56 protein-coding genes and 1 pseudogene are annotated in these 57671 nt (G+C 41.0%); 8 read left to right on the plus strand and 49 right to left on the minus strand.

Features of this window, described 5'->3' with window-relative positions; genetic code table 11:
- From AC1D7X_RS22410 to AC1D7X_RS22525, 24 genes and pseudogenes are all read right to left on the minus strand, one after another.
- Positions 1 to 156: DDE-type integrase/transposase/recombinase (locus tag AC1D7X_RS22410; protein ID WP_495476177.1), on the minus strand; the 156-nt coding region annotated here is incomplete at its 3' end.
- Positions 157 to 230: 74 nt separating this feature from the next.
- Positions 231 to 1769, minus strand: a complete 1539-nt coding sequence (gene ltrA / locus AC1D7X_RS22415; RefSeq protein ID WP_495476163.1) for a group II intron reverse transcriptase/maturase — start codon at positions 1767 to 1769, stop codon at positions 231 to 233.
- A 615-nt stretch (positions 1770 to 2384) separates the two neighbouring features.
- On the minus strand, positions 2385 to 2708 hold the full coding sequence (locus tag AC1D7X_RS22420; protein ID WP_495476164.1) for a hypothetical protein: 324 nt from the start codon (positions 2706 to 2708) through the stop codon (positions 2385 to 2387).
- 9 nt (positions 2709 to 2717) lie between these two features.
- Entirely contained in the window at positions 2718 to 3620 is a 903-nt protein-coding gene (locus AC1D7X_RS22425; protein WP_495476165.1) for a branched-chain amino acid ABC transporter permease, read from the minus strand.
- A gap of 293 nt (positions 3621 to 3913) precedes the next feature.
- Complete coding sequence (locus AC1D7X_RS22430) at positions 3914 to 4375, minus strand: MarR family winged helix-turn-helix transcriptional regulator (RefSeq protein ID WP_495458668.1); 462 nt, start codon at positions 4373 to 4375, stop codon at positions 3914 to 3916.
- Positions 4376 to 4441: 66 nt separating this feature from the next.
- Positions 4442 to 5233: a delta-lactam-biosynthetic de-N-acetylase gene (gene pdaA, locus AC1D7X_RS22435; RefSeq protein ID WP_495458669.1), complete on the minus strand. Its 792-nt coding sequence runs from the start codon at positions 5231 to 5233 to the stop codon at positions 4442 to 4444.
- 72 nt (positions 5234 to 5305) lie between these two features.
- Complete coding sequence (locus AC1D7X_RS22440; RefSeq protein ID WP_495458670.1) at positions 5306 to 5752, minus strand: VanZ family protein; 447 nt, start codon at positions 5750 to 5752, stop codon at positions 5306 to 5308.
- A 12-nt stretch (positions 5753 to 5764) separates the two neighbouring features.
- On the minus strand, positions 5765 to 6436 hold the full coding sequence (gene rpiA, locus AC1D7X_RS22445; RefSeq protein WP_495476166.1) for a ribose-5-phosphate isomerase RpiA: 672 nt from the start codon (positions 6434 to 6436) through the stop codon (positions 5765 to 5767).
- A gap of 241 nt (positions 6437 to 6677) precedes the next feature.
- A complete protein-coding gene (locus AC1D7X_RS22450; protein ID WP_495458672.1) occupies positions 6678 to 7562 on the minus strand; it encodes a GNAT family N-acetyltransferase in 885 nt (294 codons plus the stop codon).
- A gap of 68 nt (positions 7563 to 7630) precedes the next feature.
- Positions 7631 to 8068: a hypothetical protein gene (locus AC1D7X_RS22455; protein ID WP_495458673.1), complete on the minus strand. Its 438-nt coding sequence runs from the start codon at positions 8066 to 8068 to the stop codon at positions 7631 to 7633.
- Between the two features lie 37 nt (positions 8069 to 8105).
- Positions 8106 to 8945, minus strand: coding sequence for a P-loop NTPase family protein (locus AC1D7X_RS22460; protein ID WP_495476167.1), 840 nt, complete (start codon positions 8943 to 8945; stop codon positions 8106 to 8108).
- A 60-nt stretch (positions 8946 to 9005) separates the two neighbouring features.
- Complete coding sequence (locus tag AC1D7X_RS22465) at positions 9006 to 9947, minus strand: GNAT family N-acetyltransferase (RefSeq protein WP_495458675.1); 942 nt, start codon at positions 9945 to 9947, stop codon at positions 9006 to 9008.
- 154 nt (positions 9948 to 10101) lie between these two features.
- Complete coding sequence (locus AC1D7X_RS22470) at positions 10102 to 11202, minus strand: carbohydrate ABC transporter permease (protein WP_495458676.1); 1101 nt, start codon at positions 11200 to 11202, stop codon at positions 10102 to 10104.
- Positions 11199 to 12287: a carbohydrate ABC transporter permease gene (locus AC1D7X_RS22475; RefSeq protein ID WP_495458677.1), complete on the minus strand. Its 1089-nt coding sequence runs from the start codon at positions 12285 to 12287 to the stop codon at positions 11199 to 11201. Before AC1D7X_RS22475 ends, AC1D7X_RS22470 begins: the two co-directional genes overlap by 4 nt.
- A 135-nt stretch (positions 12288 to 12422) precedes the next feature.
- Positions 12423 to 13841, minus strand: coding sequence for an ABC transporter substrate-binding protein (locus tag AC1D7X_RS22480; protein ID WP_495458678.1), 1419 nt, complete (start codon positions 13839 to 13841; stop codon positions 12423 to 12425).
- 275 nt (positions 13842 to 14116) lie between these two features.
- Positions 14117 to 14404, minus strand: a complete 288-nt coding sequence (locus tag AC1D7X_RS22485; RefSeq protein WP_495458679.1) for a CPBP family intramembrane glutamic endopeptidase — start codon at positions 14402 to 14404, stop codon at positions 14117 to 14119.
- The gene (locus tag AC1D7X_RS22490) at positions 14319 to 14837 is read right to left on the minus strand and encodes a hypothetical protein (protein WP_495458680.1); all 519 of its coding nucleotides are present in this window, start codon (positions 14835 to 14837) and stop codon (positions 14319 to 14321) included. The genes AC1D7X_RS22485 and AC1D7X_RS22490 overlap by 86 nt, the downstream gene beginning before the upstream one ends.
- A 39-nt stretch (positions 14838 to 14876) precedes the next feature.
- Complete coding sequence (locus tag AC1D7X_RS22495) at positions 14877 to 16397, minus strand: MDR family MFS transporter (protein ID WP_495476168.1); 1521 nt, start codon at positions 16395 to 16397, stop codon at positions 14877 to 14879.
- A 185-nt stretch (positions 16398 to 16582) separates the two neighbouring features.
- Complete coding sequence (locus AC1D7X_RS22500; RefSeq protein ID WP_495476169.1) at positions 16583 to 19024, minus strand: glycogen/starch/alpha-glucan phosphorylase; 2442 nt, start codon at positions 19022 to 19024, stop codon at positions 16583 to 16585.
- A 28-nt stretch (positions 19025 to 19052) separates the two neighbouring features.
- A complete protein-coding gene (gene glgD / locus AC1D7X_RS22505; protein WP_495458683.1) occupies positions 19053 to 20156 on the minus strand; it encodes a glucose-1-phosphate adenylyltransferase subunit GlgD in 1104 nt (367 codons plus the stop codon).
- Positions 20157 to 20171: 15 nt separating this feature from the next.
- Positions 20172 to 21341 (minus strand): glucose-1-phosphate adenylyltransferase, encoded by a 1170-nt coding sequence (locus AC1D7X_RS22510; RefSeq protein WP_495458684.1) that lies wholly within the window; start codon positions 21339 to 21341, stop codon positions 20172 to 20174.
- 403 nt (positions 21342 to 21744) lie between these two features.
- A complete protein-coding gene (locus AC1D7X_RS22515; protein WP_495476178.1) occupies positions 21745 to 24498 on the minus strand; it encodes a beta strand repeat-containing protein in 2754 nt (917 codons plus the stop codon).
- A 375-nt stretch (positions 24499 to 24873) separates the two neighbouring features.
- Positions 24874 to 25290: pseudogene (locus tag AC1D7X_RS22520) on the minus strand (collagen-like repeat preface domain-containing protein); the annotation flags it as partial.
- A gap of 539 nt (positions 25291 to 25829) precedes the next feature.
- On the minus strand, positions 25830 to 28373 hold the full coding sequence (locus tag AC1D7X_RS22525; protein ID WP_495476170.1) for an exosporium glycoprotein BclB-related protein: 2544 nt from the start codon (positions 28371 to 28373) through the stop codon (positions 25830 to 25832).
- 192 nt (positions 28374 to 28565) lie between these two features.
- Here AC1D7X_RS22525 and AC1D7X_RS22530 point away from each other — a divergent pair, with 192 nt between their 5' ends.
- Genes AC1D7X_RS22530 through AC1D7X_RS22545 form a run of 4 tightly spaced genes read left to right on the plus strand, consistent with a single transcriptional unit; the run spans position 28566 to position 32872 of the window.
- Positions 28566 to 29672: a tetratricopeptide repeat-containing glycosyltransferase family 2 protein gene (locus AC1D7X_RS22530; RefSeq protein WP_495458687.1), complete on the plus strand. Its 1107-nt coding sequence runs from the start codon at positions 28566 to 28568 to the stop codon at positions 29670 to 29672.
- Positions 29669 to 31246, plus strand: a complete 1578-nt coding sequence (locus AC1D7X_RS22535; protein WP_495458688.1) for a glycosyltransferase — start codon at positions 29669 to 29671, stop codon at positions 31244 to 31246. The genes AC1D7X_RS22530 and AC1D7X_RS22535 overlap by 4 nt, the downstream gene beginning before the upstream one ends.
- 41 nt (positions 31247 to 31287) lie before the next feature.
- Entirely contained in the window at positions 31288 to 32139 is an 852-nt protein-coding gene (locus AC1D7X_RS22540) for a hypothetical protein (RefSeq protein WP_495458689.1), read from the plus strand.
- Position 32140: 1 nt separating this feature from the next.
- Positions 32141 to 32872, plus strand: a complete 732-nt coding sequence (locus AC1D7X_RS22545; protein WP_495458690.1) for a class I SAM-dependent methyltransferase — start codon at positions 32141 to 32143, stop codon at positions 32870 to 32872.
- A 149-nt stretch (positions 32873 to 33021) separates the two neighbouring features.
- Here the strand turns inward: AC1D7X_RS22545 and AC1D7X_RS22550 are convergent, their stop codons facing one another.
- The 14 genes from AC1D7X_RS22550 to AC1D7X_RS22615 all read right to left on the minus strand — a co-directional run bounded on the left by AC1D7X_RS22550 (position 33022) and on the right by AC1D7X_RS22615 (position 44697).
- The gene (locus AC1D7X_RS22550; protein WP_495458691.1) at positions 33022 to 33282 is read right to left on the minus strand and encodes a hypothetical protein; all 261 of its coding nucleotides are present in this window, start codon (positions 33280 to 33282) and stop codon (positions 33022 to 33024) included.
- The gene (locus AC1D7X_RS22555; protein WP_495458692.1) at positions 33279 to 34691 is read right to left on the minus strand and encodes a hypothetical protein; all 1413 of its coding nucleotides are present in this window, start codon (positions 34689 to 34691) and stop codon (positions 33279 to 33281) included. The genes AC1D7X_RS22550 and AC1D7X_RS22555 overlap by 4 nt, the downstream gene beginning before the upstream one ends.
- Positions 34692 to 34867: 176 nt before the next feature.
- The gene (locus AC1D7X_RS22560) at positions 34868 to 35380 is read right to left on the minus strand and encodes a hypothetical protein (RefSeq protein WP_495458693.1); all 513 of its coding nucleotides are present in this window, start codon (positions 35378 to 35380) and stop codon (positions 34868 to 34870) included.
- 357 nt (positions 35381 to 35737) lie between these two features.
- Complete coding sequence (locus AC1D7X_RS22565) at positions 35738 to 36607, minus strand: metal ABC transporter permease (protein WP_495458694.1); 870 nt, start codon at positions 36605 to 36607, stop codon at positions 35738 to 35740.
- 1 nt (position 36608) lies between these two features.
- The gene (locus AC1D7X_RS22570) at positions 36609 to 37523 is read right to left on the minus strand and encodes a metal ABC transporter permease (RefSeq protein WP_495458695.1); all 915 of its coding nucleotides are present in this window, start codon (positions 37521 to 37523) and stop codon (positions 36609 to 36611) included.
- Positions 37520 to 38254: a metal ABC transporter ATP-binding protein gene (locus tag AC1D7X_RS22575; RefSeq protein WP_495458696.1), complete on the minus strand. Its 735-nt coding sequence runs from the start codon at positions 38252 to 38254 to the stop codon at positions 37520 to 37522. Before AC1D7X_RS22575 ends, AC1D7X_RS22570 begins: the two co-directional genes overlap by 4 nt.
- A gap of 2 nt (positions 38255 to 38256) precedes the next feature.
- Entirely contained in the window at positions 38257 to 39168 is a 912-nt protein-coding gene (locus AC1D7X_RS22580; RefSeq protein WP_495458699.1) for a metal ABC transporter solute-binding protein, Zn/Mn family, read from the minus strand.
- A gap of 533 nt (positions 39169 to 39701) precedes the next feature.
- Positions 39702 to 40163, minus strand: coding sequence for an RNA polymerase sigma factor (locus AC1D7X_RS22585; protein ID WP_495458697.1), 462 nt, complete (start codon positions 40161 to 40163; stop codon positions 39702 to 39704).
- A 534-nt stretch (positions 40164 to 40697) separates the two neighbouring features.
- Entirely contained in the window at positions 40698 to 41213 is a 516-nt protein-coding gene (locus tag AC1D7X_RS22590; RefSeq protein ID WP_495458729.1) for a class I SAM-dependent methyltransferase, read from the minus strand.
- A gap of 48 nt (positions 41214 to 41261) precedes the next feature.
- Positions 41262 to 42026 carry a Type 1 glutamine amidotransferase-like domain-containing protein gene (locus tag AC1D7X_RS22595; RefSeq protein ID WP_495458730.1) on the minus strand — a complete coding sequence of 255 codons (765 nt, stop codon included), beginning with the start codon at positions 42024 to 42026 and terminating at the stop codon, positions 41262 to 41264.
- 75 nt (positions 42027 to 42101) lie between these two features.
- On the minus strand, positions 42102 to 42686 hold the full coding sequence (locus AC1D7X_RS22600; RefSeq protein WP_495458731.1) for a DUF1361 domain-containing protein: 585 nt from the start codon (positions 42684 to 42686) through the stop codon (positions 42102 to 42104).
- A gap of 226 nt (positions 42687 to 42912) precedes the next feature.
- Positions 42913 to 43362 (minus strand): GNAT family N-acetyltransferase, encoded by a 450-nt coding sequence (locus AC1D7X_RS22605; protein WP_495458732.1) that lies wholly within the window; start codon positions 43360 to 43362, stop codon positions 42913 to 42915.
- A 207-nt stretch (positions 43363 to 43569) separates the two neighbouring features.
- A complete protein-coding gene (locus tag AC1D7X_RS22610; protein ID WP_495476171.1) occupies positions 43570 to 44229 on the minus strand; it encodes an HAD family hydrolase in 660 nt (219 codons plus the stop codon).
- 18 nt (positions 44230 to 44247) lie between these two features.
- Positions 44248 to 44697 (minus strand): GNAT family N-acetyltransferase, encoded by a 450-nt coding sequence (locus AC1D7X_RS22615; protein ID WP_495458734.1) that lies wholly within the window; start codon positions 44695 to 44697, stop codon positions 44248 to 44250.
- A 234-nt stretch (positions 44698 to 44931) separates the two neighbouring features.
- Here AC1D7X_RS22615 and AC1D7X_RS22620 point away from each other — a divergent pair, with 234 nt between their 5' ends.
- On the plus strand, positions 44932 to 45312 hold the full coding sequence (locus tag AC1D7X_RS22620) for a hypothetical protein (RefSeq protein ID WP_495458735.1): 381 nt from the start codon (positions 44932 to 44934) through the stop codon (positions 45310 to 45312).
- A 78-nt stretch (positions 45313 to 45390) separates the two neighbouring features.
- On the opposite strand, the gene AC1D7X_RS22625 is transcribed toward AC1D7X_RS22620, so the two are convergent.
- The 5 genes from AC1D7X_RS22625 to fur all read right to left on the minus strand — a co-directional run bounded on the left by AC1D7X_RS22625 (position 45391) and on the right by fur (position 48364).
- Positions 45391 to 45921 carry an NUDIX domain-containing protein gene (locus AC1D7X_RS22625; protein WP_495458736.1) on the minus strand — a complete coding sequence of 177 codons (531 nt, stop codon included), beginning with the start codon at positions 45919 to 45921 and terminating at the stop codon, positions 45391 to 45393.
- Between the two features lie 18 nt (positions 45922 to 45939).
- The gene (locus AC1D7X_RS22630) at positions 45940 to 46143 is read right to left on the minus strand and encodes a DUF4177 domain-containing protein (protein WP_495458737.1); all 204 of its coding nucleotides are present in this window, start codon (positions 46141 to 46143) and stop codon (positions 45940 to 45942) included.
- A 34-nt stretch (positions 46144 to 46177) separates the two neighbouring features.
- Positions 46178 to 46663 (minus strand): DinB family protein, encoded by a 486-nt coding sequence (locus tag AC1D7X_RS22635; RefSeq protein WP_495458738.1) that lies wholly within the window; start codon positions 46661 to 46663, stop codon positions 46178 to 46180.
- 118 nt (positions 46664 to 46781) lie between these two features.
- The gene (locus AC1D7X_RS22640; RefSeq protein ID WP_495458739.1) at positions 46782 to 47762 is read right to left on the minus strand and encodes a copper amine oxidase N-terminal domain-containing protein; all 981 of its coding nucleotides are present in this window, start codon (positions 47760 to 47762) and stop codon (positions 46782 to 46784) included.
- 131 nt (positions 47763 to 47893) lie between these two features.
- The gene (gene fur / locus AC1D7X_RS22645) at positions 47894 to 48364 is read right to left on the minus strand and encodes a ferric iron uptake transcriptional regulator (RefSeq protein ID WP_495458759.1); all 471 of its coding nucleotides are present in this window, start codon (positions 48362 to 48364) and stop codon (positions 47894 to 47896) included.
- A 234-nt stretch (positions 48365 to 48598) separates the two neighbouring features.
- On the opposite strand from fur, the gene AC1D7X_RS22650 reads away from it, so the two are divergent.
- Both AC1D7X_RS22650 and AC1D7X_RS22655 read left to right on the plus strand, forming a co-directional pair.
- Complete coding sequence (locus tag AC1D7X_RS22650) at positions 48599 to 48895, plus strand: ArsR/SmtB family transcription factor (RefSeq protein WP_495458740.1); 297 nt, start codon at positions 48599 to 48601, stop codon at positions 48893 to 48895.
- Entirely contained in the window at positions 48888 to 51371 is a 2484-nt protein-coding gene (locus AC1D7X_RS22655) for a DsrE/DsrF/DrsH-like family protein (RefSeq protein WP_495476172.1), read from the plus strand. The genes AC1D7X_RS22650 and AC1D7X_RS22655 overlap by 8 nt, the downstream gene beginning before the upstream one ends.
- 88 nt (positions 51372 to 51459) lie before the next feature.
- On the opposite strand, the gene AC1D7X_RS22660 is transcribed toward AC1D7X_RS22655, so the two are convergent.
- The 6 genes from AC1D7X_RS22660 to AC1D7X_RS22685 form a co-directional block, all read right to left on the minus strand.
- Positions 51460 to 52659 carry an MFS transporter gene (locus AC1D7X_RS22660; RefSeq protein ID WP_495458742.1) on the minus strand — a complete coding sequence of 400 codons (1200 nt, stop codon included), beginning with the start codon at positions 52657 to 52659 and terminating at the stop codon, positions 51460 to 51462.
- Between the two features lie 113 nt (positions 52660 to 52772).
- Positions 52773 to 53000 (minus strand): hypothetical protein, encoded by a 228-nt coding sequence (locus AC1D7X_RS22665; protein ID WP_495476173.1) that lies wholly within the window; start codon positions 52998 to 53000, stop codon positions 52773 to 52775.
- Between the two features lie 42 nt (positions 53001 to 53042).
- Positions 53043 to 54224, minus strand: a complete 1182-nt coding sequence (locus AC1D7X_RS22670) for a hypothetical protein (protein ID WP_495476174.1) — start codon at positions 54222 to 54224, stop codon at positions 53043 to 53045.
- Positions 54225 to 54305: 81 nt separating this feature from the next.
- On the minus strand, positions 54306 to 54614 hold the full coding sequence (locus tag AC1D7X_RS22675) for a hypothetical protein (RefSeq protein ID WP_495476175.1): 309 nt from the start codon (positions 54612 to 54614) through the stop codon (positions 54306 to 54308).
- 256 nt (positions 54615 to 54870) lie between these two features.
- Positions 54871 to 55488, minus strand: coding sequence for an NUDIX hydrolase (locus tag AC1D7X_RS22680; RefSeq protein WP_495458747.1), 618 nt, complete (start codon positions 55486 to 55488; stop codon positions 54871 to 54873).
- A 1-nt stretch (position 55489) separates the two neighbouring features.
- Positions 55490 to 56170: an SOS response-associated peptidase gene (locus tag AC1D7X_RS22685; protein ID WP_495458748.1), complete on the minus strand. Its 681-nt coding sequence runs from the start codon at positions 56168 to 56170 to the stop codon at positions 55490 to 55492.
- A 319-nt stretch (positions 56171 to 56489) separates the two neighbouring features.
- On the opposite strand from AC1D7X_RS22685, the gene AC1D7X_RS22690 reads away from it, so the two are divergent.
- A complete protein-coding gene (locus AC1D7X_RS22690) occupies positions 56490 to 57284 on the plus strand; it encodes a copper amine oxidase N-terminal domain-containing protein (protein WP_495476176.1) in 795 nt (264 codons plus the stop codon).
- The last annotated feature ends 387 nt before the right edge of the window (positions 57285 to 57671 follow it).

The raw sequence follows: 57671 nt of genomic DNA on the forward strand, positions 1-57671 counted from the left end.
TTTCTTATCTTTATACGCATCGTCTAGCGCACCAAGTACCAAGTCTGTGGTCATACGATCACCAAGCCGCCAGCCTACAATCTCACGCGTACAGAGATCTAGGATGCTTGCTAGATAGAGTCTCCCTTCGCGGCAAGGGAGTGAAGTAAGAGACAGGGCGTAGTCGTACTATTTCCCTGTTTCTCCTTCCCGAACCGGACTTGCACCTCTCAGCGCATCCGGCTCTCCATTTAAGTGTTGCTCAAAGCAAAGGCGACTTCGCTATAATAGGACTCAATTGTTCGGGGATTCTCGGGGCGTAGAATGTATGGATTTTCAGCCGGACTTCGCCATGTGAACCAAGCTTTGCGACTGGTTATGAGTCTTTTGAGTGCCAGTTCCCCATAGAAACCTCGACTATTCGGTCCTTTAAGCACCCAAATTTTTGCCTTACCTTTTTCAGGGGAACGGACATAAATTCGCATCAACTTTCGGAATCCACGCTTGTACTTTCTTGCCAGCCAGTATCCGAGTTTCCAGAACACCGTGCGATCTACTTTGCTGTATATCGTCGCTGTGTGGTCGGTGTATTGATAGAAGTTTGCCCATCCTGCAAGTTGCCGGTTAAGAATTTCAATCAAATCCATCGTGTTCATACCGTAGTTCCCTGACAGTTGCTTGACTAATTTCTCAGTAAATCGACGGTATTTCTCCCATGGAATGGATGATACAGGACGCATTTGTCCCCGGGCTCCCCGTTTGCGAATGATACGATGGCCTAGGAAGACAAAACCGTCATTCACATGTGTGATATTTGTCTTTTCCATATTCAGCGTAAGTTTCAGTCTATCCTCGAGAAATTCACGGCATGCTTCACGTACTTCTTCAGCATGTGCTTTATTTCCTTTGACGACGACCACAAAGTCGTCCGCATAACGACAATATGAAATGGCTGGTTTCCATTGCCGATTTTCCCGTATGGCGATTGGGCGGTGGTTCAGAATACCGAAGTTCCATGCCCAACGATCTTTCCGTACCTTCTTACTAAGGAATTTCACTTCCATCCATTGATCGAATTCGTGTAACATAATATTGGATAGTAGGGGGGAGATGACTCCGCCTTGTGGAACCCCCTCGCTTGAGGCACGGAATAAACCATGATCCACGCATCCTGTCTTTATGATCTTCCAAAGCAAGTTAAGAAATCTTTGGTCAGAGATTCGTTTACGGACAGCTTTCATGAGTAGTCGATGGTGTACGGTGTCGAAGTAGCTCGCCAGGTCACCTTCAATAACCCAGCGACCGGCGGTTGCGTTCATTTGTTCACTACCATCTTGCAATTGCAATTTGACAGTTCGAATTGCATGATGAACACTCCGTGCTGGTCTGAAACCATAGGATACGGGATGAAAATCACTTTCCCATATCGGTTCCATGACCATCAGCATTGCACGTTGTACGATTCGATCTCGTAGACAAGGAATACCTAGGGGTCTGAGTTTGCCATTCGCTTTTGGGATATACACGCGGCGGGCGGGTAGCGGACTGTAGGTTCCAGTCAGTAATTCATGTTGTAGCCTTTCCAGTTCAAGATCAAGCATTTCCTCCATCTTGCGTTTGTCAATGCCGTCTATACCCGGCGTTCGGGCACCGCTGGAAGCTAGTGTGATGCGAGCCGCTTCGCTAAGCCAATACTTGTTAGCAATAAGTCTTAAAAGTCGGTCAAACTTGCGTTCTTTACTTTCTGTTGACCAAGTCGCCAGTTTGCTTTGCATTTCACTAATTATCAAAGGTCTTCACCTCACTAGGTCAGTTAATAAGCCAAGCAAACCACTTAAACTGTCTCCCTTCGCCATGTGACCGGCTTTCCCGGCCTCGGACTACTACGGAGACTCCGTCAGTCTGCACATCATCGGGGAGCACACTCCCTTTGCATCTGTGCAGTCCTTCCCCAGTTCACATGTTGGACTCCATACATGGGTTAGGCTGCCTATCGCAGTCTTTATCCTTGCTTTCTGCAAGTCGTCGCGGACATCACGATCTAGCTGTGCGCTCTTCGTGATTCCCTATCGGTTAGCCTACATGTCAAACCGATATTCGCGGTTCCAATTCCTGGATGTAACTGGCACCGATCCGCGACCTGCCTGTTAAGCGATGTAGGCAGGGGTGACATTTCAACCCTCAGATGCGGTTTAATAGGTTCGTGTTCCTCAACCTTCCCATGCTCAGCCTAGAGACTCATCTTGGCGTAATCGCTTCGCCGCAAGCCCCGTTTCCCACGGACTACGTCACCTTGCCAGTGTCGACAAGTCACCGCCGCTTCGGCTCACTTCTTCTCACAGCAGAAGAAGGGCATGTCTGTAAAAAAAAAAAAAAAAAAAACTCAACATGCATTCCAAACATGCTCAAGTAACATCATTCCTCTGCTGGAACTTAGTTAGCTGGGCGTACTGTAGGTAATATCCGCAACCCAAGTTGTGTTGGGTTAGAATAGCTGATACATAGGCACCCACAGACATGAACCCCGCATGCCCCATAGAGAATTGACCCGTTATGCCATTTATTAAGTTCAGGGAGACACCTAGCATAATATTGATGCAGATCATAATCAGGGTAGACTCTGCTACATCATTTATCGTACCCGTAATAAGTAACAACACTTGGATAACAACGTAGATCATAATCGCTATGACAATGCTCGACCAGAAACTTTTGTTCATTTTCTTCATGATCCCCACCTACACTTTCTCACGGCTATTCTTACCGAATAATCCCGTGGGTTTGAAGATCAAGATCAGAATGAGAACTCCAAAAGCTGCCGCGTCACGCCATGAAGAATACCCCAACGAGGATATCTCGGTCTCAATCGTTCCTAATAATAGGCCTCCTAATAGAGCACCAGGTATACTCCCAATCCCACCTAATACAGCGGCTATAAATGCTTTGAGTCCTGGAATCATACCCATTAAAGGGTCAACGGAGTTGTAAGTCATTCCAAATATAACGCCGCCTGCAGCAGCTAGTGCAGAACCAATAGCAAACGTAGCGGATATCGTTAAATTCACATTGATTCCCATAAGTCGAGCAGCTTCCAGATCGAATGAAACAGCACGCATGGCTTTACCAATCTTCGTACGATGTACAATAAATTGCAGGACAAGCATAAGAATAATTGTGATCGCGAAGATCATGACTTGATGACTATCCATCTGAACTGAACCGAATAAGGTGAATTGGTGTTTTTGAATGATTTCAGGAAATCCCTTAGCTTGTGGTCCGAGGGCAAAGATCCCTAGATTCTCTAATAAAAAAGAGACGCCGATAGCGGTTATGAGAACGGCAATACGTGAGGCATTACGTAGAGGTTTGTAAGCGAAGCGTTCGATAACAATACCAAGGAGAGCACTGATCACCATCGAAATAATCAAGGAAAACGTCAGAACCAAGTAGGGTGATAACCCTTGTGATGTTAGTGCCTTAGCTGTAAAGAGGCCAACAAATGAACCGACCATGAACACATCGCCATGAGCAAAATTGATGAGCTTTATAATTCCATATACCATGGTGTACCCTAAGGCGATTAGTGCATAAGTACTCCCAACAGAAATTCCGTTAATTAATTGTTGAACGATATACTCCATCCCAGTACCCCTTCTCTATCACTTCTACAAATGATAATAAATTAAGATGATTCTTAGATGTTATGTCTCATTCCCTAATTTGTTAAATATCTTAACACAGACTATAAAATAAAACGGAAATATTTACAACCAATTTATGAATGTTTATTGAAATTTTTTCTATTCATTTGTTATTCCACGCAAAAAAAGCCATTATATGCACTCTCACGAACTGGAGAATCCCACAATGGCTTCAAAGACAATGATTCAATTAATATATCAAATATGTTATGTTATATGACATATGATAACAATTAGTACTTACTTTCTGCTGAGAGCCCTAACTTCTTCAACAACTCAATCACTTGTCTCTTCTCTTCTAGATCTAACCCAGCAACGGAATCTACGATGGTATTCTGATGTTGAGGAAAGACATCTTCTATAAAGGCTTTTCCTTCTTCCGTGAGATCAGCAAATATGACACGTCTATCGTCGGGTGACGCAATTCTGACAAGTAATTTCTTATTCTGAAGTTTATCCACGACATATGTAATGTTTCCACTTGAGATAAGAACTTTCTCACCAATTTTCTGAAGAGGTTGTGGTCCCTTATGATACAACAGATCTAGTACACCAAATTCTGTGGAGTTAAGCCCATAACTCTGAATACTACGTGTTGAATGCGCTATGACCGAATTATAAGCACGTGCCAATACAATAAATAGATCGAGTGACAGCTCATTGTTGTTCTTCACGTTCTCTTTATTTTCTCCCATGATAAAAAACCTCCGAATGTATTATCTTAATATAAAGATAGTACATTCGGAGGCCTATTGTCAAACTTAATACGTTCTACTTTGCATCTGAGTTAAGCTTTTGAATTCATAGCCTTGTTTCCTTGCATCATCAATAATCCGTCCCATGGCTTCTGTATTGTCCTTTGATACCGAATGCAACAGAATAACGGCACCCGGATGAAGTTGTTTCATCACTTGGGTATAAGCATACTCTGAGCCTTTTTGGGTGGCGGGATCCCAATCTTTGTAAGCAACAGACCAGAACACATTCGTATACCCTTCAGCCCGACTTGCAGCTAGCATAGATTCGTTAAAAATCCCCCGTGGTGCACGAACAAAAGCCATTTCCTTTTGGCTCGTTATATCTGCTACGGCTGTCTTCACCTTCAGCAATTCGTTCTTTAATTGCTCGTTAGAAATCGTGGTTACGTCGGGATGACTCCACGAATGATTGCCTACAAGATGTCCTTCAGAGACCATTCTTTGAACCAATTCAGGCTGATCCTTCACATAATGCCCTGTGATAAAAAAGATTGTAGGAACCTTCTTATCTCTTAGTACATCTAGAATTTTGGCCGTATAACCATTCTCATACCCATTATCGAAGGTCAAATAAATATCCTTCTGCTTCGTATCTCCAAGGAAGATAGCTTCATGTTTTTCTAGAATGTCTTTGAACCCTTCCTCATTTATGGAGGGAAGTTGTCCATCTTTACTCTTCTTAAACCCAAAGTGAAAAGCTTGTTGACTAGGATTAGCACCTGCTGTAGCTATGGGTTGAACCATTTCATACATCAATAAAAGACAACCCAACATAAGAAAGATACGACGTTTCATGGAGAGCCGGTCACCTCTATACAAGATTTCATGGTAATTTACCAAGTTAGAGGTAATATTCCACATCTTCTCCTAAGATATGTACCTTCTAAATAATAATTGAGTCACCCCGTATCCGATCCATACACCAAGAATGTTGAGAATCAAGTCATCAATATCACAACTACCGACTCGTAACAGCATCTGAGATACCTCTAGAACGATCACAAGAGGTACGAAATATAGCGTTAATCTCCAATACGATCTTAGGCTTTTAAATAACAACGGTAGCACGAATCCAAATGGAACAAACACGCCAACATTCCCAAATAAATTAATGATCCATGATGTCTTAAATCCGTGACGGACACTATCCAAATAGGACCAAATGGTCTCCAGTGGAACTAAATTATACACAAGAGGACCTTCCGTATGTCTTGTACGGCCAAATCCAAAAAACATCCAATATATAAGGCATATACTATACAAGACCATCAATATCCCAAGTAGACAAAGACCTATCCTACTTCCATTATTCAATCGTACGCCCTCCTAGTTACGCTTCAGAACCTCCACTTTTCCATCTTGGTGGCCAATAATCGCTAAATTAGCTCGTCCAATAAATAAGCCATGATCTACAACACCAGGAATGCTAAGGATTTCATTGTGAAGCTCAAGTGGGGAGGCAATAGAACCGAAATTACAATCTGCAATATAATTTCCGTTATCCGTCATGAATAGCTGTTCTTCATCTGTCCGTAATTGAATATGGCAACCGAGGGTCTGCAATGATTTAATGGTCCATTCCACTGCAAATGGGACGATCTCAACGGGTAAAGGAAATCTCCCTAATGTTTCGACTACCTTATGCTCATCCGCAACAATGATTAGACGTTTACTATGATGGGCGACAATCTTCTCTCTGAGAAGAGCGCCACCGCCACCTTTGATCAACGCCAGATCTGAATTAATTTCATCTGCTCCATCAATGGTAATATCCAGGCCGTCTATATCTCTGAATGAAATAATGGGAATTCCAAGTGTGAGCGCCTGTTTCTCCGATGCCCTAGAGGTCGCTACTGCCTGTATAGACAAGCCTTCATGCACTCGTTCACCAATACGTTGAATTGCCCAATAGGCTGTTGACCCGGTTCCCAACCCAACTGTCATCCCATCTTCGATGTATTGCACTGCATATTCTGCAGCGATCCTCTTCATATTCAACAAAATTCACTCCTTCATACATAGTGACGTTACTGTGTACAAGCATAAACGGCCTCGCCGTCCTTTAGCGGCGAAGAAACGTTTAGCGTTGAAATATAAGACTATTTATAAGCAGAAATACTTATAAATTCTTATATTTCAAAAAAACTGAGCTTATCGAACCCTATTCCCAAGGATGGCTGGTACGTCCTTATTGGAATAGATCGCATAAGCTCAGCCATAGGTGGTTACATATGAATCATTACGATTTAAAAGCAAGAACGACCGAGTCAGATTTGGGTTCATACCCAACTTTCATATAAATATGATTAGAGATAGGATTGCTCATATCCGTATATAAACTGGCAAACTCATAGGGTCCACGCAACATATTTCGTGTTAATGTTGATACGCAAGATGCGGCATATCCACGGTTTCGATACTCTAATGGGGTATACACCAAATTAACAACAGCTCCGTGAAGTGTAGGTCTAGTCTGTTGAGCCATAGATACAGGTTCTCCATCATCCCATAAATAGATAGCCGATTGTTCCGTCCCATTTTGAGCCATATCAATCGCTTTTTTCATGGATATCGCTTCCATCGCTTCCGCAGCGAAATCATAGATCCACTGACCCAACATAGGAATATCACGTAACTCAGCAGCTCTAAATATACCTGGACTCAGTTTCATATCTTGCACTTTCGTACAAGCATATATGCGCTGATCCATCTGAACTTCGTAAGATTGCCCTGTTACCTCTTGCCACTTATCCGCGAACAAATATGCGGTCTCACGTATCGCAATAATACTGGGTACTTGGATAACTTCTTGATGAAGGATATGATCGATTGCTAGAGAGATAGCCTTGATTCGAACGTCGTCATTTTTCACCTTATCGCTAATGTATACAATAAGGGATGCACTTGTTTTTAGAAGACTAAGGATATCTTGTTCCCCATCACTTACGATTGCCATGAAAGGTAATGGCCCTACATGATGAGCGTCTTTAGCTGTATGCTTAATAGACTGGACTAATCGGTAAGCAATACCTAACGGAAGATTATTAAGCGCTTCATTCTCCATTAACAACGGTTCAGCGCGTTCTAAGAAGTCAGACGGTTCAACATAACTCTGAATATGCATGATTCAATCTCCCTTCATTAGCCCATTTTTTCTACCATAACACAATCATGGGAAAAGGGAAGGATGAATTATCGCACAACTCCATTGTTATTTTTTATTAACACCTGATCTAATCGATTTAATACTTCTATTTCTTCCTCATTAATCGCCGATTCATATAGAGCTATTCCCGATAATAACTCACCTTTTTGTATGGCATGTCGGATATTATGGAGCATCACATTCTCAGCTTCGTAGAGTTTAAGTTCGCCACGCTTACCCGTTACCCGACATAGATAGGCATGTAAATTCTGCTCTCCAACCAAGTATGACGTATGATACAACGAGACCAGTGTTAATGAATCTTGATCTTGCCACTTATCTGTTATATGAACGGTGTATTGAACTGCGCTTGCACTCGGTGCATTACTTTTTTGTTTCTCTGCAATAATCTGCGAATTCTTCCATGCTAGTACACCAGCTGCACCCAGCAGTATAATACCAACTACTAATGCAACATATATCACGCGATATTCTCCTTTGTATGGTGTTCCTTCTGAACACTTAATGACCTAGTAATGTTTGAATTAGCCCTTGTCTTAGTTGCTCACGATCATAGTGAGAGTTATCAATCATGGTCCACGGGAGAGACAATTCGTTCATAATTTTCTTTTCCAATTGTTTTCTCGCATGAAGTACTTGTAACGTTCCGTCCATCCCAGAATATCCATGTGCTTGTCCATAACCTTGTTGTGTGTAATAATCTATGAACCCGCTTGACCATTCCGTGGGTCTTTCTTCTACTGCTTTCTTAAAGGTATGGTCATATTCCTTCTGATCGATGTAGATTAACCTAGGATTCAGAGAACCAATCGCATCCTCTAATGTCCTCACATAACGAATAGATTCCTCTTCATGTCGGTTATACTTGACCATACTTACCGTAACAGGATTCTGGATGAAACAACATTCAAATACATATATCTTCTTTTGGACAGCAGCCGCTTCACTGAATCTTTTCCATTTAGCAGCGATAAGCTCCATATTTCGCTCAAAAGATATTTCATAAATATCCTGTTTGAAAATATCGTCAAATACAGAAGTAGGTAGACGAGATTGGTCATCTTGTTGCATTTTTCGATAGGGTAAGAAATAGTTCCCTTCTTCATAAAAAGCAGTTCGATTAATCAACGTCTGATGGCTTTGATGTCTTTCACATAGTTCTTCCCATTCCTGTGGTGTGAAGATAGCAACCCCTTCATAGTCCGCTGGGTGGTCCACATCTCCTTCTAATACTAACTCAACATCTTTACCTTGTTCTTTAAGAATGTCATATACCAACTGTGCACTTGTTGATTTCCCTGATCCTGGAAGTCCCTCGACTAAAATTAATTTCGTATTCAAGTCCCTCACCTCTTTTTACTCCATTCTAAGAAATTTCTCCTGAGATAGCAAAAAAAGACACTATTTAACCGGAATGAGCATTTTGCTGATTTCAATTGGTCCCGGCATAAAGCCTAAATTATAATACATAGACTCCACTGGATTTCCTTGTTGAACATAGACTCTAAGATACGGATAGAGATCTGTTAACATACCTAATGATCTCTTAATCATATTCGTTCCTATCCCTCTCCTCCTATATGTCGGAAGAATACCGAGATGCTTAATTCTTGGAATGTCATGATTCATAGATAATAAACAAGCACCAATCAGAGCATTATTTCTTTTATCATAAACTAATGTTGAAGCACGGAGTAGATGTTTATTAGTTTCCTTAATGATCGTCTGTGTTTCCGTAATATAGTGACTAATCGACTGCTGCTTACTATTTACTCCCCAAATACAATCGGAATGACATCTATAGAAAAGGTGACCGATCTCCTTATCATTCGTAAAGGAACGTTTAGCTTCAGTATCTTCAATAATAGACCTGATGATTGTGACTTGCTCATCCCATTCACACGCCAGTGACTCTGTAGGTCGTTGCATCCAACGATAACGATGCTCATCGGGCCAGAACCCTGCCCTTGCAAATAGCTCTACTTGGTCTTGTAATACTTCATATACATGGATCGGTAATTTGGCATCAGAGCATTTCAGCAGAGCATCCTTTAACAATTGGACGATTGTGTGTTGCTGATTAAATGGTGGAATAAAATAGAGTAGCCTCATCCGGTTCGGAGCGAGCATTACACCACCGATCTTTAATCTGCCTTCATAAATCCAGAATACGTTGAGGTTCATGTGAACCCATACATTCTCTTCCTTAAACATACGAATGTATTCCGCGTTGTAATAAATAGAGCAAAATTGTAGCCACTCATGTTTATTAGCCTTCTGTAAGTGAAATTGTCCAGATAACTCATATCGATCGAACGGAGTAGACCCGTTAGCAAGTTCCATCGTAGCACACTCCCATCGTATAACCTTAGCTTTCCAATTATAGATATCAAGGATGGCGCACAAATAGAACCTGCTCCATAGATGACTACGCTCCCCACTTGGTAGACATTTTGGAGGACCTCGTCCGAAGCAGGTTTCGTTGCTCGATTACACATTACCCTTTCACAGAGCCACCCATCAGTCCACGCACGAAATACTTTTGAAGAGCAAAGAACACAGCTAGGGGCATAATCATCGATATGAATGAAGCTGCAGTAAGCAGATGCCAGTCATTTCCGTAAGAGCCGACCATTTCAGCAATCCGCATGGACAACACTTGAACATTAGGTTGACTACCAATAAAGACAAGGGACACCAGATAGTCATTCCATACCCACAGGAATTGAAAGATTCCTATCGATGCAATAGATGGAACCGATAGCGGTAAGATTAATCTAGTGAAAATAGTAAAATTAGAGGCTCCATCCATGAAGGCGGATTCGAATAAATCTCGTGGAAGCTGACTAATATAACTGTACAAAAAATAGGTGCTGAGCGGTAATCCAAACCCAGTATGAGCAATCCAGATTCCTAAATAAGTCCCGTTGAGACCCAGTGACGTGAAATTCTGTAGCACAGGAATAAGTGCAACTTGTAGTGGGACAACCAGTAGCGCAACTACAATAACAAAGATTGTCTTACGTCCCGGGAACTTCATCCATGCAAAGGCGTAAGCAGCAAAAGCAGCAATTAAGACAGGAATAATTGTAGCTGGAATAGCAACCGTCAACGTGTTTACAAAGGCTCTAGTGAGATTGCTACCTTTCTCTGTCTTCACACTGCCGTCAGATTGTGTGATCTCATAACTTTTACCTCCGAGAACATTCTTGTAATTATCAAGAGTGAACACGGCGTTGGTCTTCCACTGTTTCTCTTGAATATCGACAACCCGTCCTCTTCGATTCTGCCACACGATCTTCTGACCATCTGCTGTCGTTACGCCTACTTTTAATTGTTCATCTGAATAACTTGTGCCAGCAACTTCAATTGGTTTCTTCAGATCAGTATCCTTAGGAAGCTTTAACTGTTCCTCCGTCTCCCAACCCTTATGAGGAAATACCGTCCACCAACCGGTCTCCAGAATATCGTGTGCGGGTCTGAACGAAGACACAAATAGTCCTGCGGTGGGAATAATCCAGATCAAACAAATGAATCCGAGGATACTATTCACTAGCCACTTTGAACCTTTTTTCTTCTTTTTGTGCCCCCGGCTCATGAGAATCCTCCTCCTTGTTTGCGCATTTGACGAAGATTAAAGATCAGAACTGGAATAATAGCAATTAATAGAACGATGGCCAGTGTTGCACCATACCCATTGTTGCGATACATGAAGAATTGTCTGTAGAACTGTGTAGCCACAACATCTGTATCGTATTGCCCACCCGTCATTACCATGACGACATCGAATATTTTGAGAGTAAATACTATTATAGTAGTCGTAACAGATAGAATAGTAGTCTTCATATAAGGAATCATAATACGGAAAAAGATCGTGATCTCATTCGCTCCATCCATTCGTGCAGCTTCAAGAGACTCTTCGGGAATGCCTTTGATTGCGGCAGATAATAACACCATGGCAAAGCCCGTCTCCATCCAGATCAGAATCACGATAAGAAATAGATTGTTCCACGGTTGAGAGAAAGACGCCCAAGCCTGTGCCTCACCACCTAGTGCTACAACAATGGCATTAAGTAGTCCAATCTGTTCATCACCCGGTTTGTAGTAATACACGAACTTCCAGATTACGCCAGCTGCAACCATAGATATGGCCATAGGCATAAAGATGATCGATTTCGCAAGCTTCTCGAAACTACTCCGGTCGGCCAGAACTGCAATAAGTAAGCCAAGCGACACACATAAGAATGTTCCTAATATAACCCATAGTAAGTTATTCCGTAGGGCTGATAGTAACAACCGATTCGTGAAAACCGCTATATAGTTACTGAATCCTACAAAATCAACAGAACCTGCATCCATAAAACTAAATATGAGTGTTCTTACTGTAGGATACAGCAGTAACCACCCTAGCAATATCAGGGCAGGTGCCACAAAGACTAAAGGCTGAATGCGTTGTCTCCATTTCACAGAATACTGTTCAACCACCCAATTTAGAGATAAATAAATCGTGTATACGCCTACAACTCCCCAGATGATGGCCAGAATCCCATACAATATAGGAGTAAGACTTCCATCTCGTAGAAACATAAAGATACGCCAATGGATAAGTAGGTTCATTCCAGGCACAAGTATTGTTATCAATGTTAGCCACAGCCATTTATGTCGCGACATCAACGTTCCCATCTTGTCCCTCCTTTTTACGAAATCTAATAGGATAAAATATGTTTAATTACAGAACGAAGGAGTAAGGAGTTTCCTCCTATCTCCTCCGATTCAAACCTACTTCTTTTTAGAATGAACTAATCACTAGGCTATAGCTTACTTTGGAAAACCTTCTTGCATTTCCTTCAAAGCTCCATCCAGATCTACAGTGCCACTAACATAATCGGTTGCACCCTTCCAGAATGTACCTGCGCCTACGGCTCCAACCATAAGATCAGATCCATCGAATCGAAGTGTATCTGCTGTTTGAACAAGTTCTGCCATACGACGATCCACATCATTAGAATACCAACTAAGATCTGCATCATTCATTGGAGCAATGACACCACCCGATTGAATCCATGTCTTGATCGATTCCCCTGTTGTAAAGAATTCCATCGCTGCACGAACCTCTGGGCGGTCATTGAACATCGAGTAAATATCTCCCGCAACTAATAATGGCTTCCCATATTGAGGATCAATCGGTGGTAGATAGAAGAAATCCATATCTTCACCCATTTTTACCGTATTCGGAAGATTACTTGTAATGAAACTCGCTTGACGATGTAACCATGCCTTCGGTGGAGTCTGTGCCAATGGGTTTAGTGCATCACTAGACGCTGTCGTCACGATTGACTTCACGCCACCTAGAACATAATCTTCATTGAACCAAATGTCAGACATAACCTTAAAGGCATTTTTCACTTCTGGTGAAGTAAATGGAAGTTCTCCTTTTACCCACTTATCATAATTCGCAGGTGTTGTTGTCCGAAGCATTATATCTTCGATCCAATCGGTAGCAGGCCAACCTGTTGCTGCTCCACTTCCAATACCAATAGACCATGCAGGATCCCCGTCATCTGATATTTGTTTCGTTAATGCCATCATCTCATCCCAAGTCTGAGGAACGGTGTAACCTGCTTCCTCAAACTGTTTCTTAGGATACCAGACTAGACTCTTCACACTTGAGCGTGCCCAGACTCCTGCCATAATGTTGCCGCTTGCTCCATCCATATTCGCCATATCAAGCCAGCTCTTATTGTAGTTCTTCTCTAAGTATGCTTTATCGATAAACGATGACACATCGATAACTTTACCTTGTTTAACAAAGGTAGCTAGTAGTCCTGGTTGTGGGAAGTCTGCAATATCTGGTGCATTACCTCCATCTACACGAATAGAGATCGTAGCTTCAAATTCCTTTGACCCTTCGTATTGAATATCGATCCCTGTCTTATCTTCGAAATCCTTAATACTTGCGATGAATTTCTGCTCGTCTTCATCAACGAATGGACCGAACATCGATACTTTCGTACCCTTGAATTTCCCAGCTAAAGCTTGTTCTAGAAAAGTTCCATCACTTGTAGCAGGTTCCGCTACTGCAGGTTCTGTCACTTTTGGTTCCGTTTCTACTGTTGCAGGTTCTTTTGTCGGTTCTGCTTCCTTGTTTGAATTTCCACCGCACGCACTTATTACCATCGTGAACAAAAGTACTATGATGACGATAGGCATCATTCTACGTTTATAGTGTGTTTTCATAGACCTGACTCAACCCCTTTACCTATTTGTTTGCGCTCCCATACAAGCATATGCACCTTGTCTTCATTTCAATTCTAAATAGTAAAAAAAAAAGACTGCAAAAAGGCGATAATCCGTTTAACTGACTGGAATATCGCCTTTTTCAAAATATAAGAATTTATAAGTATTTCTGCTTATACATAGGATTATATTTTCAACGCTAAACGATTCATCGCCGCTAAAGGACGGCGAAGCCGTTTATGCTTGTTTAAAATATGTCTTGAACAATCATATCTCTAGAAAATCAAGCCACTTAATACAAACAATAGATTCATAATGAAATGAAGAATGATAACCGGAAGCAACCCTTTTAACCGGATTGCTATCCCTCCTAATAGCATGCCTAAGACAGAGAACAAAACACATACAATCCAAGGAAATCCAATCGAATAATGATACATACCGAAGCCGAAGCTAACGACAACCAATCCCCACTTCTCACCCAGCACATCGACGAATCGACTTAGTATGAGCCCTCTCCACAATACTTCTTCCAATACGGAATTGAGCAATGCAAATAGCAACCCAAACCGCAGGAATATATATATCGACTCTGAATGGGAACCGAATCGTCTCAGTAAAACTACCTATTTTCATATAATCTGTTGTCGTTTTGTTCAACTGTCCATATAGAAGAAACGGAATAATAAATCCAAGTAGACTCAACCGTGAGCTAGCAATGATAAATTCTCTTGGTAGATCTACAAAGTTAAGATAATCCGTTATATAGAAATTAAAGCAGCCGGATAACCAATATCCCAATAGATATAGAACACTCCATAAGGACACGTCACGAATACCACGAGATAAAGATTGCATCGAATGAATGACACCTAGAACAAGGATCCATCCAATACTCACATAGATTGTAGTTAGTTGAACTTCAATTACGCTTCCGACAAAGTTAACGAACATGGCCATTAATGAAAGGCTAGAAATATGATTTCGCTGTGACATTCAAGCTTTCTCCCCTTGCGACTTACTAAAGAGATTATTTTATTCCTTTTCAGTTGAAGGTTTATTCATTGCAATTCGCGCTTTGCCCATCATGAATACGACAACTACAGCTATACCGATGGGAATCAAGGCATACAGAAATATATGCGATATAGATGATGACATAGCATCAACAATTTTATCAAGTATATCGGCAGGAATCGACTTTCGTACATCCGCTTTAAATATTTCCCGAGGATCTGGAATATTTGTTAGATTAGCTGCTGCTCCCTCCATACCCTTGAAATTATCGGCAAGCTTACTCGAAAATAGGTTACCTTGGATCGTACCGAATATCGTAATTCCCAAAGTCATTCCAAGTGAGCGTAAGAATTGATTCGTTGAGTTGGCTGTTCCTCTGAATCGAGGTTCAAGGTTGTGTACAGTTGAGATCGGTAATAACGAGAAGGAGAATCCCATCCCAAATCCTACTAAGATCATAAAGCCTGTTAAATAGGAACGTGCTGTGTCTGGCGTAAGCGTACTTAGCATGAACATACCTGCGAAATACGCAATGACCGATATGATCATTAAATTGCGATAACTTGTTTTTGTCGAGAAAATACCACCAATCGAACTACCCACTACAGATCCTAGCATCATGGGGGTAAGAACTAACCCGGCATTTGTCGCAGATCCTCCATATACAGCTTGTACAAAAATAGGGATATATACGGTTAAAACGATAAATGTTCCTCCATAAAGAAGAGCTAATATTTGAGAAGCAGCAAATAGTCTTCGTTTAAACAGCCAAAAAGGAAGAATCGGTTCTTCCGCTTTGAGTTCGATAAAGAAGAAGGCAATGAAACATCCTGCAAATACAGCAAATAACGAAATAATGACAGACGAATTCCAAGCGTAATCTTTACCGCCCAATTCTAGAGCAAACATTAGACTGATCACAGCAACGACAAGTGTCGATGCGCCCCACCAGTCTATTTTTTGTTTAATCAATTGCTTCGACTCATGATATGAGCGAGTAATCAACAGGAATGATACGATACCTATAGGAACATTTATGTAGAAAATCCATTCCCAACCTGCAAATTCGGTAATATAAGCTCCAAGTAATGGACCTACAACACTTGCAGCACCAAATACAGCGCCAAGAAGTCCAGTCATCTTCCCACGGTTCTCTGGAGGAAAGATATCGAAAATAATCGTAAAGGCTATCGGCATTAATGCACCGCCACCAATACCTTGAATAGCACGATAGATACTTAACTGTTCAATACTCTGCGCGAAACCACATAATATAGAACCCAATAGAAAGACCGTAATTCCAAATATAAAGAACCTTTTCCTTCCATACATGTCTGACAACTTACCAAAGATTGGCATTCCTGCCATCGTTGTAATCATATAAGCAGAGGTTACCCATACAAATTTATCGAATCCACCAAGATCAGATACTATGGTACCCATAGCAGTGGCCACGATCGTATTATCGATTGCTGACATAAATATGGCTAGCAGCAGACCTGCGACAACCATCTTTATATTACTTTTAGATGTTTCCACGATCATTTCCCCTTTGTAAATATATTTCAATTATTAGCTTTTTAAATTCTAAGTTTTGAGAATCCGATTGTCAAGAAAATCCTCTTTGTTACAGAAAGAAACGGATGTTCCCCCTTTTAATTGATGGGGTCATCCGTTTCATGTATTCATGTCGACTAATCTAACCAAGAGACTATACCTAACTTCTAGACGTTCACTTGTACGCCTGCTTGGCTTCCTTTTAATCCCCAAATTTCAGAAGCATACTTGGTAATCGTACAATCACTTGAGAATTGACCAGAATGCGCAATATTTACGATCGATTTCCTTTGCCAATCCTTCGCATTTCGATAAGAAAGGTCTACTTCCAAATGTGCTTCGATATAACTAGCGAAATCCTTAAGTACAAAATACTCATCATTGGTACTCATAATGGAATGAAATATGTCTGAAAACTCATGCCCTTGGTTACAGAAGTAACCCGGATTCACTAATTGATCCATGACTTTACGTACACGTGCATCATTATAATATACATCTTTGACTGCATAACCACCATGCTGATAATAATCAAGTACCTGGTCGGATTGTAATCCGAAGATAAACATGTTGGCATCCCCAATCATATCGCGCATCTCCACATTAGCTCCATCCATCGTACCCAACGTCAATGCACCATTCATCATAAATTTCATATTCCCCGTCCCTGATGCTTCTTTACTAGCTGTTGAGATTTGTTCACTGATATCCGCTGCTGGGATGATTTTCTCGGCTAACGAGACGGAGTAGTTCTCTAAAAATACGACTTTTAACTTCTCATTTACTTTTGCATCTTGATTAACTTGATTAGCTACAGCATGAATAAGTTTTATAATTCTCTTCGCAAGCGAATAGCTTGGTGCCGCTTTGGCCCCGAAAATAAAAGTGCGGGGAACACAGTCCATCGATGGATTCTCTTTTAACTGATTATATACATGCATGATGTGTAGTACGTTCATCAGCTGTCTCTTGTAGCCATGTAGTCTCTTCACCTGGACATCAAAGATAGAGGTTGGATCAACGACGATTCCCTGTTGCTCATGAATATATGAAGTGAGTTTCATTTTGTTATGTTGTTTAATCGCTCGAGTGCGATCTTGGAATCCGCTATCCTCATTGTATTTCAATATTCCTATCATTTCTTGCGGATGATCCATCCAACGTGTACCAATCGATTCACTAATTAGATTAGCCAACCCTGGATTTGCATGCATCAACCACCGACGGTGTGTTATCCCATTCGTCTTATTGTTGAATCGATTGGGATATAGATCATGGAACATTTTCATTTCGCGCTTGATCAGAATATCCGTATGGAGGGCTGCTACGCCATTCACGCTATAACTACCTACAATAGCCAAGTTCGCCATTTTCAATTGCTGACCATCAATGATAGACATCTGCGGTACGATCTCCGGATGATCTGGGTACTTCTTCATCAGCATGCCACAAAAACGGGTATTGATCTCTTCAATAATCATATAAATGCGTGGGAGTAGATCTTTCACCATGGAGACAGGCCATTTCTCAAGCGCTTCACTCAACGTTGTATGATTCGTATAGGATACCGTCCTTGTGGTTATGTCCCAGGCTTCGTTCCACCCCAAACCATTCTCATCAATTAATATCCTCATCAATTCAGGGATAACAAGTGTAGGATGAGTATCATTAATATGAATAGCAACTTTTTCAGGTAAGTGATCCATGGTAAGCCCAAGCTTTTCAAAAGTCCTCAGAATACTTTGCAATCCTGCAGAACATAAAAAGTATTGCTGTTTGAGCCGGAGTAACTTGCCTTCATACTGAGAATCATCGGGGTATAGAAATTCAGATATAGATTCAACAGAACGATTATAATTGAGAAATTTATAGTAGTTATTCGCACCTGTTAGTTTCGTGAGATCCAAGTTAGATTCTGCACTCCATAATCGCAATGTGTTGACATGATCACCACCATAACCAATAACAGGTATATCATAAGGTATAGCTGTGACCGCTTCATAATGTTGGGTTTCAAATACTAATTCTCCATCTACCTCTGTAGTGTCAACATACCCCCAGAAGCGAACCTCAACTTTTTTATCAGGTCTACGCACTTCCCATTCGTTACCTTTCCGAAGCCAATCATCAGGTAGTTCCACTTGGTTTCCTTCAATAATTTTCTGTTCAAATAAGCCATATTTATATCGAATTCCACATCCATGCCCAGCGTACTGAAGCGAAGCTAAAGAATCCAAGAAACAGGCCGCGAGTCGCCCTAACCCACCATTACCTAGCCCTGCATCGGATTCCTCTTCCTCAATTTTCTCTAGATCCCATCCTATTTCTCTAAGACCATCTCTAACAAGCTCAAGCACACCAATATTAAGCAGATTGTTACCTAGTAGACGACCAATTAGAAATTCCATCGAGAAATAATACACTTGCTTTTCCTGATCGATTTGGTAACTTTGATTCGTCTCAACCCAATTCTTACCTACATATTCGCGGATCATGTTACTCAAAATTTTATAGATATCTGCTGCTTGAGCTTCCTTCATTGCTTTTCCCAATTTACTGACTAGATTCTCCTGAAAGAGTTGCTTGAAAGCTTCTTTGTTGTTAAACATATTGACATCCCTCCTGCGGGTGGATCTATCAGATGATGCTACTTTTAGCTATGACATAAGGTTTCCTCACGTCCCCTATAAGCTTACGATTGCGCGACAGTAGCACATCTTTATCCATAATCACATTCTCAATCACAGCATTCTCTTCAATCACACATTTCTGCATGATGACTGAATTGATAATTCGCGCACCCTTGTGCACCTTTACTCCACGAAAGAGAATACTATTCTCAACGGTTCCTCCAATAATACAACCATTAGCAAGAAGTGAATTGCTCACTTGAGCACCATCTAAATATTTCGTAGGGGCCTCATACTTAATCTTGGTATGCACAGGTTGTTCTTTGAACAGGCTTTGAAAATGTGGTTGATTCAACAAGTCCATACTGTTCTTGTAATAGCTTTCAATTGAATTAATGACCGCGTGATAGCCTTTATAGGAATATGCAGCAATGTTCAAATTATGGCGATTCCTCTGAATTGCATCGCGAAAGAAATAATTCTCCCCATGGGCAATACATTTACTAATGAGTTCAAGATATAATTGTTTCTCCATTATAAATACTTCTATATATACGTTTAAATGGTCCTTTTCGTGATGAATATCAACGACATCTCCATGCTCATTAACCTCAATACGCAAACAAGGTTCATGCTCAGGTTCAAGGTGCTCTACTTGCTTATATACAACGGTAACATCAGCACCTTTTTCGAGATGATATCGATATACATCTTCAAAGTCGACTTTGTTAATATGCTGACTTCCGGCATTCACCACATATTTCTCAGATCCACGGTAAAAGAAGTCCATATTATTGTGTAAATGCTGTAAGTCCCCCTCAGACGTATCCGTAGGATCGTTCCAGTCTGGAGGGAGTACAAACAATCCACCGTGCTTATGGTCTAAATCCCAAGGTTTCCCTTGCCCTACATGGTCCATAAGTGAGCGATATTTGCGACGAACGAAAAGAGCAATGCTTTCCATACCAGAATGCATCATGTTGGACAATACGAAATCGATTAACCTATATCGACCGGCAAAGGGCACGGCAGCACCGCATCGAAAATAGGTTAGTTCGTTTAATTGATCCAGTTCATGATCAAGATTAATTACACCCATAAGTTCTTTCATTCACGCCACCGTCCTCTACCTTAATAAAATCCCTGTTTTAGTTGAAGTCTCCTCATCCTGCTGGTTATCGATGAGTATAATTTCGTTCTCATCATCTCGTTTAAGTCCAATCTCGGTGTTATCTTCAATGATGGTATTCTCACTAACGATCGCTTTGTGAATTCGAACATTGTTACCAATCTTCACGTTTGGCATGAGGACCGAATCTGTAATAACGCTACCTTCACCTACTTCTACTCCAAAAAAGAGAACAGAGTGGTCAATTTCCCCGTTAATAATACATCCTTCACTAATGATACAATTTCGTACGATAGCGTCTGAAGCAATGTATTGTGCAGATTGAATCGGATTACGTGAATAAATACGCCAATCTGGATCATTGAGATCGAGTGGAGGATGATCGGTTAATAAGTCCATATTACATTCCCATAAACTCTGTATCGTTCCAACATCTTTCCAATATCCTTCAAAAGGATAGGCATATAATACTTTGTTATTCGTCAGCAAAGCCGGAATAATATCTTTGCCGAAGTCAAAGGAGGAAGCTGTCTTTTGTTCATCCTCCATTAAATACTGTTTAAGAACAGGCCATTTAAATAAATAAACTCCCATGGAAGCCAAAGTACTCTTAGGGTTTACTGGCTTTTCCTCAAATTCAAATATGCGTAATTGTTCATCCGTATTAAGTATCCCGAATCGACTTGCCTCTTCTAGCGTGACATCGATGACCGAGATCGTACAATCGGCATTATTTTGTGTGTGGTATTGTAACATAAGGTCATAATCCATCTTATAAATATGGTCACCTGATAAAATCAGTACATGTTCAGGGTCAAATTGTTCGATGAACTTTAGATTGCGATAAATGGCATCTGCTGTCCCCCGGTACCAATTACTACCATCTGCCTGTTCATGAGGTGGAAGTACGTAGACACCACCATTCTTTCGATCCATATCCCAGTCGCTTCCAATCCCGATATAGGAGTGAAGAACTAAGGGCTCATACTGTGTCAGAACGCCCACCGTATCCATTCCTGAGTTAGAGCAATTACTTAGAGGGAAATCTATAATTCGATATGTGCCTCCAAAATACACAGCAGGTTTAGCAAGGCCCTTAGTCAGACTTTTGAGTCTTTTGCCTTGTCCACCTGCTAGGAGCATAGCCACGACTTCTTTTTTCTTCATAAAAATAAGCGCCTCCTTCATAACGAGTGATAAATCACTGAATAGTAATAAATGAACTTGTATGTGGCTCTTAGAAGATTAAGTAGTACTTGGCTACATGTTAGCAATTCTAATGTTGTTGAATTAAGAAAGGAAGGAGATCGTACTAAGTAAAAAAAGATCGGAAGAATTGAACGAGTGTAACGGGGAAATAAGCGGTTATCTAAAGACTAAAGTAGATGCATTTGTAGTCAGTCTACTCGATGTCTTTATTATAATTATTTTCGATAATTTTAGATATATTTTTAATAATAAATGCTTAATTTTCCCAAAAAATAATAAAAAACCATAAAAAATGAGTCTCTAGAATCGCTTCTAAGACTCATTTCTTATGGTTAATTGTTAGCTCAATTTACTTGTTCTATTATGTCAGTTCATGCACAGACCACACTGTCCCCGATGGCGCTGCACCTCCAATTGACAACCCGATGGTCAATCCATTTGCAACATAGAATATACCGATAACATCTCCTGCATTTAATTGTACGTCAACTGTTAATGTGACCGAACTATTTCCAAGTATTGTTCTTAAGCTTAACAACAGCAAAATATTTACATCTAGGATTGGAAATAGACCTGTTACCAGATCAGTGACCGCAGGTGATGTTCTTCGAATAACAAACGAAGGACTTATCCCTGACCCTAGAGCAACAGAAATCGACGCAGTTGTTGTATAACTGACGACTGCCTTGATCGAATACCTTCCTGTTGTTGGCACGGTATAAGATCCTGTTGCCGCGTTAAACCCCGTCCCAGTGTAGTACGGTGTTGTAACCGTCCAATTGTCTAGTTGTTGAGTCGCACTCATAGTAGAAGATGCCCGTTGAGCTGAAAATCCAGTTGCTAATACATTAGGTCCTGTAGGTCCTGTGACTCCTGTAACTCCCCTTACTCCCGTGGCTCCTGTTACTCCGGTTGCACCTGTTGCTCCAATCCCCGTTGCTCCTGTTACACCAACTGCTCCTGTGGCTCCTGTGGCTCCCGTGACTCCTGTGACTCCAATTCCCGTTGCTCCTGTTGCACCAATTGCTCCTGTTGCTCCTGTTACACCAACTGCTCCTGTGGCTCCGGTTGCACCAACTGCTCCAGTTGCTCCCGTAACTCCTGTTACTCCGGTTACTCCCGTGACTCCTGTGACTCCTGTGACTCCAATCCCCGTTGCTCCTGTTGCACCAATTGCTCCGGTTGCTCCGGTAATTCCTGTTGCGCCTGTTACACCAACTGCTCCAGTTGCTCCTGTTACTCCGGTTGCACCTGTTGCTCCAATCCCCGTTGCTCCTGTGACTCCGGTTACTCCTGTGACTCCAATCCCCGTTGCTCCTGTTGCACCAATTGCTCCGGTTACTCCTGTTACTCCGGTCGCTCCGGTAATTCCTGTGGCTCCTGTTACACCAACTGCTCCTGTGGCTCCTGTTGCTCCAATCCCCGTTGCTCCTGTTACTCCGGTTACTCCCGTGACTCCTGTGGCTCCGGTTGCACCAACTGCTCCTGTTGCTCCTGTTGCACCAATTGCTCCGGTTACTCCGGTAATTCCTGTTGCGCCTGTTACACCAACTGCTCCTGTGGCTCCTGTGGCTCCCGTAATTCCTGTGGCTCCGGTTGCACCAACTGCTCCTGTGGCTCCTGTGGCTCCTGTAACTCCCGTCGCTCCGGTCGCCCCTGTGGCTCCAATCCCTGTTGCTCCTGTTATTCCTGTGACTCCTGTTACACCAACTGCTCCTGTGGCTCCTGTTGCTCCTGTTGCTCCTGTTACACCAACTGCTCCTGTTGCTCCTGTGGTTCCCGTGACTCCTGTGACTCCAATCCCCGTTGCTCCTGTTACTCCGGTTGCTCCCGTGACTCCTGTGGCTCCGGTTGCACCAACTGCTCCAGTTGCTCNTGCACCTGTGGCTCCAATCCCCGTTGCACCTGTTACTCCGGTTGCTCCCGTGACTCCTGTGACTCCAATCCCCGTTGCTCCTGTTACTCCGGTTACTCCCGTGACTCCTGTGGCTCCTGTGGCTCCTGTTACACCAACTGCTCCTGTTGCTCCTATGGCTCCAATCCCCGTTGCTCCTGTTACTCCGGTTACTCCCGTGACTCCTGTGGCTCCGGTTGCACCAACTGCTCCTGTTGCTCCTGTTGCTCCTGTTGCTCCTGTTACACCAACTGCTCCTGTTGCTCCTGTGGTTCCCGTGACTCCTGTGACTCCAATCCCCGTTGCTCCTGTTGCACCAATTGCTCCGGTTACTCCTGTTACTCCGGTCGCTCCGGTCGCTCCGGTAATTCCTGTTGCGCCTGTTACACCAACTGCTCCTGTGGCTCCTGTGGCTCCCGTAATTCCTGTGGCTCCGGTTGCACCAACTGCTCCTGTTTCTCCTGTGGCTCCTGTAACTCCCGTCGCTCCGGTCGCCCCTGTGGCTCCTGTTACCCCTGTTGCGCCTGTTACACCAACTGCTCCTGTGGCTCCTGTTACTCCGGTTGCACCTGTTGCTCCAATCCCCGTTGCTCCCGTTACACCAACTGCTCCCGTAACTCCTGTGGCTCCTGTGGCTCCAATCCCCGTTGCTCCCGTGACTCCTGTGACTCCTGTTACACCAGCTGCTCCCGTAACTCCCGTGACTCCTGTGGCTCCCGTGACTCCTGTGACTCCAATCCCTATTGCTCCTGTGGCTCCTGTTACACCAACTGCTCCAGTTGCTCCTGTGGTTCCCGTGACTCCTGTGACTCCAATCCCCGTTGCTCCTGTTGCACCAATTGCTCCTGCTGCTCCTGTAGCTCCTGTCGACCCTGTTATACCATCAACAGCTGTGGCTCCGGTAGCTCCTGTTCCCCCTACTTCTCCGGTAGCTCCCTTTTCTCCCGTTGCTCCAACTGCACCTGTCACTCCGGTAGCTCCCTGTTCTCCAGTAATTCCCGTACCTCCAGTAGTACCAATAGCACCCGTCGCTCCTGCTACCGCCAATATTGTATAGTCTGGTGAACTGTCCGGTGTCCCTATTGGTCCGGCTACGTTTGTAATATACGTACTCCCATTATATGTAACCACTTGACCTACTGAATACGTTGGACTCACCGCTGGATCAAACACAACAATTCCTTCTAATCCTATACCGGTCGCCCCTGTTGCACCCGTCACTCCGACGCCCGTAGCTCCGGTAGCGCCAATGGCGCCAGTCGCTCCTGCTGCAGCCAACAATATATAGTCTGGTGAACTACCTGGTATTCCTGTTGGTCCAGCTACGTTTGCAATATACGTACTCCCATTATATGTAACCGCTTGACCTACTGGATACGTCGGACTCACCGCTGGATCAAACACAACAATTCCTTCTAATCCGGCTCCTGTAGGTCCAATAGATCCAGCTATCCCCGGTACTCCCGGTACTCCCGGTACTCCCGGTACTCCTGGCACTCCTGGCACTCCTGGTACTCCTGGTACTCCTGGTACTCCTGGTACTCCTGGAGGACCTATTACACCATACAAAGGTAACCCTAATGCTATTGAAATTAATGTTTGAATACGTCTAATATGAATAACTAATTCGTCCTTACATCCAGGATCTACATGCGATATGAGAACAGCAGCTAATAATTCTACCAACAATTGTTGTAAGTTAATCCCCACACTTAAACCCGAGAAAGGAGTTACCTCAGTAGATACGATTGTTAATTCCAGTATTGAGTGAAGCTCAGCTCGTTCAGGATCGAATATCTTTAACTTGCCTAAAAGATCCATCAATGATCTAAGAACTCTTTGAAGATCCTCTACATGAATTGTCGTTGAAGAATTAAGTACTGAGGGGATAATTTCAGTAAGTTCAATTACTATTTTTAATAGTGCTTTACCATCCTTCGTTCTTATTGGACTACGAATCCTTCCTTTTCGTCCAAGAATTGCATCACCTTTAAATCTTCTATGATCCGCCATGAATCTATATCTCCTCCTTATCTTCTTAACTGAGTTCCTATAGAAATAGCCCAATCTACAGACGTTATAGATATATTCCTAAGTTGTGTATTTATTGCAAATACAGATAATCCTTATGTCGATTAATACGGATTTGAAATGAAAATCTTAGATCAATAACTTGTAACAGCAATGCAGCTGCGCTTAACTGGATACAAATGATTCAGGTCGTGAAACTTTTGAGTACTTCCGACCAGGTAGTTAAAGAAAATATTTAGGTACATTAGCAAAGAACTAAGTATTTGAAGATATAGACCGAATATCTAAACATGCAATCCGAATCCACATGGGAAAGACTACGGCAAGCCCGACAGAACCTTCAAAAAAAGTCGGTTTTTCCATAGTGATATCCTCCCTACCTCTAAAATACTGAGAGCAGGATATTATAGTTGAATTGTTATTGAACGCGATCGTATTCGTTTAACAAAAATGAAAAGCCAGCAAAGATACCTCTCTACTGGCTTTACATAAATAATAATAAACATTAGACCGATTGTAATTTAACTTATTGCGATACCTGCACTTGCATATCCTGCGACAGTATTTAATAAGGAAAGTCCGGTAGCTGTCGTTGAAAATACTAATAATAATCGGGTCTCTGCAGTTACCGGTATTGCCAGCCCTGTAACAATACCGTTAGAGATGTCCCCAATCGAGATAGCTCCGGTAAGAGCAGGTGCCAATGTTACAAGAGTACCTGCAATTGGAGAGAAACTGTTATTAGGTGTCGTTGAACTGTACAGCTGTGCATTTATGGTTATGGTTGAACCCACCAAAGCAATTGCAGCAGTTATACTAAAATAAGCAGCAATGGAAGTTATCGTTCCCGCACGCGGTACAGAGAATGCAAAGTTCAATAGCGTGCCCGCAGCTCCAGTAAGATCTATTGTCGCGCCTAATACACTAAGACTTGGTGCCGAGCTACCAAACCCAATAAGACTAGGTGTACCCGCAAGTCCCCCTGCAATAGTTGTTAATGACACAGGGATCCCCGAAGCAAATGGGATAATAGCGCTAGATCCTGCTGTTCCTGTTGCTCCCGTTGCTCCTGCTGTTCCTGTTGCTCCTGTCAATCCTATAAGACCTATCGGTCCTGTTGCTCCTGTCAATCCTATAAGACCTATCGGTCCTGTTGCTCCTGTCAATCCTATAAGGCCTGCCGCTCCTGCTGGTCCTGTTGGTCCTGTTTCGCCTGTCGCTCCCGTCGCCCCTGTTGCTCCCGTTGCTCCCGTTGCTCCCGTTGCTCCTGTTTCGCCTGTCGCTCCCGTCGCCCCTGTTGCCCCCGTTGCTCCCGTTGCTCCTGTTTCGCCTGTGACTCCTGTTGCTCCTGTTGCTCCTGTTTCACCTGTGACTCCTGTGACTCCTGTTGCTCCTGTTTCGCCTGTCGCTCCCGTTGCTCCTGTTGCTCCTGTTTCGCCTGTTACTCCTGTTGCCCCTGTGACTCCTGTTGCTCCTGTTTCACCTGTCGCTCCCGTTGCTCCTGTGACTCCTGTGACTCCTGTGACTCCTGTCGCTCCCGTTGCTCCTGTGGCTCCTGTTGCCCCTGTGACTCCTGTTGCTCCTGTTGCGCCTGTCAATCCTATAAGGCCTATCGCTCCTGTTTCGCCTGTTGCTCCCGTGGCACCTGTTGCTCCTGTTGCTCCTGTTTCACCTGTCGCTCCCGTCGCTCCCGTTGCTCCTGTTGCTCCTGTTTCGCCTGTTGCTCCCGTGGCACCTGTTGCTCCTGTTGCTCCTGTTTCACCTGTCGCACCCGTTGCTCCGGTTGCTCCCGTGGCTCCTGTTGCTCCTGTTTCCCCTGTTGCACCCGTAGCTCCTGTTGCTCCTGTCGCTCCTGTTTCTCCTGCACCTGTAGCACCTGTCGGCCCTGTTGCTCCTGTTGCTCCTGTCGCTCCTGTGGCTCCCGTTTCTCCTGCACCTGTTGCACCTGTCGGCCCTGTTGCTCCTGTGGCTCCTGTTGCCCCTGTTGCTCCTGTCGCTCCTGTTTCTCCTGCACCTGTAGCACCCGTCGCTCCTGTTGCTCCTGTCGCTCCTGTAGCTCCTGTGGCTCCTGTTGCTCCTGTTGCTCCTGTTGCTCCTGCTCCTGTAGCTCCCGTTGGTCCTGTTGGTCCTGTTGGTCCTGTTGCTCCAGTAGCACCTGTTGCCCCTGTTGCCCCTGTCGCACCCGTTGCTCCTGTTGCTCCTGTGGCTCCTGTTGCTCCTGTTGCTCCTGTTGCTCCAGTAGCACCCACTCCTGGACCCGTTGGTCCTGTAACTCCTGCTACACCCGTCGCACCTGTCGCACCCGTTGCACCCGTAGCTCCTGTTGCTCCTGCACCGGCTATCAACAGATAATCCGGCGAACTGCCCGGCGTTCCCACTGGTCCTGCAACAAGAGCTATATAAGTACTTCCTTGAAAGGTGACTACCTGACCCGCAGGATAAAAAGGACTCTGTGCTGGATCAAAAATCACAATACCTTGAAATCCTACTCCTTGTGGACCAGTAGGACCTATCGGTCCTGGGACCCCCGGAACTCCTGGTACTCCTGGTACTCCTGGCACACCCGGAACCCCTGGTACTCCTGGTACTCCTGGTACACCCGGAACCCCTGGTACTCCTGGTACTCCTGGTACTCCTGCCGGACCTTGTGGTCCCTGAGAACCAAAAATTGCTATGGAAATAGATACCTGAATGCTCCTAATTTCAATAACTAAATCATCCTTACAACATGGATCTATATCCGAGACTAGAATAAATGCTAACAATTCTGCTAACAATTGTTGCAGATTCGTTCCCACACTTATCACTGAAAAAGGAGTTACTTCCGTTGAAACAATAGTTAATTCCAATATCGATTGAAGTTCAACGCGGACCGGCCGACATAATTTTGATTTTTTCAAAAACTCCATCAGTTGTCGTAATACTTGTTGTAGATCGGCTATATGAAGTGGTGTCGGATTCGTAAGTACGAGGGGGACCACCTCTCTTAGTTCGCACACTATTCTCAAGAGATCTTTGCATTCCTTCGTTTCATCACCTTTATTTTGTTTGTGATCATCACTCATTCGTCACTATCTCCTCCTTTGTTTAATTCTTCGAATATCATAGTAGATTTGGACAATGTCCAGTCTGCGCATGATATCAACATATTCCGAGAAAGAGTATAAGTTGCAGAAAAATATCTATTTTTTTTGCTTTATCATATTAAATGTATTAAAAACATACAGTCTAAATATGTAAATATACGGAGGGGTTGTATGATAACTATTAGTCTTTGCTTAATTGTTAAAAATGAAGAACAAACATTAGATCGGTGCCTATCTTCAGTAGCAGATCTTATGGATGAAATCATTATTGTGGACACGGGTTCGACAGATCTCACGAAGAGCATTGCACATCAGTACACAGAACACTTATATGATTTTAAATGGATTGATGATTTCGCAGCTGCTCGTAATGAAGCTTTCAGTCATGCGACTAAGGACTATATTTTCTGGTTAGATGCAGATGATGTATTGAAATCAGAGGATGCCAAGAAATTGAAATTTCTAAAAGAGACACTTGACCCATCCGTTGATTCGGTTACCATGGATTATCATTTAGGGTTCGATGCTTTTGGAAATGTATCATCCAGTGTCAGACGCAATCGACTCGTTAAACGGAGTAACCAATTCCGCTGGATTGGCGCAGTACATGAGTATCTACAAGTACATGGGAACATCATGAATAGCGATATTGCAATAACACATAGCAGTATTCATCATGATAGCGATAGAAACCTTCGTATCTATGAACAACGATTCTTAATGAATGAACAGTTCTCTCCACGTGACCTTTATTATTTTGCGAACGAATTGTTAGACCATCAAATGTATGAACGAGCCATTACTTTCTATGAAAAGTTCTTGAATACGAAAGAAGGTTGGATTGAGGATAATATTTCAACTTGTGGGAAACTATCCGATTGCTATCACGGCCTGAATAACGGAGAAAAAGCATTAGAATCAGCTTTAAGATCCTTTCAATATGATGCTCCACGTGCTGAATTTTGTTGCAGAATAGGATATCACTTTCTACACAAAGACCAAATTAAAAATGCGATTTTCTGGTATAAAACAGCTACGACACTTGAACGAGGAACTGATAATTGGGGCTTTCAGAACCTTGCTTGCTCCACTTGGCTTCCTCACTTACAGCTGTGTGTCTGCTACGATCGAGTTGGCAACTATCAACTTGCTTACGAACATAACGAAGAATCTCGTAAATATCGCAGTGACGACCCGAGCATTCTGCAGAATAAATCTTATTTAGAATCTATTCTCCTTAAAGTAGAGGAAACTGTCTCGTCTGGTGAATCTTTATGAGCAATCAGAAGAAACATATTTTAATAGGAAGCCCTATTCATCAGAAGCCTATCATCTTACAAGAGTTCCTTTCTTCTCTTCATCATTTGGAACAAGATCACATCGAGTTAAGCTACTATTTTATCGATGACAATATAGATCAAGAATCAAGCTTACTTCTTCAACAATTCTCCCAGGAAACTGAGAACGTACTCCTTCAACAATCGGGACATTTCGATGAATATATTCGAGATGACACTACACACCTTTGGAATTCCAATCTAATCTGGAAAGTAGCCAATTTCAAAAATAGAATGATCCAACACGCTGCCTCATTAGAATATGATTACTTATTTCTTATCGATTCTGACCTCATTCTCCATCCAAATACAATTGAGCATTTGGTTGCGGCCAATAAAGATATTATTTCAGAGATCTTCTGGACACAGTGGCAACCACACGCTATGCTCCAACCTCAAGTATGGATGCGAAATGAATATGACCAATGGGAACAACATCTCGGTGAGCGATTACCTGACCAAGAAATCACTATTCGTTTCGAACAATTTATAGCAAAGCTGCAGATCCCCGGATTATATGAAGTAGGAGGTTTAGGAGCATGTACTTTAATTAGTAAGCATGCTATTCAACTCGGTGTGAACTACGATCCAATACGCAATATTTCTTTTTGGGGAGAAGATCGCCATTTCTGCATCCGTGCTGCCGTATTAGGTATACCCCTATTTGTGGACACTCATTATCCTGCACTCCATCTCTATCGGGATACGGATCTGAATAAAGTATCTTCTTTCAAGAAAGAATGCGGAATCCTTCATAATGAGGAAGATGTGCCATTAGCTGCTCAACAAGATTCTCCTCTTGTGGAAGTTATTTATGAGAATCCCAAAATAACACTAACGATGGTTGTGAAAAATGAGAGTACCCGCTTTCTCAGACAAGTTCTTGAGGAACATCGTAAATACATTGATGAGGCCGTTATTATTGATGATTGTAGTAGCGATGGGACTGTAGATTTATGTTATGAAGTCCTTGAAGGTATTCCTGTACGTATCATTCAGAACGTGGTCTCTAAATTCTCGAATGAGATTGATTTACGGAAGCAACAGTGGGAAGAAGTCGTCAAAAGTAATCCTGATTGGATCCTTAATCTGGATGCTGACGAAATGTTCGAACCTCGATTCGCGAAAGAAATCCGCTCATTACTTCGAGAAGCTGAAGTAGATCTGTTCTGCTTTCGTCTGTTCGATTTCTGGGATCCTGAGCATTACCGGGAAGATCTTTATTGGCGTGCCCACTTTAATTATCGCCCTTTCCTTGTACGCTACAAAAAGGACTTTGTATACCAATGGAAAGAAACAGCTCAACACTGTGGAAGGCTTCCGGAGAATATTTTCGCCTTAGCACACTCCTTATCTGACCTGAGGTTAAAGCATCTTGGATGGTCGAGGCCAGAATACCGTTTGGATAAATATTTAAGATACAATGTACTAGATCCTAACGGGGAATTTGGTTGGAAAGAGCAATATGCCTCCATTCTAGATGAACATCCAAATCTAGTACCGTGGGTAGAATAAAAGAAATCACATATAGATAGAGATAGAGAAAGGAGTTTCTAATGAGAATCATTCATACCATGCCTCTTCTTATTCGTAGTGAACCTCTAAATTCAGAAGATATGACTATGGTATCGGCGTGCTTTGAGAGCCTAGCCTTATCTGATGATCCACTTGTCATTATTTATAATCAAGGGGGGCTGAGCAATGACCAATTGAACCAGTTGTGTACTACTTTTAAACTACCAGCCATCATACTCGGGTCTGGAGAGAATGTAGGCATTGCTCAAGCAAGACAAACTTGTTTCGAGTATATTTGGAAGCATTATATCGATACACCGTACATTTCCGAAATACATGTTGATATGGTGTTTTCTCCGAATTGGCATGTTCCTTTAATCGAATATTTAGATCACGCAGATGATCCTATGCTCTCACCCGGAATTATTACAATCAATGGTGAATTGCAACCGCTTGGACAATACACCACCATTCCTTCAACATATGGTGAATTAATCACTCACTTGGAGAGTTTAAGTATAGATGAATTACATTCCGGTTTTGTACACCCCGTAGTACATAAATCGAGCGCTCTACAAGCTGTAGGTGGATATGATATCGAGTTCTTACGTGGTAAACAAGGATATGAGGATGACAGTCTCCTCCTTGGTTATGTGTACTACATGGGAACCCGAAATCATTGGCGCCCGAAATGCTATCTGAAATCTTGGGTATACCACGCCACTATGGCGCAACGCATGTCTCTACCCGATAAACATATTGATTTCGCCTTAAATGAAAAGGGACTATTTCAACAATATGGTGCTTACGGATTAAAGCAATTATCTGAAATCCATTCAAATTCCGAAGGTTTCAAGCAGATGATCCATCGATATATTCATGAGGAGGACTAATATGATTGATCAACAAAAAATGGTGTGGGACAAATTATGGTCACATAAAGTTTCATATCAATGGGACGCACTTAGCCAAGTAATCTATGACACTATCCTCAAATGGGTCAATCCCATTCAGAGTTTAAACATATTGGAAGCTGGATCTGGAACCGGCAAAATTTCTTTGCGGCTCGCCCTTGAGGGCGCTAAAGTGACCCTTGTAGATTATTCGGAGAAAGCGTTAGCGAATAGTCGAGAAGCGTTTGGAGCAGAAAGTTGTCAGGGAACGTTTATATTATCCGATATACGTAACATACAAACATCCGATCATAAATATGACCTCACTTGGAACGCTGGTGTTTTAGAGCATTTTACATTTGATGAGAAAGTAACGATCATAAAGGAAATGACGAGGATCACTAAACCAGGTGGCATTATTCTGATCTTAACACCGTATGCAAAATGTCTACCATACAGAGTAGGGAAAGCATTTGCAGAGAAACAAGGGAGCTGGATGTATGGTGTAGAAGAACCCGTGAACACACTTGCTCAGGAATTTGAAGCTAGTGGCATTTCTCTACTGGATGAGACAGATATTGGCTTCGTGAACAGTCTAGATTTCCTTGACTTTATACCTCAATCGGACATCATGAAACAATCCATTATTCAATGGTATCAGGCCTTATCCGCTGAAGAACAGAGTTTCTTCCCTGGGTATCTCCTTGCCAGTGTAGGAAAAAAGGAAGCTTAACTACCTCCTATTTTTCAAAATAAATCTAATATAGCGTGCGAATTAGGGCTACTCCTCCCCCTAACTGCACGCTATTCTTTTTGTTATTTTGCCGGTGTAATACCATTCTATAAGTAAGGGGACTATTACCATGTAATAGAAATACTCCCTCACGACGAAGACATTGCTCTATATATACGCTCTGAGATTGTTCCTACGATACCCGCTTGAGAAGCTAGAATTTCACTGTATTTACTCCACATTTCGAAATCTTCATCATTAGGACACTTATCAAGAAGTGCAACCATAAACCGAGGTTGAAGCGGGATAATCCTCACATCCCCAACGATATGTACCTCCTCTCGGTCAGGTAAAAGTTCCAGCATTCTTTTGTAAGGAAAATATTCCTTCGAAAGTTGATACGTATTCATCCCCAATACACCGCTCGAAGAGAGGAGCGAGGAATATAGTAAAAAGCTTCAACTGAAGATCCTTCCCTCACATAAGATCCTGCTTCCTGAATACGACGATGTGCAGTTAATGAAAGCGGAACAGGTAATGGTTCTTTAGGAATATGAACCTGTGCATCCAGATTAGGACTACCATTTCCTGTATGAACCACGACATCAGCAGATTCCCGACACATGAAGTCAACCACTCGCGTGATATAATCCGATTCATAAGTTCGAGATGTGAACATAAAAGCTATGGCTTCTCCTTTAACTAACATGAATGCCGCAGCCATAGCGTCATGCCATTGGTCGACTTCACGTACCCTAATCACGCCATCCAACCAGTCACCCATTCCTTGTTCAACCCATGGAGATTCCAGTTGCGGACCTAATTGAATGCCAATCCATTGAATTCTACAATACGTCTGTTCCAACTGTATTTGATACCAAGACTCTAAAGTGCTAGGTAAGAATTCATTTACGACAAGAATAACCGTTATCAGAGAAGTCTCCTGATCAAGTTTTATGAAAGGTTGAGTCGGACATTGAAGAATATCGATCTCAGATATCCATATCTGGTCAGAACGACCCTCCACTCCCCATTTCGAGCAAAATGTTCTCCTTATATCAACATCGGAGGGAATTACTTCTATCTGTGTTGGTTGAAGTGAACAAAGTGCTTGCACATAGACATCCTCACATAGCGCTAACTGCCATTTAAGTATTCGAGCTCTCAGACACCAATCCGCTATTTTCAGTTCGCGTGAGCGAAGGAGTGGATCGAGTCCTCCTATTTCATCGAGTAACTTACTCCGAAATAAAAGACATGATCCCGTAAGGATTGGAACTGGACGCCATAACCCTTGATTTCTGGGATGGTGATCCTCAGCATAGCCGGTTAGATCAGCATGAGCTGCAAACCATAAATCAAGCTTTCCATCTAAATGTTCAGTAGGTGACATCGGGGCGACGATCATAACATCCTCTTCGTCAAGACATGGCCAAATTAGACAGGACAACCATCTCGGTGTGACCATAATCCTATCTTCCATAAGTACTGCAAATGGAGTTACAATGGATGCTAATGCTTGATTCACTTGATCTATTCCTGCCTTGTATGGCCAGAACTCAATGGAGTCTTCCTTCTCAAAATGGTGTTGAATCGAAGGGAAATCCATACTTCCGGGGAGAGCAACAATACGAATGGGTTGATCACAATGTAGTAATAAGAGCTGCAAGCTAGGAACAGCCCATGTTGGATCCGTCATTTCAACAATGATGGTTACCCGATCCGTATTTGGAAATGTAATCAATCCTTGTTGTTCTAAATGTGCGAACCTTTTCTTGATATACTCCGTATTCACTTCGATATTCCCCATATTAGACATGATCCGTCACGTCCCATCATCAGACTGTTCTATAGTTATTGTATGATCGCTTAGATATCATATCCCATAATTATCCATACGATTGTCCATTTAGTTAATCCGTACAACAAAAGGACTGAACCGATGAGTGATCATCAGGTTCAGTCCTTTATGATATTAGAATTATGAGATTAATTTTATGGAACAAATTGTTGCACAATTCTTACTACGACACCATCTTGTATCGTTAAATGATAAGGAAATTGTTTCAGATCTATCATATCAGTCTTCGCAAATTCCGATTCAAATGTATCCAGAGACATGGGCTCATTCCAGATGATGTCCATTCCTTCATAAGTACCATCACGATCATAAATTTGCATGAGAACTTCGACATTGTCTGATACTTTATACGTGGTCAGTTCTTCATTATCATTAATGATGTAATAACCATCTGGTGGACCATCTAGATCACCGGTGTCCTGTTCCCGTTCTAGAAATACTTTGCTAGCCTCTTCACCTTCATACCATTCAATATCATCTGCTTGGATTACCAGATGACCTTCTTTATGTTCAAGTTGTGCAATATAAGCCGTGACGGTATCCTGCTTCTTCTGTACTGACTCATAGCCAACTGCACTTGCCGATGTGATAAAAGTTAAAAGTACAACCATCATAATCATCATGAATAGAGCGGATTTTTTTCTCATGGAAATTCTCCTTTTATTACGAGTGGATACGCAATATTTAACTTCTTATAACCATTCTTACCCTGTGGAAAATAATTCAAACACCTTTATTCCCATGAATAACCCTTTCATAACTATAGACGATTCAGGATGGCTAAACGTTGCAATTTAGTTACAACATCATTTAAATTTTGTACTTTTGAGATACAATTATTTCACCGTTAAATATATCGGAAAGAAATCGCCCTTTAGTAAAATGGAGTTAGTACTTACCATTTTAAAAAGGGCGACTTCTTTATACATTCCATACATTCTAAAGACCCTAAACTAGACTAACCTTCCTTACCCTGTCTTATACTCCTTCGTTAATCTGTTACTTTATGTTTTGACCGTTCTGAAGTACTGAGCAAGCACCCCATGTTTCGGTGAACACAAGAAACTAATCATAAATACAATCCCTGTTGCAAAGGCCATGGAACCTGAGATCGAAGTATCTAGAAGTACTGCAATATAATAACCACCTATAGCCGACATCACTCCGAATGATCCGCTTAGGACTAGCATCATCGACAACCGATCTGTCCATAAATAGGCGGCAGCTGCAGGTGTAATCAGCATAGCTACAACCATAATGGCTCCTACAGCATCAAATGCTGCAACGGTGGTAATGGATACTAATGACATGAATATATAATGCATAAGTGCCACCGGAATACCAATACTGGCTGCAAGCATGGGATCAAATGAGGTGATTTTCCACTCTTTATAGAAGGCCAATATGGCAATCACAACAATAATTAATACGATGATAAGAATAAGGGTAGCCTCGGGTATGGAACCCAACCAAGACAATTGGATCAAATCCCAAGGAACAAAGGTGATTTCCCCCATTAGTGCATGTTTCACGTCTAGATGCGCATTCCCAACCTGTGTAGCAATCATAATGACCCCGAGGGCAAATAGGGTGGTAAACACAACACCGATCGATGCATCTTGCTGTACCCCTCGGGAATTAAACCATTGTACTAACACCGCTGTGAGAAGACCTGCAATAATTCCGCCGACCATCATGTGCCAGCCGCTCAATTCGCGTGTAAGTAAATAGGCGCTGACGATACCAATTAATACCGAGTGACTAATGGCATCGGCCATCATAGCCATCCGTCGAAGAATAAGGAAGACCCCCATCAATCCACAAGAAAGTCCCACAAGAGATGCAGTAAGTAAAATCCATGCAGTATACGTCATGTTATTCTCCTCCTTGCGTGAGGTTAGACTGTGAAGAAGAGACATGCGTTTTTCTCTGTGTGCGAAGCTGCAACGCTTGGATCAACAGTCCCTTCTGGGCACCGAATACGAGGGATATAACAAATAACGCCGAAGAGGTCACGATAATAAACGGTCCTGTGGGCCAGCCCTGCCCCATTGTACTAATAATCGTTCCAATCATTCCCGCACCACCCCCAAATAGAGCAGACAGAATGACCATCCATTTGAAGGATTGTGTCCAGTACCTTGCACTCACTGCTGGAATAATGAGCAATGCCGACATCAGTATGACGCCAACAACTTGAATACCTGTAATAATAACAAGTACGAGAACCGTTAAGTAAATACCATTCATAAGCCGACCTGAAAGTCCAAGTCCTCTTGCGAAGTCAGGGTCGAATAAGAATAGCTTCCACTCTTTGAATCCAATAAATAAGACTAATATGACAAGTGCTGCAAGCATGAGCATCGTGTATACATCTTTACGAACCATAGAAGCCGCCTGCCCAAAAATAAAGCTATCTAACCCACTTTGATTACCACCTGGCATTCGGTTCACCATAGTTAGAAGCATAATCCCGAACCCGAAGAACACCGACAGAATAATCCCCATGGCTGTATCTTCCTTAATTCGGGTTGATGAACGAATCCATTGAATAAGAAAAGCTGCAATGACTGCACTGATCGCCGCACCTGCCATCATCATCGGTAAGCTCTTCACGCCAATCAATGCGAAACCTATCACAACGCCAGGAAGAGCAGCATGTGATAAAGCATCACTCATCAGGCTTTGCCGTTTCCAATAGGAAAGACAACCCATCATCCCCGATGCCATCCCCAGAATTAACGTGCTAAAAATAACCCATTGTGCATTGTGGGACAATAATATATTCATGTTGTTGCCTCCATCATCCAACGGAGTGTTCCTCCATACGTTTGATAGACATTATCCTTCGTAAAGACATCTTTTGTCGTGCCATGAGCGACTACCGTACGGTTTAACAACAATACATGATCGAAGTAATCCTCGACCGTTTGTAGATCATGGTGTACGACCATCACCGTCTTCCCTTTCATTCTTAACTCATTAAGAATCGTCATAATGGCTTGCTCCGTAGCCGCATCCACGCCAGCCAATGGCTCATCCATGAAGTATAGATCAGCCTCTTGTACAAGGGCACGTGCTAAGAATACACGTTGCTGTTGTCCCCCGGATAACTGACTAATCTGGCGTCCAGCATAGTCAGCCATCCCCATTTTCTCAAGAGAGTCCATCGCCTTCTCACGATGTTCGCGTTTCGGCCATTTCAACCATCCTACCCGTCCGTATAATCCCATTAATACAACATCAAGTGCATCTGTCGGGAAATCCCAATCCACCGAACCACGTTGAGGTACGTAACCGACTCTCGTTTTCATTTTATTAAGTGTAGATCCAAAGAACGATACATCTCCAGAAAGTTTAGGATGTAGATCTAGCATTACTTTAAGTAATGTAGATTTACCTGCTCCGTTAGGTCCTACAATACTAGTTAACGAACCGGGTTGCACATTAAACGTGACATCATTCAACACTTTATTCTTCCGATAGGAAGCGGTCAGATCATTTACAGTTAATACAGCCATAATCACTCACCCTTTCCTGTTAATGCATGATGGATTACCTCTACATTGTGTTTGTACATTCCAATATACGTTCCTTCTGTTGTTCCCTTTGCTCCCATAGCATCTGAGAACAACTCCCCACCTAATTGCACCTTGAGACCAGCGCTTGAAGCACCTTCTATTACAGCTGTTATCGAACTCTTATTGATACTACTTTCTACAAAGACCGCGGGGATCTGATATTCAACTAATAGATCAATCGTTGTCTGGATGTTCGATATTCCAATCTCAGCCTCAGTACTCAACCCCTGTAGTCCTACAACTTTCATGTCATACAACCTACCTAAATATCCGAATGCATCATGTGCGGTTACTAGCACTCGCTTTTCTTTTGAAATCTGAGATAGTTGTTCTTGTGTGGCTTCTTTGAGTGCATCTAATTGTTCGAAATAAGTCCGTTTGTTGTTCTCAAAATAAGCTGCATCCTCCGGCGAGAACTTCTTCAATTCTTCCGTTGCAGCCTGTAATCCTTGCTTCCAAAGGTCAATATCAAACCATATGTGAGGGTCGATGGCTCCAGTTGCATCCGTAAGTAACTGATCCTTCGGTATATCCTCAGTAATCCCTAGAACGGGTCTAGTCTTGCTAATATGATCGAAGATCTCTCCCATCTTCCCCTCAAGATGATGTCCACTGTAAAAAATAACATCACCATCTGCAAGCTTCTTAATATCACCTTGTGTAGCATTGTATAGATGGGGATCAACGCCAGGGCCCATGAGACTCACCACATGAACCCGATCTCCACCGATGATCGATATAGGATCTGCGATCTGCCCAATGGTTGTCACCACTTTAATCTTGTTACTCTCTTCCGAATTATTCTCAGCTGAACTACACGCCGATATTACAAGTGATAGTCCAAGTAACAACATGACTCCAATATTTAGCTTCCTTCTTTTTCGCAATCTGCTCTCCTCCTATATATTCCGAGTATGTAAAAGTGTCTCTATAGTTTTTTAAGCTTTTTAAATTAACCTCAGCTATAATTGTTTCCCTAATGCAAAATTCATTCCCTTATCCAAAAATAATTCCTATCCAACTTTTTGTCAAGATGTATTTTCGTTTACTGAAATTACTTTATTCAGTCAAATAGCCTGTTGTTCGCAAAATAAGCTTGTTATACAAGGTATTTTCACAATAAATAATAATTATCTTTTACATGGTTAAATAACTTTCGTTAGGACAACAATATTTTGCCGATGTAATAAACGAGGTCGTAGCGCACACAAAAAGACCATCGGTGTGGAAAATAGCCGATGGTCTTCCTGTGCTCGTTAATTATATTAGTCTTGATCGATATTGGAGAATTCAACTCAAATGGAAAATCAAATCAACGTGGAAAATTCAAATCAATCCACTTGGATAATTCAATTGAATACTTCAATCAGATACTTCAACAGATACATCAATCCTCAGCAAGTGTTGCTTCGGAAAGTCCCGGATAAGGAATAAACATTATTCCGTCTTGCTCTCTGTTGCTCTTATACTCCAATAAAGTTTGATGAATTCTATTTCTTTTCTTCAATAGATCCAAACAATGATTGTGAGCAATTTTATACAACCACGCTGACAATGAGACGGTATGGGAGAATCGGTGGATATGCTCTAACCCTTTTATAAATATATCCTGAGCAGCATCCTCTGCTTCTTCTTGACTCTTAAGGAGGTAATAACAATACAGAAATATCTGGCGTTGGAATTTCTTTATAATCAGGCTATATGCCTGTTTGTCCCCTGCTTGTACCTTATCGATCGCAGACATGATCTCCATAGCAGAGTTCTCCCTAGTAAAGTTCTCTCTAGTAAAGTTCTCCCTAGTAAAGTTCTCCCTAGCGAAGTTCTTATCTGAAACATGCGATTCATTCACTTGATTCCCTCCTTTCTGAATATATAACTGAAAATAATAGAGGTTTGTGACAGATAGACTATTTTTATTCTTATACTTCAAAAGTAAAATCCATAAGAAAAGAGCCTTGCTTTCGTAGTGTTAGTTACCAAACATTGACTACAAGAAGGCTCTTCGACTCCGGCGTAATATGTAACTGGATTTTCTCCAGCTAATTTTGCTTATCTAACACTTCGGGGCAACTTAACAGGAACCATTCCATCTAATTCGGCACTATAACTCCATATGGCGGTATATCGGATACATTAACGGGAGAATTTCCAGTTAGCTAAACAAAAAGCATGCTTCTCTCAACAATTAGCGGGAGGTTTTCCCGTTAACATTAAATACAACTCACCATCAGCCCAGCTCAGTCCTAGACCAGACATATAAATCAACCCTAAACCAGACATAAATCAGCCCTAGACCCGACCTAAATCAGACCTAGACCAACCCATACCAACCCCTGACCTGAACTCCTACACCGCTCCAACACGATCAATTCCCCAATATATATCAGTTCCAGCTTATTTCTTCATCACGACGATATACCTCAATAGGTACTGATGCGATTCTTGGTTCAGGTTTGTTAGATTTTCTACGACTGAACCAGTCTCCACAACATGTAATGTATGAAAATGCTCTCTCAAATCCTCTTCGGAGAAGAAATGTGCGTACTTCCCTGCTATATTCATATGTACTACTTTCTAGTTGCTGACCCGCTCCACAGTGAGGGTCCTCGTCTGAGAAACAAGTGAAATACATAAGCCCATTCTCTCGAAGATGAAGAATACACTTATCTATCAGTTGCTCCCGATCATCTTTTAGAAATAAATGCAATAGGTCGTAACAGTAAATCCCATCATATTGCTTATTCAAATTCATCTCTAATACAGACTCTTGGATAACGTGGGATCTAGAATCCCATTCCCTTGCTAGCGTTGCTGCATCTGCTGACAATTCTACTGCATCAACTATAAATTGTGAGGATAACGCTTTGGTATTACGTCCATAACCTGAACCAGGAACCAAGACCTTATGAATATTATGTATTTCAAAAAAGTATTCTCATTCCAATCATTATTCACATTCGTGAACCGAAACGCTATTTGTTAGATATAATTCTGCTAAGTCCCTGAAATACTCATCTTGAATTATCTTTACTTGTACAACTTGATTATTTAGATAAAACACTTTATATGCGTTAGCATTATCTGCTGTCTTCAACACTATATATTCGTTATCCTTAAAAATAATGGCACAATTATTCTCGATCGCTATGCCCATATCTTCTGTCCCTTGTACCATCTCTGGAAAGTTAATTGGTCGCTCGTACTCATTGAAATGAGGGCAATGAAACCCTTTTAAAATTCCTAATCCATCAAGTTTGATATAGTCATACTCTCCCTGACTTCCCGGAACTGAAATCTCACTATGTCCGTGTTGAAACCAACAGATCGAACCTGCGCTTATCCCAGATAGAACTGTTCCCTTGGTGTAAGCTTCTAACAAAATCCGATCTACCTGATGTTCTCGCCAGATTGCGAGCATTCTTCCCGTATTTCCACCACCCACATAGATCAGATCCGCTTGACTAATCTTTTCGTAAATCTCTTCCAACGTTATATCACTGTCAATTAACAAAAGAAAATCTACTTCACAACCCAACTCATCACCATAAATTTGTTGAAAGCTATCGCAATACCCAGATGAATCATCACTGGCAGTGGGTATAAATAAAGCTTTAGGTCTCTCTTTATCTGTTAACTTAACAATTTCAGTATCTATGCCATATGTCTCACGCTGGTCTAATTCTCCTCCACCAATAGCAACGATAATTCCCATGTTAGAATCGCTCCTTCACATTATCTGATGATTAATATTCCACCACACACCCTAGGTCGTATAGGTTAGCTTTCGTCACTTTTTCAAATAAGAAAAACAATATACAACACAGTAACTTAGCAACGTAACCGCAAATATCAACCCTGTAAAAGGCATGATATGTTGTAATTGCACGGGATCTGTAAGCATCAGAAATGTATCACGAAAGAGCTTATAAGGATTCAACAACACATCCCAACTATTCCAACGAATAAATCTCCCAATATAGATCCCCAAGCTACTTAGCATTAGAATGATAACCGTGAACATCCAACCTGTAATCCAGCCGAATGATTTCCTCACTAGACCATGAACCACAAATAAGGAATAAATACTTAAGAATAATCCTATTAATGCCGCTGAGAAAAAGATCATTAGGTGGTACCAAAATTCAAGGTCATGAGTAAACCGTTCTCCAGGCGCAGGTTTATAGTGAACGAACGGATGTAGCATGTCTGTTATCAAATACGCTGAATTGGGATAAAAGAATAACCATGCCAACCCTATCAATAGCAATAATATCCTTCTCCATGTACGATTCTTGTTCACATTTATATAGACGATGGTAATCAACAACGTACACCCAACAGGTACCCATGCGAGAAAAATATCCCAGTTCAAATATAAATATATTTCCCTTTTCGTATAATCTCTTAGATACTTTGCTAATGACAAACAAGCAATCGTTGCAACTAACAGTAGTCCTACGACAATGATATTAGGCAGTAAATTTCGTTGTTTTGAATACTTCAGAGTTCCACCTCCTAGCTAAGTAGTTTTCTAAAAAAACATACTATGCCTCATTAGCACCACTACATTTCCGACACAACAATTCCAATACAATCACTCATATATATAGTTGCAATCTCACCATATCCCTACAAGGTAGTCCGTTCTCAAATATAGGCTCATCATAATGACGTGTGAAATAATCTTTATCGATGCCTACAATTCTAAACCCATACTTCTGATACAGATACAACTGTGCAATGCTTGAATTTCCCGTGCCAATCTCTACAATTTTGTAGCCTAATTCCTTTGAAGTTTGTATCGCATGTTGTAATAATTGTTGACCGAACCCCTTACCTTGTAACGTTTCCTCCACAGCAATGTTCATGATCTCCACCGTATGTGGTCTAGTCGGTAATAAGACATACGTTCCAACGGTCTTTCCATCTAGCTCTTTGACATAACATTTACTTCTTGTGATATAAGCTTGTATGGATTGTTCTTCTGGATCTGCCAGCAATAGTAATTCCATTGGATACTGTGTTACTTCTGATATGGTCATCTGCATTCTCCTACATATATTTACTTTATTGCTACGCCTGTTCAGGTTTTAACTACTTCCAATTCAATATACGATTTCAAAAATCTCTGGTTGTCATATGAAGTCTCCTTCAAGGTGACTTGAAGTTGATCCTTTGTGAACTCAACCAAGCCATATCCCGCCAACGGCTTATCATAGCAACCAAGTGAGCCTGGATTTAGATACCAACTAGGCTTAGCTCCTTACGTCTTCACAGAAATGATTCTTTAAGGCCTCAACCGTGTTAACGATATACGTTGGCTTACTCTCTAACAATTCCTCATGATTACCATACCCATATTCGACAGCTATTGAGGCAATGTCATTCTTATGAGCTCCAATAATATCGTATTTACGATCTCCGATCATCACAATGCTTGACTTGTCTAAACAATTCTCTTCTATAACCGCTTGAATCACTTCATTTTTCTCTGATCGTGAACCGTCTAAATGACTGCCATACACCTGTTTGAAATATGGGGTCATTCCGAAGTGTTCTATGATCTTCACCGCGAACAAGGTTGGTTTCGATGTTGCTACAAATAATGTTCTATTCTGGTCAACTAATATCTGAAGTAACTCGTGAATACCTGCATAGATTTCATTCTCATATAAACCTCGATCTGCGTAATATTCCCTGTAATACATAACAGCTTTCTTGCAATCACTGTCCGAGAATCCATAGAACTCAGCAAAAGAAACCGTTAATGGTGGACCTATAAAGGATTCAAGATTATCTAAATTGTCTTCAATAATATCAAATTTACTTAACGCATATTGAACACCTTGAGTAATACCCATCTTAGGATCTGTTAAAGTACCATCTAAATCAAATAATATATTTTGAAAATGCAATCTCAACACCCCTTCTGTCTATACTTCTAGCTCATAGTGAACATACACTTCATCTTTCTCATATCCATTTCGCTCATAGAGCCTTTGTGCAATATCATTATTTATTGCTGTTGATAGCTCTAACCCCTTTGCATTGGTTTTGCGTGCATAGTTCGTTGCTTCATCAAGTAAAGATTGAGCTACACCTTTTCGTCTGTACTTATCTATAACAAATAGATCGTTAAGAATCCATAATTTCTTCATCGAGACGGATGAGAATGATGGGTACATCTGCATAAACCCAACTAGCTCTCCCTCTCCCGTATCTCTTGCTAACATAAGAACAGATTCCTTATATCGGATTTTATCAGTAATAAAAATACGTGCATTGTCCGTGTCGCTTTCTTGTCCATAAAAGATTCTGTACTGATCAAACAGGAGCACGACTTCTTCCAAATCATCCATTGTAGCTTCATTAATAACTTGCATGATATAACCACTTCCTCTTTAATATATTCGAGAATTCAGCCACAATTAAACGAGTTTAGTCATATTCATAACCATTATATCTTACGTAACAAGCATTCAACCAACATATACTAGTCTATTATCTTCATGTATGAACAATAACTTAAATTACGAATGTGCTGTTTATTTGGTTCTTCATCCAATCACCTCCTACTCTCTCAACATATATTACTTGTAGAAAGGAGGTTGATCAGCATGGTTGAATCCAAAAAAGCAGTGATTAGTCAAACATTATCTCCACGTCTGACAGTATATTCAGACGAGAATTTCCGCGGAAGAAGTAGAATACTCAGAGGTAACCTAGGTATTCGTAATATTGAGAATATCATTGGTGGAATCGAAAGTCTGAAATTCTTCTCTAGAAATTCAAATGCAACATTAGTTTTATTTAGTAGAACAAGATTTCGTGGGAATTTCCGCGTAATCCGTGGAAACCGTAACATCCGCGATTTAGAAGATTTCATTAACGGCCGTGATGTAGAATCCTTGATTTCTACAAATCAAAGATTAACTCTTGCCCAAATCCGTAGAATTCGAGACAGTGGCGAGTTACCACGTGGATATCGCACACTTTAATTTATTTGTATTGTGAACCATCCATGTAAAAGGCTTCTATTCTGCTAGATTAGCAGAATAGAAGCCTTTTTTCATGAATCATATATTTAATACGGTCGTTCGCATTCGCATGACTTCTCTTAGGAATGTCAGATCCCTCTCTTTTATAAACTGACCTACATAATTCCTAGGATGATCTTCTTCCATAAGTGAAATGGCCTCTTCGATATCCACCCATTTCAGCATACAACCTTGATTCTTTTCTTCTGTTGTGAAGCTGGGCGCTATCGGATGATCTGTAACTTCCCCAACATAACAATACGATATTTGAAGAAGTCTATGCTCGTTTCTATACTCGATGATCATTCCCACTTCATCCAATACATCGACTTCTACACCTGCTTCTTCGATCAACTCTCTAGTCAAAGCCTTGATAGGATCCTCGTTGTTCTCTAATCCGCCACCTGGAAGCTTATGATATTTATCCCTAGAAACATAGACTAACGCAATTTTCTTCAATGAATTCGATACAACAGCCCTTGATGCTTTTCTCAAAGAATATGCAATATCCTGATTGTTCATTTCTTCGCGTTCAATATCAGTGTCATCTATTTCACGGATTAATCTCATATGGTGCTCGCCTCCGTTCTAACCTAATAGTGCCTTTCTCTTAAATACAATAATAACGTCACTGGACTGCCCTTGACTGTTACTCATGTCAAAGCAAGATACTAGCTCCCAGCCATCAAATCCGTATTGATTCAATGTTTCCTCGAATTGTTCCTCGTCTACTTTACCTCCAAGAAATCCTATCGTCTTATACTTTATTGTTTTGTATTCCCATTGATCCAATATGGTCCCTCCTTTACGCATACCCCAACATTATTTATGCCTGATGGTTCTTAATAAAATCATCCACTTGGCTCATATGATGCTGATCATGCCAAATGAAATCTTTTAAATATTGTGGGATGTGAAATGGTTCTCCACTATCCATATAACTTGCAAGATAGACCTCTTCAGGCAAACTTCGAATATATTGAATTATCTGCTCTCTTATGTAAATGGTTTGTTCGCCCAATTCCATAATACTCGTTCTATTCCCATATGCCTTCGCTGAATCGTTAAATTCGTCGAAGTTCTGATGCTGCAAAGTTAAACTTTCCTCCTTATAGATCTTCTCGATCGCTGTTTCAAAGAAATACTTATCCCATAACATCATATGACTTACTAATTCGCGTAATGACCATTTTCCTTCTGCTATTTCTTGATTCCATACCATTTCTCCATATCCTTCTAGCTTCTTAACGCAACTGACCCACTCACTAAATTGATCTAGTAATTGCTCTTTACTTTCAATAATCTCTGTCATATCCATCCTCCTCATTATTAATATGTTTATAATATGTTGTATTTCACTTCTGAATAATTATGAACGATAAGTTCCGTGTTACGAGTTAATCCTGATTTCTCTCTTCAATATTCCCCACTTATATGGTCCATTCATTATGAATAATCGCCACTAGCACCCATGTGTCAGCTTCCTGCTCAAACACTAGTCGCAAACTCCTCCAATCCATTCCCTCATACACTGGATTAAATCCATCGAAATAATATTCAACCACAATGCTCTCTGGATAAATCATACGAATATTATTAAGTGAATTCCCTGATCCAAGCATCTGATTGTACCCCACTTTCGGAGCACTTGCGAAATCATTACTGTATACATATCGTTTATAATACGATTCAAACGTCACAGAAATAGGGAATCCCGTTCCATCTTCTTCGCCCCATAAATAGATCTTCGTATTATCGAACCCTTCAGCTAATTTCTCAAGTGGCATTGCAATATTTCGCTTCAAGTCGATGTAGCTGTAAGGGACGAAAAGAACACCCTTTTCTCTACTAGACAGATTCGATAGTGTTGTGAAGTCCCTATTTTTTAACGCTAGAATCGTCTTATCCGCAATCAGTCTGATCTGTTCCTTAGCCTCAGCTGGAGAGAGAGATGCTTGAATCTCGGCTGTACGTGTGGATGCATCCCATCTTATACTTGCCCCCATACTCTCCATGGCGATCCGAAGAGGTACAAATACTTTCCCTTCTCTGATTTCAGGTGCTTCCTTTAGCAACTCATCTTTATCTTGGACCTTCACTTGTTTACTCCCTACTAGGAATTGTGCATTGCGTTCTCCCTTATTTACCATAATCTTATGTTGCTGAGGGAGCCAACTTACAGTCGCACCGATGGCTTCAGATATGACCCGAATAGGTACCATAATGGTTCCATTCTTTTGAAAAGAAGTTCCTTCTCCGTGAATCCACGCACCATCCACCTTAATTTGAAACGGTTGATTCGTCGTATCTGCATAACTAGTTGATATACCTGAACACACACTAACTAGTAATATCAACGTCGTCAGTCCTGCTCTTCTGAAAGCTTGCCGATCAAAATTTAATCTCATCATAGATACCGCCTCCCTAACTACCATAATACCCCATTTAAGGTATGGGATCAGTTAATCTTTTGTCATTCTGGATACAAAAAAAGCCACAGATTAAATTCCGGGCTTATATGATAACCTGTATATTTTATTGTTTAAGATACTGCTTTATGTGTTCCACTGGCATGATTGGCTTGACAGGATTGACATACCCCTTGAAAATCAAGGCGATGGTCCTCCACTTTAAATCCAAATTCACGCTCAACTCGTTTCTCTAAAGGAAGCAACCAATCCTCCAAAATCTCTTGCACTCCTCCACATTCCGTACAGATTAAATGATGATGGAAATGTGCCTGATCTTTTCTTCGTAGATCGAATCGATATACGCCATCTCCGAAGTTAACCTTCTCAACAACATGTAACTCTTTTAATAATTCTAATGTTCTATATACCGTAGCAATACCAATCTCGGGAACTCTATCTTTAATAATCATATAGATTTCTTCTGTCGTTAAATGATTATCTTCATTCTCAAGCAACACTCTTACCGTTTCTTCCCGCTGAGCAGTTAGTTTATATCCTTTGGCCGTCAATTGTGTTCTGATCTCATCAATACGTGCATCCATCATTTCATTAACGCCTCCTTAACATCCTTTTATACGTCCTAATTCAGATATACGTTTTCATTCCTTATTTATAATGATTATTATCTAATATTAACTCAAGTGATTCATAATTTCAAGTTTAATTGAGAAAGACCCTTTAAATAGAAAATATAGATATTGTTAATGACACTTGCTTAATTTATCGTAATATCGTAATATTACGTTATAAGGATTTAACAAGGAGTGAATGTGGATATGGAAAATAATTTTAAAGCATACAACGAAACAGCCGATATATTGAAAGCTTTAGCTCATCCAGTCCGATTATGTATCGTTAGGGGCTTAATAGAGAAGGGAACTTGTAACGTCTCTTATATGCAAGAGTGTCTAGATATTCCACAATCGACGGTCTCCCAGCATCTTCAGAAGTTACGCACGATGGGAATCGTACAAACGGAACGGAACGGGCTTGAAGTGAATTACAGTGTCGTAGATCCGAGAGTAAAGATGATTATAACCACTTTTTTGGGAGGAGAAACACAACATGAGTAACAAAGTTCTAATTATTGGTGGAGTAGCTGGAGGAGCATCAGCTGCAGCTAGACTCCGCCGCTTAGATGAAGATGCGCATATTATTATGTTTGAAAGAGACGAATACATTTCCTTTGCTAATTGTGGACTCCCTTACTATATCGGAGACGCGATCAAAGATCGCTCGAAGCTATTAGTGCAGACGCCTGAAGCGATGCATAATAGATTCAACATTGATGTTCGAACCCATAGCGAAGTCATTTCAATAGATCCTATTGGAAAAACAGTCCGTGTACAGAGCAAGGAACGTGGGGTGTATGAAGAAAGTTATGACCATCTGATTCTTTCACCAGGTGCGAAACCTACTCAACCTAACCTACTAGGTATGGATAGTCCTAGAATATATAAAGTTCGTAATATTCCCGATATTGATCGTATTAAGCAGAAGGTAACCGATACAAGCGCTCGTTCGGCTATCGTTATCGGTGGAGGTTTCATTGGCGTAGAGATGGCTGAGAACCTAAAAGAAATTGGACTAGATGTAAATCTAGTTGAATCGGGCTCCCATATTCTAGCTCCATTTGATGCTGAGATGTCCAACATTCTTATGAAGGAATTAGAAGATCATCACGTAAATCTAACCCTTTCTAATAGAGTCCAGTCCTTTCATGACACACAAGATCAGATCGAAGTTCATTTAGCAAACGGCGATGTGTTATCAAGTGATATGGTGATTCTATCCATTGGAGTAACACCAGATACGAACTTCTTGAAAGATAGTGGATTAGCCCTTGGCCCAAGAGGTCATATTATTGTGAATGAGAGACTCGAGACCAATCTAGAGAATGTATATGCCGTTGGAGATGCGATCGAAGTTATTGATTACGTGAATGGAAGCACTACTGCCATTCCACTAGCAGGTCCTGCGAACAAACAAGGACGAATCGCTGCAGATAATGTATGTGGTTTAGGTACGGTGTACAAAGGAACTCAAGGTACCTCTATTATTAAAATCTTTGGGTTAACTGGCGCTTCTACAGGTAATAACGAGAAGACACTGCAACGTTTAAATATTCCTTACCGCGTGATCTTTGTACACCCAAGTTCTCATGCTTCCTACTATCCTGGGGCTAGTCCTATTACCCTTAAACTTCTGTTCAATGATGAAGGTACTGTACTAGGCGCACAAGCTGTTGGCTTTGATGGTGTTGATAAAAGAATAGATGATATCGCCACAGCTATCCATTTCCATGGAACCGTGACCGATCTCGCTGAGCTTGAGCTAGCCTATGCTCCACCCTATTCATCTGCAAAAGATCCCGTCAATATGGCAGGTTATACTGCTGAGAACTTGTTAACGAACAGAACCTCTGTCTTCGTTGCACAGGATATAGAGACACGTGATATCGAGAATACGATTCTAGTCGACGTTCGTTCTGAGATTGAACACCGTAATGGTCACATTCCAGGTTCGATACTGATCCCAGTAGATGAGCTTCGGGGTAGACTTCAGGAATTGGATCAGAGCAAAGAAATATGGGTCTATTGCCAAGTTGGGTTGCGGGGTTATACAGCTTCAAGAATTTTAGCACAACGAGGCTTCAAAGTACGTAATCTCACGGGTGGATACAAGACTTATCAAATGTCGAAATACACACCCACACCTAACGTACATGTATCTTCTGTTCAAAATGAGAACTTGAGAACTCAAGATGAAGTGGCTCCAACGATTGAGAATACCCTGCACGCAGATGTACAATTAGATGCCTGTGGATTAAGCTGTCCTGGACCTCTTATTAAACTTAAGTCATCCATGGATCAACTCAAAGATGGTGAAATTCTACGAGTGACTGCTTCAGATCCCGGATTCTATAGTGATGTACAAGCATGGGCTCAAATGTCTTCCCAACAAATCCTTCAGGTTCAAAAGACTTCAAATGGTATGATCGAAGCCTATCTCAAAAAACAAGTAGCACCTGTGCCATCAGAAGTGTCTTCTGAGCGAACACCAACATCATCATCTACTTCTGAGGGTGCATCCATGGTTGTATTCAGTGGAGATCTAGATAAAGCCATAGCCTCCTTTATTATTGCCAATGGAGCAGCAGCCAGCGGTAAAAAAGTGACCATGTTCTTTACCTTCTGGGGATTAAACATTATTCGTAGACATGATAAAGTATCCGTCGATAAAACCTTCATCGGCCGCATGTTTGGAGCTATGATGCCCCGTGGAAGTCGTAAATTATCGATGTCCAAGATGAATATGATGGGTATGGGTTCCAAGATGATTCGGGGCATTATGAAAAAGAACAACGTATCTTCGTTAGAAGAATTAATTGAATCCGCCCTTGCACAAGGTGTGGAAATCGTAGCCTGTCAAATGTCCATGGACATTATGGGTATCACCCGAGAAGAATTAATAGATAAGGTCGAGATTGGTGGGGTTGGTTATTATTTAGGCAAAGCGGACCAATCCGGTATTAACCTCTTTATCTAAATTCTATTTTAAAAATATAAATACAATACAAAGCCAGTCAACACATACAACAACACGTGTTCGACTGGTTTTTTTACCTATACATAACCTATCCATTCTCACGAGCATGCCCTTTTAATTTGTACCTCATCACAAACTGAATACAGATTGCCACAAATAGGATAGCTAAATTAAAATAAAATGCAGCATACATCGAATAGTTCGCTATCAAGATCCCTGCAATAATAGGAGACACAATCGCGCCTAACTCTGAAAAAGACACCACATTCCCTATGAATGAACTCCGCTCTTCTTGATGAACCGTATCCGCAATATGAGCAAAGAAAGAGTCCATATAACATGCCCCTCCAATGCCTCCTATTAACATCCCCAGATATACGATCCAATGTTGATCGAACGCTAAGAATAAAATCACTTCTACTGCAATCAGAGATAGACCAATCATACAAATCATTAATCGATCTTGTAATCGATCAGATATCATCCCCACAAATGGAGCAGAAATAAAAGTGGACACTCCCACCACCGTAAAGGCGGCACTCGTACTAAAAGAGCTCCATCCCATCATATGAGTAGCGAACAGCGCAAAATAAGTAAGGAACACAGCAAAAGCGCTCATCTCTAGAAAATGAACGGTTGAATAAAAAGCCAACATTTTATTGAGTTTTATTTTTCGTTTCTGTCGTTTTTTCTCCTTCAAGACAGTCTTTTGATATCTTTGCTCAAAATGACCATCCTTGATTTTGATTAATGCAAGTAATGCCAACGCTGAACAAATGGCAACAAAGTAAAAAGGAACATTTAACGGAAAATAGATAGATAACCACCCACTAATGACTGGTCCTAACACCATCCCTGCACCATCACTGCTGCTGATATACCCATTGTAAGTTCCACGATTCTCTTCCGTACTCCATTCATTGATCGTGCTTCTGACAAACACCGTTAATCCCGTGGCAATGGCTCCTTGAATAAATCGTAACGCACACAGAAACCAATAATTCGTGGTCATCGCAAATCCAAGCATACTGATGACTTGCAGAGCCAGTAAAGTCACACCTACAGTCTTTCCGCCCCATTTTCTAAGTAAGATCCCCGTAGGTATCCCTCCACAAACCTTACCTACGTAAAAAATAGCAAAAATAACGCTCATCGCAAACACCGAAAAGTTCATTTGCTCTATAAATAAAGGGAACAGCGGCAAGATCATATACCCGCCCATATTCGTAAAGAAACAAATCATCACCATGAGCAGTACATTTTTATTCAACCCTTGTGTCCGCATCATTCATCCCCCTGCATTCTGACTTCTCCGCTATAAGGTATGCAATGATGATAAAAAGAGATCGTTTCGTGAATAATATTCTAATTCTGACTACACTGGGAATAGTGAAACTTTACTCAACCCTCTGATCCCAACCGCTCCATAATCAATGCATCCATTAAATGATCATACTTATCCAGACTATAAGCAGGAGATATGTCATATTGTTTTACGTATACGTTACCTTCTAGATCATCCACATACATATAATACTTAGACTTCGTAACTTTACCTTCATTCTCATAATTGAACTGCAACGCCCAAATATGTTGAATCTTAGGCAACATCGTAATAAATTTAATCAAATAATCTTCCCACAATTGCAAGGATTTTAACTAAAAGGGATTTTAACTAAATATCGTTATGTTTTTGCCATCATACTGGGCGAAACCGATGCCTAGAAACTTTTGTTCAATTAATTCTTCTCTCAAATCATATATATATACCATTTGTTGATTTACTTCATCTAACCATTTACAAGTGAGAATAATATGATTATCGACAGATAGTATTTTCTCACCTAGAGAAAAAATAAAGATGAATTGATTTGTTTGCAAATCCAAAATAGCATATCGTTCATTATCAAGAGTTTCAATAGAATAGAGTTTTTTATCCATTAATATGGGTCTATGTAAAATATTATTATATTCAAATAATGTTTGTTTTCCTGAAAGAATATCATATTCTATTCTTTTTGTTGTATTTTTTTCAAAGTCTACTAAAGTGTAGTTCATTTTTGTCGAATTATTCTCGTATGAAATAATAGATTTGTCTAAGGAGCAACTTTCTAATATTTGTTTGTTCTTCACCTCCAAAGGGAGTCCTGATTTTAACATACTAATAAAATTAAGTTTATCTAGAACAATAACATGTTCCATTAACTTATAATCAAGGTTAATCTTATTATCAGAGTTCTTCCAAATTTCATGCTTTTCTTTATAGTGAAACCCCCCTGTGATTATCGCAATTTCTTCTTTTTGGGGATTATTTTTATCGTTTACTAGATTCATTATAGTTTCGATTCTATATAGGGTGTCTATTCCAAAATCAGGTGAAATATTATAGTATATTTTCTCCTCAAAATCAATCAGTATCATATTTGTTGTTTCATAGGTCTCCGAAGTTGAAATTCCAACTAAACAATAACGATCATCAATACCATTTATTTCCGTTCTATATAAGGTTGATTTCCCAATAATATCTTTAAGAGTTAGAGTAATTTGAGATATATGAATATCACCACAGTTTACACTATGAACATGCAGAAACATTTTCTCATACGAAAAACTCACATAATAAAGTACACCATTACAAAGTTGTCTCGAGAAAACTTCTGCTGGGTAAGTGAGTTCTAATGGTTCAATGGTATTTACGTTTGTATTCTGAATTAAGAGTTTTTTAATAATATATCCTGCACTTATATCGTCATGGTCATTTACTTCTATATAATAGACGTTATTCTCTTTAGATTTTCCAATAAAGAAAATTCCTGTGTCGTAAAATCCACTCACACGTAGAATATTTAACATTAATAATATCTTCCCCTTATGTAGCAAGTTGAAATTCCCCAACCAATGATACATTGGTTGGGGATTACTCTAATTAGTTAACTAAAAAAGCCACACATGGTTTGATAATTTCGCACCACCTGCATAGGGGTGCCAATGTGGATAAAATCCATCTGTATCATGAGGAAGTGTGCAATATTTGGAGGAACCAGCCACAGAACTAGCTAAAGAACTAGCTAATGAATTGTTTTTAGTAAAAACATTATTAAGTCCGCTTGCTTTTAAATATGAAAGTGCAGCAGGTCGGTTTGCAAATGCTCCCCCTACCCAAACATCTTGGTTAACGATTTTTGCTGGAAAGTAATCATGTGTTTTATTATTTTTCAATGCTGAAGCGATATCTGAAACCAATGTATATGTGATCCCAAAAATTACTACTGTGGCAGCAGATGCAAGTAACGCTGCAAGTAAAGAACCCAGTACTGATCGTTCATTCCCTACTATCTATCCATTCCTCTATTCTTCTTATTTCTTCAGAATTATAACCAGCATTGACCAGTTCAGGCTGAGGTTTATAAGAATCCTCACGATAAAGAGACGCCGATACGGATGTAAGTACATCGTCACTAGACATCTTATAAATCGTTACTGCAATAAAAGTCACATCCTAATCTAACAAGACTTCCTTATCTGGTTCTCTCAGAAAATTAAACAATTCTTTAATTTGCTTCTCCGTAACTCTCTCTTCCGACAGGATTGGTAATTGATCCTCTTTGAAGAATTGCACGGCAGAAGTTTCTATTCCTCCCGAAGCCTCTCCACCGATAATTTCACATAGGATATATATTTTGTAAACATGTAAGGCAGATGGGGGGTGATCATGAAATTTGGTGTCCAGAATTCCTAATAGGCGAATCGTTCTAACATCGAATCCAGATTCTTCTTTTATTTCTTTGGCTACGACCTCACGTGGAGAAAGTCCAATATCTGCCCAGCCACCGGGTAAAGCCCATGCCCCATCAAGACGTTCTCTTACAAGTAAAATTTCATCATTCTGGAACACAACTCCCCGTACATCCACCTTTGGTGTTGCATATCCACTCTCACTGGCAAATAGTGTTCTGATCTTCTCGATCTCCACATCTGTATATTCATTCAATATCGTAATACTTAGTTCCCGTAGCTGTTCAAAACGTTCAAGATCATACACGTCCTTTGAATACGCAAGACCATTCTGACTGATAGCTTGGATTTGTTTGGCCCATTCCAACCATTTCAAGTTCATATCAACCACTCTCCCTAATGTCTTCGATTAATTCCTTCGAATCATGTCGTACATTTCCTACAGCAGATGATACTGGATAGGCATTCATCTTACTGGCCTCATATGGACGAAGTAATGCCATAAGAGCTGATTCATCATGGTTATCCCGACTTAGCCATTCTGTTTCGTTGTCGCGATGTAGAATAACAGGCATGCGATCATGGATGTCAGCCATGAGGCTATTCGGTGTTGTCGTAATGATTGTACACGTACTTAGTTTCTTACCCTCGGGATCAATCCATATATCATACAAGCCAGCCATTGAGAAAATATCACCATCTCGCATAACAATTCTCATGGGCTGTTTGCTATTTCCTTGCTGTTTCCATTCGTAGAACCCATCTGCCGGGATGATGCATCTTCGATTACTGATTAGACGTTTGAATGATGCCTTCTCAAGTAGTGTCTCAGCCCTCGCATTAATCATTTTAATCCCCATCTTCTGATCTTTTGCCCAAGACGGAACAAGCCCCCAACGGAGTTCTCCTACTCGATTCTCTGTCCCGTTATGTATGACAGCAGGTACGAATTGCATAGGTGCCACATTATATTTCGGGGCGTATTGAATCATTGTGGAATCATTCGTTAAGTATCTGATCATCAACTCTTCCATAGAGACCGTTATCGTATAACGTCCACACATGTTAATCACTCCCCCGAATAAATAGAATGCTTACTATTTTATAAGTCACCATAATTCCTTATTATTCGTCACTTTCTCCACTATACCTCTTGGACACTTTTCTGTTTTTCTCCTTTAGCTGCCGGTGCTGCAAGTCCCCAGATACTCATTGGCTCTCTAATTAGTACATTATCTTAACGTTACTCAATATATTAATTATGTTATTTCTTAAAACTTTTATACTAAACTAACGTTAGAGTAGTTATAACCCTTTCTGAATAAGCAGCTCAATATTTTAGTTGTCGGATGTATTAATCCAAAATAAGAACGGATGAGATTTATGAATCGGCGAGTGCTTAGCGTATCTCTTTTGATCTCGGCCTGTATCGCCCTATTATTTATTGGTTCTATCCATGTACATGCCGAGAGTCACAATGAAACATCTATTCATTTGAAAATCGATAAGTTCTTTATTCTATACACTCTTCCTTCTCCTCCATTTGTCGATGCCAAACAGCGCCTACTTATTCCACTTCGTGCTAATCAGGATTTAATGGGTGGAACTGTTTCTTATGACGATTCTACTAAAACAGCAACCATACTATTGCTGAATCATAGGTTTGAAGTGACTATCAATTCTAACATTGCACAAGTTGACGGGATGACAATTCATATGGATACAACTCCAATATTAAAAAATGGATCCATGTTTCTACCAATTCGCTTGTTTCTTGATCATACTGATGTTAAATATACATGGGACCAAAAGATGAAATTGCTACATATTACTGATGAAAGAGTGGCGGAAGGTCAGCCATTTAAAGATTTTGCAGGTAATGATTTCACGTCTGGTAACGAAGATGGTGCTTTCAGTCTAACTTCCTTTAAAATGACCTTACACTCGTTGTCAATCAAAGCTCTCAATATTTCCGGTGAAAATATAGCCAAAGGAAAATCGGATATTCATCCATTAGTATCATTCAAGGATAAAGGTGGTTTTTCTACCGATTCCTATACTAGACCGATTTATCCAGCTCTCCCAGAGGTGATAAAAGATTCATCCATAACTGTAACTCAACAGTTTGATATGAAAAATGTTGCGTATATTATTTCCGTAGGAAGAAGAGAGCCTTAATGTGAAAATTTGAGGACACTCAACACTCTGTAGGAAGCCGCTACAAGTGCTTCATTGTATTTTAAATCAATCGAATCCAGGATAATATTCATTCACCCAAAAGAACAGAATCACTCATGATTAAACATCGATCAGCTACTTTAGGTGAAACAACTTTTATTTATGAATTTTACAGAAAGTCTTTTATGGGACTTTTACTTAAGAAATTGGATAGATCGGATCTAGATATAATGTTACGAGATATTAACGATAATAAGGCTATGGATCTGCTTAATATTCAAAGTCCAACTTGGGTCAATGAAACTGAAGTTATTTTGCACACATTAAGTGGTGACAAAACAATCATATTAAAATAGGCTAGTTTATCTAGCCTCTGACATGGCGACA

Source organism: Paenibacillus sp. Y568 (assembly GCF_059445545.1).

Excerpts from the sequence above, each read along its gene's own strand:
- AC1D7X_RS22420 (WP_495476164.1), bottom strand. The coding sequence starts at position 2,708 with ATGAAGAAAATGAACAAAAGTTTCTGGTCGAGCATTGTCATAGCGATT.
- AC1D7X_RS22425 (WP_495476165.1), bottom strand. The coding sequence starts at position 3,620 with ATGGAGTATATCGTTCAACAATTAATTAACGGAATTTCTGTTGGGAGT.
- AC1D7X_RS22430 (WP_495458668.1), bottom strand. The coding sequence starts at position 4,375 with ATGGGAGAAAATAAAGAGAACGTGAAGAACAACAATGAGCTGTCACTC.
- pdaA (WP_495458669.1), bottom strand. The coding sequence starts at position 5,233 with ATGAAACGTCGTATCTTTCTTATGTTGGGTTGTCTTTTATTGATGTAT.
- AC1D7X_RS22450 (WP_495458672.1), bottom strand. The coding sequence starts at position 7,562 with ATGCATATTCAGAGTTATGTTGAACCGTCTGACTTCTTAGAACGCGCT.
- AC1D7X_RS22465 (WP_495458675.1), bottom strand. The coding sequence starts at position 9,947 with ATGGAACTTGCTAACGGGTCTACTCCGTTCGATCGATATGAGTTATCT.
- AC1D7X_RS22470 (WP_495458676.1), bottom strand. The coding sequence starts at position 11,202 with ATGAGCCGGGGGCACAAAAAGAAGAAAAAAGGTTCAAAGTGGCTAGTG.
- AC1D7X_RS22475 (WP_495458677.1), bottom strand. The coding sequence starts at position 12,287 with ATGGGAACGTTGATGTCGCGACATAAATGGCTGTGGCTAACATTGATA.
- AC1D7X_RS22480 (WP_495458678.1), bottom strand. The coding sequence starts at position 13,841 with ATGAAAACACACTATAAACGTAGAATGATGCCTATCGTCATCATAGTA.
- AC1D7X_RS22490 (WP_495458680.1), bottom strand. The coding sequence starts at position 14,837 with ATGTCACAGCGAAATCATATTTCTAGCCTTTCATTAATGGCCATGTTC.
- AC1D7X_RS22500 (WP_495476169.1), bottom strand. The coding sequence starts at position 19,024 with ATGTTTAACAACAAAGAAGCTTTCAAGCAACTCTTTCAGGAGAATCTA.
- glgD (WP_495458683.1), bottom strand. The coding sequence starts at position 20,156 with ATGAAAGAACTTATGGGTGTAATTAATCTTGATCATGAACTGGATCAA.
- AC1D7X_RS22510 (WP_495458684.1), bottom strand. The coding sequence starts at position 21,341 with ATGAAGAAAAAAGAAGTCGTGGCTATGCTCCTAGCAGGTGGACAAGGC.
- AC1D7X_RS22525 (WP_495476170.1), bottom strand. The coding sequence starts at position 28,373 with ATGAGTGATGATCACAAACAAAATAAAGGTGATGAAACGAAGGAATGC.
- AC1D7X_RS22530 (WP_495458687.1), top strand. The coding sequence starts at position 28,566 with ATGATAACTATTAGTCTTTGCTTAATTGTTAAAAATGAAGAACAAACA.
- AC1D7X_RS22535 (WP_495458688.1), top strand. The coding sequence starts at position 29,669 with ATGAGCAATCAGAAGAAACATATTTTAATAGGAAGCCCTATTCATCAG.
- AC1D7X_RS22540 (WP_495458689.1), top strand. The coding sequence starts at position 31,288 with ATGAGAATCATTCATACCATGCCTCTTCTTATTCGTAGTGAACCTCTA.
- AC1D7X_RS22545 (WP_495458690.1), top strand. The coding sequence starts at position 32,141 with ATGATTGATCAACAAAAAATGGTGTGGGACAAATTATGGTCACATAAA.
- AC1D7X_RS22550 (WP_495458691.1), bottom strand. The coding sequence starts at position 33,282 with ATGAATACGTATCAACTTTCGAAGGAATATTTTCCTTACAAAAGAATG.
- AC1D7X_RS22555 (WP_495458692.1), bottom strand. The coding sequence starts at position 34,691 with ATGTCTAATATGGGGAATATCGAAGTGAATACGGAGTATATCAAGAAA.
- AC1D7X_RS22560 (WP_495458693.1), bottom strand. The coding sequence starts at position 35,380 with ATGAGAAAAAAATCCGCTCTATTCATGATGATTATGATGGTTGTACTT.
- AC1D7X_RS22565 (WP_495458694.1), bottom strand. The coding sequence starts at position 36,607 with ATGACGTATACTGCATGGATTTTACTTACTGCATCTCTTGTGGGACTT.
- AC1D7X_RS22570 (WP_495458695.1), bottom strand. The coding sequence starts at position 37,523 with ATGAATATATTATTGTCCCACAATGCACAATGGGTTATTTTTAGCACG.
- AC1D7X_RS22575 (WP_495458696.1), bottom strand. The coding sequence starts at position 38,254 with ATGGCTGTATTAACTGTAAATGATCTGACCGCTTCCTATCGGAAGAAT.
- AC1D7X_RS22580 (WP_495458699.1), bottom strand. The coding sequence starts at position 39,168 with ATGTTGTTACTTGGACTATCACTTGTAATATCGGCGTGTAGTTCAGCT.
- AC1D7X_RS22595 (WP_495458730.1), bottom strand. The coding sequence starts at position 42,026 with ATGGGAATTATCGTTGCTATTGGTGGAGGAGAATTAGACCAGCGTGAG.
- AC1D7X_RS22605 (WP_495458732.1), bottom strand. The coding sequence starts at position 43,362 with ATGCAGATGACCATATCAGAAGTAACACAGTATCCAATGGAATTACTA.
- AC1D7X_RS22615 (WP_495458734.1), bottom strand. The coding sequence starts at position 44,697 with ATGCAAGTTATTAATGAAGCTACAATGGATGATTTGGAAGAAGTCGTG.
- AC1D7X_RS22620 (WP_495458735.1), top strand. The coding sequence starts at position 44,932 with ATGGTTGAATCCAAAAAAGCAGTGATTAGTCAAACATTATCTCCACGT.
- AC1D7X_RS22625 (WP_495458736.1), bottom strand. The coding sequence starts at position 45,921 with ATGAGATTAATCCGTGAAATAGATGACACTGATATTGAACGCGAAGAA.
- AC1D7X_RS22635 (WP_495458738.1), bottom strand. The coding sequence starts at position 46,663 with ATGACAGAGATTATTGAAAGTAAAGAGCAATTACTAGATCAATTTAGT.
- AC1D7X_RS22640 (WP_495458739.1), bottom strand. The coding sequence starts at position 47,762 with ATGATGAGATTAAATTTTGATCGGCAAGCTTTCAGAAGAGCAGGACTG.
- fur (WP_495458759.1), bottom strand. The coding sequence starts at position 48,364 with ATGGATGCACGTATTGATGAGATCAGAACACAATTGACGGCCAAAGGA.
- AC1D7X_RS22650 (WP_495458740.1), top strand. The coding sequence starts at position 48,599 with ATGGAAAATAATTTTAAAGCATACAACGAAACAGCCGATATATTGAAA.
- AC1D7X_RS22655 (WP_495476172.1), top strand. The coding sequence starts at position 48,888 with ATGAGTAACAAAGTTCTAATTATTGGTGGAGTAGCTGGAGGAGCATCA.
- AC1D7X_RS22660 (WP_495458742.1), bottom strand. The coding sequence starts at position 52,659 with ATGATGCGGACACAAGGGTTGAATAAAAATGTACTGCTCATGGTGATG.
- AC1D7X_RS22670 (WP_495476174.1), bottom strand. The coding sequence starts at position 54,224 with ATGTTAAATATTCTACGTGTGAGTGGATTTTACGACACAGGAATTTTC.
- AC1D7X_RS22680 (WP_495458747.1), bottom strand. The coding sequence starts at position 55,488 with ATGAACTTGAAATGGTTGGAATGGGCCAAACAAATCCAAGCTATCAGT.
- AC1D7X_RS22685 (WP_495458748.1), bottom strand. The coding sequence starts at position 56,170 with ATGTGTGGACGTTATACGATAACGGTCTCTATGGAAGAGTTGATGATC.
- AC1D7X_RS22690 (WP_495476176.1), top strand. The coding sequence starts at position 56,490 with ATGAATCGGCGAGTGCTTAGCGTATCTCTTTTGATCTCGGCCTGTATC.